Annotated in this window: 53 protein-coding genes; 31 read left to right on the plus strand and 22 right to left on the minus strand. The window is 36.9% G+C overall.

Annotation, left to right across the window (positions count from 1 at the left end):
* Positions 1 to 84: 84 nt before the first annotated feature.
* A complete protein-coding gene (locus tag KYH19_RS12045) occupies positions 85 to 1,518 on the minus strand; it encodes an ATP-dependent RecD-like DNA helicase (protein WP_219075295.1) in 1,434 nt (477 codons plus the stop codon).
* Positions 1,519 to 1,723: 205 nt separating this feature from the next.
* On the minus strand, positions 1,724 to 2,863 hold the full coding sequence (locus KYH19_RS12050) for a putative sensor domain DACNV-containing protein (protein ID WP_219075296.1): 1,140 nt from the start codon (positions 2,861 to 2,863) through the stop codon (positions 1,724 to 1,726).
* A 465-nt stretch (positions 2,864 to 3,328) separates the two neighbouring features.
* On the opposite strand from KYH19_RS12050, the gene KYH19_RS12055 reads away from it, so the two are divergent.
* The 5 genes from KYH19_RS12055 to KYH19_RS12075 all read left to right on the plus strand — a co-directional run bounded on the left by KYH19_RS12055 (position 3,329) and on the right by KYH19_RS12075 (position 6,651).
* Complete coding sequence (locus tag KYH19_RS12055; protein WP_132401431.1) at positions 3,329 to 4,135, plus strand: DUF3822 family protein; 807 nt, start codon at positions 3,329 to 3,331, stop codon at positions 4,133 to 4,135.
* Entirely contained in the window at positions 4,126 to 4,662 is a 537-nt protein-coding gene (locus KYH19_RS12060) for an RsmD family RNA methyltransferase (protein WP_219075297.1), read from the plus strand. Before KYH19_RS12055 ends, KYH19_RS12060 begins: the two co-directional genes overlap by 10 nt.
* A 110-nt stretch (positions 4,663 to 4,772) precedes the next feature.
* A complete protein-coding gene (coaD, locus tag KYH19_RS12065) occupies positions 4,773 to 5,234 on the plus strand; it encodes a pantetheine-phosphate adenylyltransferase (RefSeq protein WP_025146892.1) in 462 nt (153 codons plus the stop codon).
* Positions 5,235 to 5,552: 318 nt separating this feature from the next.
* Positions 5,553 to 6,056, plus strand: a complete 504-nt coding sequence (locus KYH19_RS12070) for an RNA polymerase sigma factor (protein ID WP_132401440.1) — start codon at positions 5,553 to 5,555, stop codon at positions 6,054 to 6,056.
* Positions 6,046 to 6,651: a hypothetical protein gene (locus KYH19_RS12075; RefSeq protein WP_132401443.1), complete on the plus strand. Its 606-nt coding sequence runs from the start codon at positions 6,046 to 6,048 to the stop codon at positions 6,649 to 6,651. The genes KYH19_RS12070 and KYH19_RS12075 overlap by 11 nt, the downstream gene beginning before the upstream one ends.
* Before the next feature lie 188 nt (positions 6,652 to 6,839).
* On the opposite strand, the gene KYH19_RS12080 is transcribed toward KYH19_RS12075, so the two are convergent.
* Entirely contained in the window at positions 6,840 to 7,451 is a 612-nt protein-coding gene (locus KYH19_RS12080; protein ID WP_132401446.1) for an NUDIX hydrolase, read from the minus strand.
* Between the two features lie 409 nt (positions 7,452 to 7,860).
* Here KYH19_RS12080 and KYH19_RS12085 point away from each other — a divergent pair, with 409 nt between their 5' ends.
* Positions 7,861 to 8,727: a hypothetical protein gene (locus tag KYH19_RS12085; RefSeq protein WP_132401449.1), complete on the plus strand. Its 867-nt coding sequence runs from the start codon at positions 7,861 to 7,863 to the stop codon at positions 8,725 to 8,727.
* A 94-nt stretch (positions 8,728 to 8,821) separates the two neighbouring features.
* Here KYH19_RS12085 and KYH19_RS12090 read toward each other — a convergent pair whose 3' ends face one another.
* Positions 8,822 to 9,865, minus strand: a complete 1,044-nt coding sequence (locus KYH19_RS12090; protein ID WP_219075298.1) for an NAD(P)-dependent alcohol dehydrogenase — start codon at positions 9,863 to 9,865, stop codon at positions 8,822 to 8,824.
* Between the two features lie 97 nt (positions 9,866 to 9,962).
* A complete protein-coding gene (gene nudK / locus KYH19_RS12095) occupies positions 9,963 to 10,541 on the minus strand; it encodes a GDP-mannose pyrophosphatase NudK (protein ID WP_132401455.1) in 579 nt (192 codons plus the stop codon).
* A 51-nt stretch (positions 10,542 to 10,592) separates the two neighbouring features.
* On the opposite strand from nudK, the gene KYH19_RS12100 reads away from it, so the two are divergent.
* A complete protein-coding gene (locus tag KYH19_RS12100) occupies positions 10,593 to 11,345 on the plus strand; it encodes a DeoR/GlpR family DNA-binding transcription regulator (protein ID WP_219075299.1) in 753 nt (250 codons plus the stop codon).
* An 8-nt stretch (positions 11,346 to 11,353) separates the two neighbouring features.
* Here KYH19_RS12100 and KYH19_RS12105 read toward each other — a convergent pair whose 3' ends face one another.
* On the minus strand, positions 11,354 to 11,530 hold the full coding sequence (locus KYH19_RS12105; RefSeq protein WP_219075300.1) for a hypothetical protein: 177 nt from the start codon (positions 11,528 to 11,530) through the stop codon (positions 11,354 to 11,356).
* Between the two features lie 286 nt (positions 11,531 to 11,816).
* Here KYH19_RS12105 and pyrE point away from each other — a divergent pair, with 286 nt between their 5' ends.
* The 7 genes from pyrE to KYH19_RS12140 all read left to right on the plus strand — a co-directional run bounded on the left by pyrE (position 11,817) and on the right by KYH19_RS12140 (position 24,530).
* Positions 11,817 to 12,482 carry an orotate phosphoribosyltransferase gene (gene pyrE, locus KYH19_RS12110; protein ID WP_219075301.1) on the plus strand — a complete coding sequence of 222 codons (666 nt, stop codon included), beginning with the start codon at positions 11,817 to 11,819 and terminating at the stop codon, positions 12,480 to 12,482.
* Between the two features lie 34 nt (positions 12,483 to 12,516).
* Positions 12,517 to 12,915, plus strand: a complete 399-nt coding sequence (locus tag KYH19_RS12115) for an SRPBCC family protein (protein WP_219075302.1) — start codon at positions 12,517 to 12,519, stop codon at positions 12,913 to 12,915.
* A 139-nt stretch (positions 12,916 to 13,054) separates the two neighbouring features.
* Positions 13,055 to 15,730, plus strand: coding sequence for an alpha-L-rhamnosidase (locus KYH19_RS12120; RefSeq protein ID WP_219075303.1), 2,676 nt, complete (start codon positions 13,055 to 13,057; stop codon positions 15,728 to 15,730).
* 455 nt (positions 15,731 to 16,185) lie between these two features.
* The gene (locus tag KYH19_RS12125; RefSeq protein ID WP_219075304.1) at positions 16,186 to 17,199 is read left to right on the plus strand and encodes a rhomboid family intramembrane serine protease; all 1,014 of its coding nucleotides are present in this window, start codon (positions 16,186 to 16,188) and stop codon (positions 17,197 to 17,199) included.
* Positions 17,200 to 17,305: 106 nt separating this feature from the next.
* A complete protein-coding gene (clpB, locus tag KYH19_RS12130) occupies positions 17,306 to 19,906 on the plus strand; it encodes an ATP-dependent chaperone ClpB (RefSeq protein ID WP_219075305.1) in 2,601 nt (866 codons plus the stop codon).
* Between the two features lie 165 nt (positions 19,907 to 20,071).
* Positions 20,072 to 22,366: a M60 family metallopeptidase gene (locus tag KYH19_RS12135; RefSeq protein WP_219075306.1), complete on the plus strand. Its 2,295-nt coding sequence runs from the start codon at positions 20,072 to 20,074 to the stop codon at positions 22,364 to 22,366.
* 187 nt (positions 22,367 to 22,553) lie between these two features.
* A complete protein-coding gene (locus KYH19_RS12140; RefSeq protein ID WP_255562412.1) occupies positions 22,554 to 24,530 on the plus strand; it encodes a WG repeat-containing protein in 1,977 nt (658 codons plus the stop codon).
* Between the two features lie 163 nt (positions 24,531 to 24,693).
* Here the strand turns inward: KYH19_RS12140 and KYH19_RS12145 are convergent, their stop codons facing one another.
* Positions 24,694 to 24,918, minus strand: a complete 225-nt coding sequence (locus KYH19_RS12145; protein ID WP_132401476.1) for a hypothetical protein — start codon at positions 24,916 to 24,918, stop codon at positions 24,694 to 24,696.
* Positions 24,919 to 24,998: 80 nt separating this feature from the next.
* Positions 24,999 to 25,472: a hypothetical protein gene (locus tag KYH19_RS12150; RefSeq protein ID WP_132401479.1), complete on the minus strand. Its 474-nt coding sequence runs from the start codon at positions 25,470 to 25,472 to the stop codon at positions 24,999 to 25,001.
* Between the two features lie 307 nt (positions 25,473 to 25,779).
* Between KYH19_RS12150 and KYH19_RS12155 the strand changes: the two genes are divergently transcribed.
* From KYH19_RS12155 to KYH19_RS12165, 3 genes are all read left to right on the plus strand, one after another.
* On the plus strand, positions 25,780 to 26,433 hold the full coding sequence (locus KYH19_RS12155) for an outer membrane beta-barrel protein (RefSeq protein ID WP_132401482.1): 654 nt from the start codon (positions 25,780 to 25,782) through the stop codon (positions 26,431 to 26,433).
* Positions 26,434 to 26,444: 11 nt separating this feature from the next.
* On the plus strand, positions 26,445 to 27,074 hold the full coding sequence (locus tag KYH19_RS12160; protein WP_219075307.1) for a hypothetical protein: 630 nt from the start codon (positions 26,445 to 26,447) through the stop codon (positions 27,072 to 27,074).
* A 161-nt stretch (positions 27,075 to 27,235) separates the two neighbouring features.
* Positions 27,236 to 27,886 (plus strand): outer membrane beta-barrel protein, encoded by a 651-nt coding sequence (locus tag KYH19_RS12165; RefSeq protein ID WP_165902704.1) that lies wholly within the window; start codon positions 27,236 to 27,238, stop codon positions 27,884 to 27,886.
* Positions 27,887 to 28,093: 207 nt separating this feature from the next.
* Here KYH19_RS12165 and KYH19_RS12170 read toward each other — a convergent pair whose 3' ends face one another.
* Entirely contained in the window at positions 28,094 to 29,296 is a 1,203-nt protein-coding gene (locus KYH19_RS12170) for an MFS transporter (RefSeq protein ID WP_219075308.1), read from the minus strand.
* Between the two features lie 102 nt (positions 29,297 to 29,398).
* Here KYH19_RS12170 and KYH19_RS12175 point away from each other — a divergent pair, with 102 nt between their 5' ends.
* Both KYH19_RS12175 and KYH19_RS12180 read left to right on the plus strand, forming a co-directional pair.
* Positions 29,399 to 29,956, plus strand: a complete 558-nt coding sequence (locus KYH19_RS12175) for an NADPH-dependent FMN reductase (protein ID WP_219075309.1) — start codon at positions 29,399 to 29,401, stop codon at positions 29,954 to 29,956.
* A gap of 319 nt (positions 29,957 to 30,275) precedes the next feature.
* Positions 30,276 to 30,878 (plus strand): outer membrane beta-barrel protein, encoded by a 603-nt coding sequence (locus KYH19_RS12180; RefSeq protein ID WP_219075310.1) that lies wholly within the window; start codon positions 30,276 to 30,278, stop codon positions 30,876 to 30,878.
* Positions 30,879 to 30,957: 79 nt separating this feature from the next.
* Here KYH19_RS12180 and KYH19_RS12185 read toward each other — a convergent pair whose 3' ends face one another.
* Together KYH19_RS12185 and KYH19_RS12190 are read right to left on the minus strand one after the other, a co-directional pair.
* Positions 30,958 to 32,610, minus strand: coding sequence for a M28 family metallopeptidase (locus KYH19_RS12185; protein ID WP_219075311.1), 1,653 nt, complete (start codon positions 32,608 to 32,610; stop codon positions 30,958 to 30,960).
* A gap of 239 nt (positions 32,611 to 32,849) precedes the next feature.
* Positions 32,850 to 35,675 (minus strand): S8 family serine peptidase, encoded by a 2,826-nt coding sequence (locus KYH19_RS12190; protein WP_219075312.1) that lies wholly within the window; start codon positions 35,673 to 35,675, stop codon positions 32,850 to 32,852.
* A 122-nt stretch (positions 35,676 to 35,797) separates the two neighbouring features.
* Here KYH19_RS12190 and KYH19_RS12195 point away from each other — a divergent pair, with 122 nt between their 5' ends.
* Positions 35,798 to 36,634 (plus strand): M57 family metalloprotease, encoded by an 837-nt coding sequence (locus KYH19_RS12195; RefSeq protein ID WP_132401505.1) that lies wholly within the window; start codon positions 35,798 to 35,800, stop codon positions 36,632 to 36,634.
* A gap of 192 nt (positions 36,635 to 36,826) precedes the next feature.
* Here the strand turns inward: KYH19_RS12195 and KYH19_RS12200 are convergent, their stop codons facing one another.
* Together KYH19_RS12200 and KYH19_RS12205 are read right to left on the minus strand one after the other, a co-directional pair.
* A complete protein-coding gene (locus KYH19_RS12200) occupies positions 36,827 to 37,249 on the minus strand; it encodes a PepSY-like domain-containing protein (protein WP_219075313.1) in 423 nt (140 codons plus the stop codon).
* Between the two features lie 520 nt (positions 37,250 to 37,769).
* A complete protein-coding gene (locus KYH19_RS12205; protein ID WP_219075314.1) occupies positions 37,770 to 40,277 on the minus strand; it encodes a DPP IV N-terminal domain-containing protein in 2,508 nt (835 codons plus the stop codon).
* 176 nt (positions 40,278 to 40,453) lie between these two features.
* Here KYH19_RS12205 and KYH19_RS12210 point away from each other — a divergent pair, with 176 nt between their 5' ends.
* The 3 genes from KYH19_RS12210 to KYH19_RS12220 all read left to right on the plus strand — a co-directional run bounded on the left by KYH19_RS12210 (position 40,454) and on the right by KYH19_RS12220 (position 43,455).
* Positions 40,454 to 41,332, plus strand: a complete 879-nt coding sequence (locus tag KYH19_RS12210) for a polysaccharide deacetylase family protein (protein WP_132401514.1) — start codon at positions 40,454 to 40,456, stop codon at positions 41,330 to 41,332.
* Positions 41,333 to 41,348: 16 nt separating this feature from the next.
* Positions 41,349 to 42,212 carry a polysaccharide deacetylase family protein gene (locus KYH19_RS12215; RefSeq protein WP_132401517.1) on the plus strand — a complete coding sequence of 288 codons (864 nt, stop codon included), beginning with the start codon at positions 41,349 to 41,351 and terminating at the stop codon, positions 42,210 to 42,212.
* A gap of 82 nt (positions 42,213 to 42,294) precedes the next feature.
* Positions 42,295 to 43,455 (plus strand): DUF3298 and DUF4163 domain-containing protein, encoded by a 1,161-nt coding sequence (locus tag KYH19_RS12220; protein WP_219075315.1) that lies wholly within the window; start codon positions 42,295 to 42,297, stop codon positions 43,453 to 43,455.
* Positions 43,456 to 43,665: 210 nt separating this feature from the next.
* On the opposite strand, the gene KYH19_RS12225 is transcribed toward KYH19_RS12220, so the two are convergent.
* The 4 genes from KYH19_RS12225 to KYH19_RS12240 form a co-directional block, all read right to left on the minus strand.
* On the minus strand, positions 43,666 to 44,118 hold the full coding sequence (locus tag KYH19_RS12225) for a 3-oxoacyl-ACP synthase (protein WP_121282965.1): 453 nt from the start codon (positions 44,116 to 44,118) through the stop codon (positions 43,666 to 43,668).
* 47 nt (positions 44,119 to 44,165) lie between these two features.
* Complete coding sequence (locus KYH19_RS12230; protein ID WP_219075316.1) at positions 44,166 to 44,510, minus strand: DUF1801 domain-containing protein; 345 nt, start codon at positions 44,508 to 44,510, stop codon at positions 44,166 to 44,168.
* 185 nt (positions 44,511 to 44,695) lie between these two features.
* Positions 44,696 to 45,271, minus strand: a complete 576-nt coding sequence (locus KYH19_RS12235; RefSeq protein WP_219075317.1) for a nitroreductase — start codon at positions 45,269 to 45,271, stop codon at positions 44,696 to 44,698.
* 211 nt (positions 45,272 to 45,482) lie between these two features.
* On the minus strand, positions 45,483 to 46,043 hold the full coding sequence (locus tag KYH19_RS12240) for a hypothetical protein (RefSeq protein ID WP_219075318.1): 561 nt from the start codon (positions 46,041 to 46,043) through the stop codon (positions 45,483 to 45,485).
* Positions 46,044 to 46,542: 499 nt separating this feature from the next.
* On the opposite strand from KYH19_RS12240, the gene KYH19_RS12245 reads away from it, so the two are divergent.
* The 5 genes from KYH19_RS12245 (at position 46,543) to KYH19_RS12265 (ending at position 51,618) form a co-directional block, all read left to right on the plus strand.
* Positions 46,543 to 48,165 carry an ABC-F family ATP-binding cassette domain-containing protein gene (locus KYH19_RS12245; protein WP_121282962.1) on the plus strand — a complete coding sequence of 541 codons (1,623 nt, stop codon included), beginning with the start codon at positions 46,543 to 46,545 and terminating at the stop codon, positions 48,163 to 48,165.
* Positions 48,166 to 48,333: 168 nt separating this feature from the next.
* Complete coding sequence (locus KYH19_RS12250; RefSeq protein ID WP_219075319.1) at positions 48,334 to 49,029, plus strand: DUF4397 domain-containing protein; 696 nt, start codon at positions 48,334 to 48,336, stop codon at positions 49,027 to 49,029.
* Between the two features lie 121 nt (positions 49,030 to 49,150).
* Positions 49,151 to 49,735 (plus strand): RNA polymerase sigma factor, encoded by a 585-nt coding sequence (locus tag KYH19_RS12255; RefSeq protein ID WP_219075320.1) that lies wholly within the window; start codon positions 49,151 to 49,153, stop codon positions 49,733 to 49,735.
* Positions 49,728 to 50,948 carry a hypothetical protein gene (locus tag KYH19_RS12260; protein WP_219075321.1) on the plus strand — a complete coding sequence of 407 codons (1,221 nt, stop codon included), beginning with the start codon at positions 49,728 to 49,730 and terminating at the stop codon, positions 50,946 to 50,948. The genes KYH19_RS12255 and KYH19_RS12260 overlap by 8 nt, the downstream gene beginning before the upstream one ends.
* Positions 50,949 to 50,988: 40 nt before the next feature.
* Positions 50,989 to 51,618: a Uma2 family endonuclease gene (locus KYH19_RS12265; protein ID WP_219075322.1), complete on the plus strand. Its 630-nt coding sequence runs from the start codon at positions 50,989 to 50,991 to the stop codon at positions 51,616 to 51,618.
* Positions 51,619 to 51,703: 85 nt separating this feature from the next.
* Here KYH19_RS12265 and KYH19_RS12270 read toward each other — a convergent pair whose 3' ends face one another.
* The 4 genes from KYH19_RS12270 to KYH19_RS12285 form a co-directional block, all read right to left on the minus strand.
* Complete coding sequence (locus KYH19_RS12270; RefSeq protein WP_055905862.1) at positions 51,704 to 52,210, minus strand: peptidylprolyl isomerase; 507 nt, start codon at positions 52,208 to 52,210, stop codon at positions 51,704 to 51,706.
* Positions 52,211 to 52,491: 281 nt separating this feature from the next.
* The gene (locus tag KYH19_RS12275; protein ID WP_219075323.1) at positions 52,492 to 52,845 is read right to left on the minus strand and encodes a hypothetical protein; all 354 of its coding nucleotides are present in this window, start codon (positions 52,843 to 52,845) and stop codon (positions 52,492 to 52,494) included.
* The gene (locus tag KYH19_RS12280) at positions 52,832 to 53,329 is read right to left on the minus strand and encodes a hypothetical protein (RefSeq protein ID WP_219075324.1); all 498 of its coding nucleotides are present in this window, start codon (positions 53,327 to 53,329) and stop codon (positions 52,832 to 52,834) included. The genes KYH19_RS12275 and KYH19_RS12280 overlap by 14 nt, the downstream gene beginning before the upstream one ends.
* Positions 53,330 to 53,399: 70 nt before the next feature.
* Positions 53,400 to 53,783 carry a hypothetical protein gene (locus tag KYH19_RS12285; protein ID WP_132401559.1) on the minus strand — a complete coding sequence of 128 codons (384 nt, stop codon included), beginning with the start codon at positions 53,781 to 53,783 and terminating at the stop codon, positions 53,400 to 53,402.
* A 675-nt stretch (positions 53,784 to 54,458) separates the two neighbouring features.
* Between KYH19_RS12285 and KYH19_RS12290 the strand changes: the two genes are divergently transcribed.
* Complete coding sequence (locus tag KYH19_RS12290) at positions 54,459 to 54,626, plus strand: hypothetical protein (RefSeq protein ID WP_165902706.1); 168 nt, start codon at positions 54,459 to 54,461, stop codon at positions 54,624 to 54,626.
* 46 nt (positions 54,627 to 54,672) lie between these two features.
* Positions 54,673 to 55,122 (plus strand): hypothetical protein, encoded by a 450-nt coding sequence (locus KYH19_RS12295; RefSeq protein WP_219075325.1) that lies wholly within the window; start codon positions 54,673 to 54,675, stop codon positions 55,120 to 55,122.
* Positions 55,123 to 55,130: 8 nt separating this feature from the next.
* Here the strand turns inward: KYH19_RS12295 and KYH19_RS12300 are convergent, their stop codons facing one another.
* Positions 55,131 to 57,140, minus strand: a complete 2,010-nt coding sequence (locus KYH19_RS12300; protein WP_219075326.1) for a thioredoxin domain-containing protein — start codon at positions 57,138 to 57,140, stop codon at positions 55,131 to 55,133.
* Positions 57,141 to 57,268: 128 nt separating this feature from the next.
* Here KYH19_RS12300 and KYH19_RS12305 point away from each other — a divergent pair, with 128 nt between their 5' ends.
* A complete protein-coding gene (locus KYH19_RS12305) occupies positions 57,269 to 57,646 on the plus strand; it encodes a DUF1016 N-terminal domain-containing protein (protein ID WP_193420022.1) in 378 nt (125 codons plus the stop codon).
* Positions 57,647 to 57,671 lie beyond the last annotated feature (25 nt).

The following is a 57,671-nucleotide window of genomic DNA, read 5'->3' on the forward strand; positions in this document are numbered from 1 at the left end:
AAGAAATAACTTTATGGCTAACTTATTTAATTTGTACAGCACGATAACAAAATTGTGCCATAGTGTCTTCGTGGTTATCTTCTCCTAAAAGTAATCTTCCTGCGCTGTCTTCGCGAAAAGCTGGGGCGCAAAATTGACTAAATATAACTCTTTTTTTGCTCGCGTTACAGCGGTATACAGCCATCGTAGAAAATCCAGATCGATCATTTCTTCCGTAAGATAACCCTGGTCTGCAAAAACAGCATCCCACTGTCCACCCTGCGCTTTATGGCAGGTAACAGCATAGGCAAACTTAATTTGCAGCGCATTATAAAAAGGATCGGCTTTAATGGCCAGCATACGCTGTCTCTTATTGGCAATATGCTCATAATCTTCGTTAAGGCCATCAAAAAGCTTTTTATTTTGTTCGTAAGGAAGATTTGCACTTTCTAAATTTAAAGTATCCAACATTACTTTACAGCTAATCTGCCCCGCAGCAGGGAAATCCATAAACTCCAATGTGGCATCGGCAAAACGGAATCCATAACGTTCTTCTTCTCCCCTCACACGAATTACTTTCGCCATATCTCCATTGGCAATAAAAGCAGTATCCTCGTTCTCAGGCAGCCAGAAATAATTATTGCGAACCACCATAATCTGATCACCACCTGTTAATTCTTCTTCGCGGTACAGCAACCTTGCTCTAATCTGCTGGTTATACACATTGGCCGATTTATTGGAACGGCAAACCACAAGGGTATTTTCCATACCGAATTTTCGGTAAGCATACTCCAGTCCTTCTACCAAACGTGCCCCCGCCATGTTGTAAATATCGGTGTAGTTTTTTGTCAGGAACTTAGGCATCGGATTTTCAGGATTTTTGGCAATCTGGTTCCGCAGCATCGTGGCATTGGCCAAAATACCCGATTTTTTTCCCTGCCTAACCACTTCTTTCAATTCAACCGACGAAATTGTTAAGGCGAATTTATCTTTAAGGTACTGCTCATTCAATGCCGGACTATCCAAGCTCCCCACAGGAGGCAACTGTGCCGTATCGCCCACAAAAAGTAAAAAGCAGTTTTTGGTATTGTACACAAACTCCAGCAGATCTCTTAATATGGAAGAGCCTGTTTCATTGAATTCATCGGCAATCATCGAGGCCTCATCGATAATAAACAGCGTATTCTCGGAGAGATTAGGTGCCAGCTGAAACTGCATTTCTGGCGATGCCGCTGAGCGCTTGCGGTAAATCCGTTTATGTATGGTTAGTGCTTTCCGGTATGAATACTGACTCATAACTTTCGCAGCCCTTCCGGTTGGAGCCAGCAACTCACTACGCAGGTTAAATTGTTTCAAAACCTTTACCAAAGCCGCTACAGAAGTAGTTTTACCCGTACCGGCATAACCTTTTAATACAAAACAGCGGTACTCATCATCCTGTTGCAAAAATACCGACATCCGTTCGCAAAAAAGCAATTGTTCTTTGGTAGGTGTATGTTCGTATGCTGAGGCAATAAGCTGGCTTTTATCGGTTAACATGTATTGTTAAATGGTTTTATTGATAAATTGTTTTTGAAAAGCAGTTGCTATGCTAATTTGTTCCGGCAGTCCGTCTTTCCGCTATATCCCCGATGAAAAAATCGGGGGATGCCGCTGTAATACGGTTTAGGTGGCAAAGGTAATGCTCTTTTCTAAGTGCTCCTTACCTCAACAATAAAACAATGTAACAATTAAGCAATTTAAATTATAGAAGTAGTGTTTCAATGCGATGTGCCATTACCATATTTTGCTTTTTACTGTAGCTGAAAATGGTAAAATGGCCGTCCTGAGAGGCAACTAAACCAATAGACTGAGACTGGTCGTTTACAAACTGGGCCACAGAAAAATGGCGGGTACCACCAAGTTGTCCGGGATAAAGAATTTTGTCCTCTCCACCAACAATCGGCTCTGAAAAAGCAATCTGCTCTACCGTAGGTTTCCCCTTTGCGCGACCGATTTTGGCGCCAAATGCAATCAGGTCAAATTCTTCGTTGATGATCGTTGCACCATCAACCGCGGTTAAACCCGCCAAATGCTCAACCTCACGGCGAACAGCGCCCTGCGAGAAAATTTCACTCTGATTTCCGTTCTGTTTCGCCAGGTTAGATAGGCCACAGAATGGAGGTTCTACCAAATACTGTATCGGGTGAATAATAGATTCTTCCCATTTTGTATCTCCTTTTGGTACAATTAATAAGGCCCCACCCCTGCCATGCGCACGCATAGAAACCGAAAACTGGATCAAAATATTAATCGGATCATTCCAGCTAGCCAAAACAGTCAGATCTAGTAATGCCTGCAAAATAGGAGGACAATCTCTATTTGTACAGCTTCTATCGTCAACAATACGAATCTGCTCCCCTTTTAGCACAGCAACGTTGGTAAACTTGCCAATGCCATAAATCCTCCGGTGTTTAATCACGATTAAACCAGGTTCAGAAACATCAACTACAAAACAAAAGTTCGGAATATTAAGGGTTGTACCCCAGATATAAAGTTCTCCATCCTCTTCCCATACCCCTAAGTGGATCCCTGAACGTTCAATCCCAGGTGCTATTTTGGTTAAGGTATTCGCGTTTAACGCTAGTTTTTTCGCAAACCGTAATGGTTTCGAGGTTTGCTCCGGTGGTAAAAAAGCAATCGAAATCCGCGGCGAATGCCCTTCCTCCTTACGCAGACTGCTCCAAAAAGCAACATCAATTATCGCTTCAATTATTTTTTGATCTGGTTGAGTAGCCAAATCTATCTCACCTTGTGCAATCGCATTTTTATGCAGTTTAACAAAATGTTGTTCTATCGTTGCTGCAATCGTGTTTGCCGCTTTATAGGTAGGCTTATAACTCATGTTCCGAATTTAAGCCGAATATTTTGATTTTTGAATATCCGAAAGGTTTGATTTTGGTAAAAAAACTACAGACATTTTTACCACAGATCTTCACAGATATATTTGATGTTCTTTTAACCACAAAGGCGCAAAGAACACAAAGTTAATTGTATATTTTTTGGCGAATATGAATTCACTAAAGTGAACTAAGGTGTCTCAGGTGGTAAAAAGGTTCATTGGGCAACTACAAAGCAAAATGGCTAGGAATTGTTTCCGTGAGCTCCGTGTTTCCGTGGCTAATGATATATCAGTTTACTTATTAAATTAAGAATTTACACAAATGATCTGTGTTTATCCTTTTTATCTGTGGTAAAAAAAACAAAGTAGCAAACTTCCTTTTAAGCTATTAGCCAATAATTCTGTGGTAAAGTCAAAAATTTAACCTCATCTTACGGTTAATCCTTAAAAAACTCTATTTTTGTTTCAATGAGTAACAATAGTCTCTTATTAGTTGATCCGGATTTTAAAGCTGATGCATCTGCAAACTGCCATTTATTATTAAAAATAACGAATGACAGCTTTTCTTATGCTGTGGTTGGCAAGGATACAGAAGAGATCAATATCATTTTTGATCAACAAGGTTGTGATGATATACAGAAAGAATTGAAATCTGCTTTTCAAACCGACAATTATCTATCGTTAAATTATGCAGCGGTAAAAGCGGCCATTCATACCTCGAATTTCATTTTCATTCCTGATGAATGGTTTGATGGAGAGGATCTGACCGTTTATGCTAAGTATTTAGTTTCTGATGCAAAAGTTTATACCAAACACAATGAGAAGCTAGGTTTTAATACTGTATTTTGCTTAGATGAGGATTTAAAAGCAAATCTGCCCGAAAAAACGGATTTATTTCCACAGTCTGAACCTTTAATGGTCTTATTCGATCATTTGGCCGCCGAATCTTTATTAATCGATTTTACAGCAGTATCGTTCAATGTGCTCTATGTAAAAGATAAAAAGATTGTCTTTCAAAACCACTACCAATCAGAAAATGGGGAAGAGTTTAATTATTTCCTTTTGTTAATGATCGAACAACTGGGTTTAACTGATACCATCCCTGTTTATTTACAAGGCATTATAAACGAAGATGATGAGCATTATAATTGCTTATTAAAATACTTTAACCAACTTTATTTCTTCTTTCCTGCTGGAAAACAAAATAGCGAATTACTGGCCGATATGCCTAAACACTATTTCAGCGGTCTCCTTGCTTTAGATTTATGCGAATAATTGGTGGCAAATTAAAGGGCATCCGTTTGCAGCCCCCTGCAAATTTACCGGTACGCCCAACAACGGCTATGGCCAAAGAAGCCCTCTTTAATATCCTGAATAACAAATATGATTTTGAAACCTGCGCCGTATTGGATTTATTTTGTGGTACCGGAAATTTAACTTTTGAATTTGCCTCACGTGGTTCAGAAAGTATTTTAGCGGTAGACATGGATTATGGTTGCGTAAATTGGGTTAAAAACACCGCAAAACAATACCAGTTCGATCAGGTTGATGTCCGTAAAGGCGATGTTTTCAAGTTATTAAAACAAATGACCGGCGCTTACGACCTCATCTTTGCCGATCCGCCCTACAATATGCCAAACATACCGCAGATACCGGTGATGGTTAAAGAGCAACAATTGCTTAAACCCGATGGCTTACTCGTTGTAGAGCACCAAAGTAACATGAAGCTAAACAGCCAGCCGGGTTATACCGAAACAAGGAAATATGGAAATTCTTCTTTTAGTTTTTTCGAATTTAGTTAAATTGTTCATTGGTGATTGACTCGTCTGTTCATTAGATTGATCCACGCTATACGCCAAACGCTCGGCCACAAACTATTCCTGTTTTAACTATAATAATCTATATTTGAATCATGAAGATAGCGCTATTTCCAGGCTCATTTGATCCGATCACTATTGCTCACGTAAACATATTACAACGTGCTACCCCGCTTTTCGATAAAATTGTAGTCGGTATCGGACTCAACAGTTCTAAACAGAATTTCTTAAGTGCAGAGCAGCGTTTACAGATTTTACAGACCGTTTTTAAAGGCTATGAGAATATCGAAATCCAAACTTACGAAGGTTTAACCGTAGATTTCTGCCGAAAAATAAACGCCAAATACATGGTCCGGGGCATCCGTTCAGCTGCTGATTTTGAATATGAACGGGCTATTGCACAGATCAATCAGACCATGATGCCTGAAGTAGAAACCATTTTACTTTTAAGCAAACCCGAATACTCAGCCATCAGTTCAACCATTGTCCGCGATATTTTAAGAAACCACGGCGATGTGAGCCCATTTGTACCCAAAGAGGCACTTGACTTTCTATAGCTTTTGTTAACCACAGATGCGCACGGATAAACACAGATTTAAATCCAGGTTTATCTTATTTACATTATACCCCTCTTTCAGAGTGGTATCCGTAGGACGAAGTGTTTTAACAACTGGTCTTAGCAGCAACTAGTCTTAGTGTCTCGCTAGAACGCGATTTTTTATACATAAAGCTATTTGTATTAAGATTCCCACATGATCGGAAAAGACGACCAATTTAATGGAATCTTATCTGTATTCCCCCCTTTATCTGTAGTTAAATATTATTTTTACTTAACCTGTAACGTTTTCAAAAATCGGTTACCTATTGGGTATACAATGAAAGAAACAGAAAACATATTTCTCAACCTGATCAATCAGCATAAAGGGATTATACATAAGATTTCCAAAATGTATATGAAAGATCCCGAAGAACAGCGTGATCTGTTTCAGGAAATTGTACTGCAGCTATGGAAAGCCTACCCTACTTTTAAAGGAAACAGCAAGTTTACCACATGGATGTACCGAGTGTGCCTCAATACAGCCTTAATCTATTTTAAAAAAGACAATAGAAAAGTCGATAAAGCACCATTGGATGAGAACATCGATATAATGGATGTAAACGAAAATGAAGGAAAAGAAGAAAAGCTGGCCTATTTATACGCTGCCGTTCAAGAATTAAACGCAATTGAAAAAGCATTGATCTTCCTTTTTCTGGAAAATCAATCCCATCGCGATATCGCCGAAAACCTGGGAATCAGCGCGGTAAATGCACGGGTTAAACTCAACAGAACCAAAGAAAAATTACAATTCATCATAAAGAAAAACGGTTATGAATTTTGACGATTTAAAAAACGAATGGAATGCTGAAAATCCTGAGGGAAGCAACATTTCTACCGATATGCTTAAAATAAGACAGGCGCACACCCCTATCGATAAAATCAGGGCAAAAATGAAACATGAATTTTTCTATCAACTGTTTTTTTTGGGGTTTATGGCCTTAATACCTCATTTTTTTGGTTTTTCAACTACTGTTAATCGGGTATACCTCATCACTTATGCCATTACCTGTGGTTTTACGGCTTACTATTTCTTTAAATTTTATGTATTCTATAAAAACTCTTACGATATGAGTATGGACACCCGCAAAAATATCCTCTGGTTCTATTACGAAATGAAACTGAACATTGAGCTATACAAAGCTTTAACTTACATTGTGGCCTTTATTTCAGTAGGGTTTCTTGCTGCCTTTTTATTTATAGAAAAAGCTTGGTTTTTTACAAGCATTTTAGGCAAGTTGTCGCCAGTATATATCCTGCTTAACTGTTTCATTACCATCCTGATTATCGGTGCCATTACTGAACTATGGGCATGGTTTTATTACGGAAAATACCTTAAACAGGTTAAAAAAGTAGTTGATGAACTGGATAACGAATAATTTGCCCAATTAGATCTGTGTTCATCCACTTTATCTGTGGTTAAAATTTAGATGGCTTTGGTGCTGTCTGATGTTACCATCTGACAGCTTGTTATATTAACCGCAGATTTTTTTATTTTAACCTGTGTCAGATAGTAATATCTGACACCACGGCAAAAACGATCTGTGGTTAAAATTTCAGATCCACACTACAATATTCCTCCAAACCTCAACACATCCATAATAGATGGGAATGTATTTTTAATTACTGGAGAAATATGGTTCTTATCCAGCCAAACTGCTTCATCAATGCCTTCTTCTTTTTGAGGAACCAATTTTGGTTCACCTTTAACCTTCATTTTGTACCAGTTGGTTTTCTTGATCACCATTTTATTGCCCATCGGATAAACATGATAGGTTTTACAAAGCTTTTCTTCGCGTTTAAAAACCCTGATTCCACATTCCTCTTCTACCTCACGAACAGCCGCTTCCTTCATTTTTTCGCCTTCTTCAAGCTTTCCTTTTGGAAGATCCCATTTTTTATTTCTAAAAATAAACAAAAAATTACCGTTTGCACTCTCTACCAAACCACCGGCAGCCTTTATAATAGTACAATCTTTCTTTAACTTTTTAAAGGTTTCCTGAGGATTTTTCGTTAAAAAAATATAACTCTTTCTGGAACCATTTTTTAGTTTTTTGTAGAATGTTTCGAGATTAAAATCCTGAAATTCCAGTTGTTGAATTTTTTCTTTTTGCTCAGGCAAAAAATCGGAGATAAACAAAGTGTTATCGTTGATGTAAATTCTATAATTTCTTGGCATATATTTTTAACACACTTTAAACTAACGAAGCTGCTTTTTTAAGATTTCTTTTTGCGAAACCTAATATATTTTGCAATGCGCTAAAAGTAGAAAAATTGTTGGGTTATTTATAGGATATAAAAAAAGGTTACAACAATTAATGTTGTAACCTTATCTAAATTAACGCTCTCAATCAAAGATTGATGCAAGGCTCTCACCCCTTGCTTGCTGCAAATATAGAATAATTTATTTAAGAGTAAAAAAAATTAAATATTTAATTCAATAATAATCCTAAACAGCTAAGACCATACACACTAGAATGTAAAAAAAATGGTTAGGTAACATATATTCGAACATTCAGTTAGAAAACAAGGGTGAATAATTCCCTTAACGATAATATTTTTTCATAATTTTAACGTTTTAATCTGCCATGCCTATACCCTCATTATCCGAAACAGATCTGGAAGCATACCGAAACGATCTTTCTAACCCAGAAAAATCAACGGGAGAACTCTTTATCACATTAACAGGGCTTTATCAGCGTTTTGCCGGTAATGAGCAGCTGTTGGCTAGTTTCGAGTACGCAGCTGAACTGCAAAGTCTGGAAAACAGTTACGCCTCAAAAAAAGACCATTATAATAAAGAAATTACTGAACTTAAAAGGCAGTTTAAACAATTGGATAATCGTATTGTTGCAGCAGAACAAAAGCTCCGCCATGGTATCCCCGACGATTTGATGGTAATGGATAAAATTATAGCGGAGCAAGAATCTATCGTTGAAGATCAGGAAAAGCTTAATAATGCCGAATCATCGATCATGGAGCAAATTAGAAAAATCGATATCGCACATGGAAAAGACCTTCAAAAGCTAGAGCAGCAACAAAATAATAGAAATACGCCACTTAACAGCAAGCTTTCGGCTTTAAATGAACAGATAAAACAGGCTGAAAAAAGCATTACGCTGAAAGCAAGTGCCATATCAATTGTTGCCATTATCGGCATTCCATTAATAATAGATATTGTCTTTGTATCATTAGGATTGCCGCCTTTGAGCAAAAATACCAATAACCTGATCTTCACGCATTATATCTTTTTGATCACACTGATCCTGGTTGAATTGTTTCTCGCAGAAAAGATCAGAAGCAGGATTTCACGCACGTTGTCTATCTCTTATCTTCAAGATTCATTAAGTACGCTTCAAAATTTGCTTTTAACCAACAAAAAACAGATTTCCAAAGTAGAATCTGATCATAACAGCTCTATATCAGCGTTTGTAAAACAAAATTACACTGCCTAGGAACTGACTGATTTATCTGGATAAACAAATAGGGATTAAAGACCTTTACTTCCAGTCTCTAACCCCTATTATTAAGTATTATCTGATATTTAGTCTACAACGTAGCCATATCAATTACGAAACGATAGCGTACATCACCTTTTTGCATTCTATCGTAGGCAGTTTGAATATCTTTCATATCGATCATTTCAATATCCGATACGATGTTGTTCTCCGCACAGAAATCTAACATTTCCTGAGTTTCAGCAATACCGCCAATACCTGATCCTGCCAGACTTTTTCTACCACCCAATAGGCTGAAAGCTGCAATTTCTGCTGGTTTAGGTGGAACGCCTACACAAATATGTACACCATTTGTTCTCAGTAAAGAAAGGTACATGTTAAAATCATGTTCTGCAGATACCGTATCCAATATAAAATCGAATGTACCCTTTGCTGCCTTAACCTGCGCCGGATCGGTAGTTACCACAAAATGATGGGCACCTAACTTTTTAGCATCCTCTTCTTTCTTTGGTGAAGTACTTAATACAGTTACCTCAGCGCCAAAAGCTACACCAAATTTCACCGCCATATGGCCCAAACCACCTAAACCAAGTACAGCCAGTTTATGACCTTTCCCTACTTTCCAGTGTTTTAATGGAGAGTAAGTGGTAATACCTGCACATAAAAGTGGTGCTACAGCAGCAAGGTTTAATTTGTCTGATACATGAAGTACAAATTCTTCTCTTACTACAATCGTATCAGAATACCCACCATAAGTTGGCGTTTTACCATCTCTTTCCAAACCATTGTATGCTTGGGTGTTTCCTTCTAAACAATATTGTTCTAAATCTTGCTTACAGTTTTCGCAAACCTGACAAGAATCTACCATACATCCTGTACCGGCAAGATCGCCCACCTTAAATTTCTTCACGTGATCTCCAACCTTTACCACCCTGCCTACAATTTCGTGACCAGGAACCATTGGGAATATTCCCGGGAACCAATCGTTTTTAATCTGGTGCAGATCTGAGTGACAAACCCCGCAGAAAAGTATTTCGAACTGAACATCATGAGGCCCTACTTCCCGGCGCTCAAAATTCCAGGGTGCGAGATCAGTTTCGGCATTTTGTGCCGCATATCCTTTTGTTGCTATCATAAAAATTTAAATTAATTAGACATAACAAATGTAAACAGCAGTTTGTTATGAACAGTTATACAATTCAAATAAATCATTGCAAAATTCAAACAATACATTATCCCATCAATTCATTTAATTGAGCATATTGAAGGAGCATAATCGTCTTACCATCCTTTATCTCACCAGATTTCATCATTTCAAGCGCCTTTTCAAAGGGTATTTCTAAAACCTCTATATCTTCATTTTCTTCCTGCAGTCCTCCTCCATCGTGCAATTTCATCTCGTTTGAATATGCTGCAACAAAAAAGTACAATAGTTCGGTAACAGAGCCAGGCGACATGTAGGCTTCGAAAACTTTTTCTACTTTATCGATCCTAAATCCGGTTTCTTCTTCCGTTTCCCGTTTGATACAATCTTCCGCATTATCCTGATCTAATAGTCCGGCACAGCACTCAATAAGGTAACCGGTATAATTACCATTAATAAATGTGGGCATCCTAAACTGACGGGTAAGTACAACCGTTTTCGTTTCTTTATTATACAATAAGATTGTGGCGCCGTTTCCCCTATCATAAGTTTCACGTTCTAAAACAGATTTAGCACCATCCACCCCAGTCATCTCAAAAGTTACTTTTTTGAGTGTGTACCAATTATCGGATAATATTTGGGTCTTGAGGATATTTATATTTTTCATGATTATTTTTGATTGATTATGATTAAATTTGATCGAATTAAATCATTATATATGACATTTCAAAAAAGGGCGCATAAAATTCTTGAACTTTTAGAAGCGTTTGGCGAAGTCGAGATCCGGCAGTTAAGCACTAAAATTGGCGTTTCTGAAGTTACCGTAAGAAGAGACCTGACCACTATGGCCGCCAATGGGCTCCTCTACCGTACACATGGTGGTGCCATGAAAATAAGTGAAGTAATTAAGCCGGTTTCATTTGCAAATAAAGCGGCAGTAAATTTAAAGGCAAAAGATGCGATTTGCAAAAGGGCTGCAGCAGACATTATGGATAGCGATGTTATATTTATCGACTGCGGAAGCACGGCCTTTAGATTATGCCAGTTTATCAAAAACAAAAAAATAAAGATAATTACCAATTCGCTACCGGTAGTAAATGAGTTGCAGCACAGCGCGGTAACCGTAAACCTTATTGGAGGTGAGGTTGATGCAGCAAGACAAGCCGTTCATGGAACTATGGCACAGGAACATATTGCCAGATACCATGCTTCTAAAGCCTTTTTAGGTATAGATGGGATCACTGCTGAAGGATTGTATGCAGGTAGTGAGCAAGAAGCTTCGAATACTTTGGCTATGGCATCGCAAAGCGATTGTGTTTATATGCTTTGTGATGCCAGCAAAATAGGAAAAACATCGTATTTAAAATTTAATGATTTATCGCTAGTAAATATTTTAATTACCGACTACAATGGACCTGAAGTAAACGAATTCGGGGTTAAAGGGATATCAGTATTTTCGGTAACCGCTTAGGAATTTAATTAGGAGAATATTCCGTGCGTAATTTCTTCAACAGCATCATCAGCATAAAAAAAGATGGTAAGGAAAGTTGGAGCTTGCGTAATTGCTAAAATATCTTCGCGTTTAATGTGGTTTTCGTTAATAAAACGGGTAAGGCGCTCGTGCGAGGAGAAATAATCGGATTTTAAAACTATCATAAATAGGATATATAAATTAGGACGGCCAACTTTATCAATTGTTACACGCCACACAGCTTTAAACTAATCATAACTTATTTATAGTCTATTTTAAAACCTCCCTATTCTTTATCGTACTGATTTACAGGAAGTGGCAATAAATAGCTTTTACCATCCATCAAAATTTCCAATATTTGTAGCATTAGGAAGTCGTTGTTAATTCAAATCCAGATATTCTTCCCTCACTAAAAACAAAGTGACTTAATAAACGTTATGACAAACACAAATAAATCTGTAATTTTGAGCCATGTATAATAAAAGTGATATTGAATTAAAGGTAGCGGAATTTTTATTACAGATAAAAGCAATCAAATTACAACCAAATAATCCTTTTACCTGGGCATCTGGTTGGAAATCGCCGATTTATTGCGACAACAGAATTACCCTTTCCCACCCTCAGGTTAGAACTTACATCCGTCAGAAACTTGCTCAGGCCATACAAGAAGAATTTGGTTCGGTAGATGTTATTGCAGGTGTTGCAACAGCTGGAATTCCTCAAGGCGTTTTAGTGGCTCAAGAGCTGGGTTTACCATTTATCTATGTAAGAGCAAAAGCTAAAGAACATGGTACCGGAAGTTTAATTGAAGGAGAAGTGGTAGAAGGCCAACGGGTGGTGGTGATCGAAGATTTAATTTCAACCGGAAAAAGTAGTTTACAGGCTGTTGAAGCACTGAGAGCTGCAGGTTTATCGGTTGCTGGTTTAGCGGCAATTTTCACTTATGGTTTCGAAAAAGCAGATGAAAATTTCGCAGCAGCAAAATGTCGTTACCTCACCTTATCAAGCTATGGCGCTTTAATCGATTATGCTGCAGAACACAGCATTATTGCCAAGAGTGATATGGAATTATTAGGCAAATGGCGCTTAAATCCTTCAGAATGGGGACAAGGCCGAATTTTGAGTTCAGAGTCTTAAGTTTGGAGCAAAAACAAATCTATACAAATATATAATGACTGTTATCGAAAGCACAGTAGAAGTTAATAAACCAACTGCTGAGGTTTATACTTTTCTATCCAATATGAACAATCATCAGCAATTAATGCCAGAAAACATTTACAACTGGGAATCTACTGAGGATGATGCACGGTTTACCATCCAGAATATGGCAAAATTGGCCATCAAAATTTCGAGCCGTATCGAAAACCAGGAAATAATAGCAATTCCGAGTGAAAAAGCACCTTTTGATGTAGAATTAAAGTGGACTGTAGCAGATAACGGAAACGGAACAACGACGGCTAAACACATTATCTCAGCAGACTTGAACATGATGATGAAAATGTTGGCATCTGGCCCACTACAAAAACTGGCCGATCACCAAACGGAAAAACTGAAAGAGATATTAGGTTAGAAATTGACTACACATATAATGTGATTACGCATAAAAAAAGACGAATTAAACTTCGTCTTTTTTTATGCGTAAAATTTCCATTGCGTTCTCTTATCAGTACATTATTTTAATACCTTAGTTTTTGAATAACCATTTAACTATGAACCTCAAATTTCTTCAGGTAACTGCTTTATTTTTTGCGCTTGCTCCCACTTCCAAAACATTTGCTCAATCGCTTACCAATTTAAAAACCGAATATTTGGTTAATCCGATCGGCTTAGATAATCCAAATCCACGTTTTACATGGCAAATGAACGATGCCAGCCAGGGAGCCAAACAAACAGCCTACCGCATTCTTTTAGATACCGATTCGGCCACGCTTGTTAATGCCACGGCAAAACTTTGGAATACAGGCTGGGTTAAATCAGATGATAATCTGGTTATTTATTCGGGTCAGTCACTAAAACCTTTTACTAAATATTATTGGAAGATTGATATTGCAGATGGAAGTCAAAGAAAATCAAACAAAGTATATATAGCCAGTTTTGAAACGGGAATGATGAAAATGGAAAACTGGCGTGGCGCGTGGATTTCGGATAACGAAAATACAAAACTTAAGCCTGCACCCTATTTCCGGAATACCTTTACCACAATTAAAAAAATCAAGTCAGCCAGAGCCTACATTGCTGCTGCGGGCTTATATGAGCTTTCTATAAACGGCAAAAAAATAGGCAATCACCGTATGGACCCCATGTATACCCGTTTTGATAGGCGTACATTATATGTTACCTACGATGTAACGAACGCCATTAGCAAAGGCAAAAATGCTATTGGCATCCTGCTGGGCAATGGATGGTACAATCACCAGTCGACTGCAGTGTGGGATTTCGACCGCGCCCCCTGGCGCAACAGGCCAGCTTTTTGTCTTGATGTACGCATTACTTACGAAGATGGCACAACAGAAATCATTAAATCGGGTAAAGAATGGAAAACAACTTTAAGTCCGATTATTTTTAATAGTATTTATACCGCCGAGCATTACGACGCGCGTTTAGAAAAACCAGGATGGAACACCGCCGATTTTGATGATACAGATTGGAAAAATGTGATCTATCGCTCAGCACCATCTAAAAACGTTGTTGCACAGGCCATGCACCCTATCCGCAATGTTGAAGAAATAGCCAGCAAAAGTCTAAGAAAGTTTAATGATACCACTTATCTGTTCGATCTGGGGAGGAATATTTCTGGCGTAAGTAAAATAACCGTAAGCGGTGCGGCAGGGACTGTTATAAAATTAAAACATGGGGAACGTTTATATGCCAACGGACATGTAGATATTTCCAATATTGATGCGCATTACCGTCCGACTGATAATACTGATCCCTTCCAAACGGATATCCTGATTTTAAATGGAAATGGTACACAAAGTTTTATGCCGCATTTTAACTATAAGGGTTTTCAATATGTAGAAGTAAGCAGCTCTGCTCCAATTGAATTGAAAAAAGAAAATCTCACAGGTTATTTTATGCACAGTGATGTACCGGTTGTTGGTGATGTTAAATCTTCAGAACCAATCATTAATAAAATATATTACGCTACCAACAATTCTTATCTATCAAATCTTTTTGGCTATCCCACAGATTGTCCGCAGAGAGAAAAAAACGGCTGGACGGGCGATGCCCAGATTGCGATAGAAACTGGTCTTTATGGTTTTGACGGCATTACCATTTACGAAAAATGGCTTGCCGATCACAGGGATGAACAACAACCAAATGGCGTTTTACCGTCCATAATCCCTACTGATGGCTGGGGTTATGAATGGGGCAACGGACCAGACTGGACAAGTACAATTGCCATTATTCCATGGAATGTTTACCTTTTTTATGGTGATAAAAAACTACTTGCCGATTGTTACGAAAATATCAGAAAATACGTGAACCATATTGACGAAACCTACCCAACAGGTTTAACCACCTGGGGCTTGGGCGATTGGATACCGGTTAAATCTAAATCCCCAGTAGAACTGACTTCAACCTGTTATTATTATGCAGATGTAGTGATTTTGGCTAAAACTGCCAAAATTTTAGGCAAAAATGATGATCACGTTAAATATACAGCACTTGCAAAAAAAATAAAAGATGCTTTTAATGCAAAATACCTGAATAAAGAAAAAGGAATTTACAACACGGGTATCCAAACCGAAATGAGTGTTCCGTTATATTGGAAAATTGTTCCCGAAGAATCTGTTGCTTTGGTTGCCGAAAATTTAGCCAAGCGTGTAGAAGCTGACGGTTTCCACCTGGATGTTGGATTATTGGGTACCAAAGCCATTTTAAATGCGCTAAGCGAAAATGGCTACAGCGATATTGCCTATAAAGTTGCCGCTCAAAAAACCTATCCAAGCTGGGGTTGGTGGATGGAAAATGGAGCCACCACTTTATATGAGAACTGGCCCATAGATGCAAAATCAGACATTTCAATGAACCACATTATGTTTGGAGAAATTGGTGCCTGGTTATACAAATCACCAGGCGGCATTAAGCCTGATGAAAAACAGCCTGGCTTTAAACATGTAATACTGGATCCTCATGTGGTGGAAGGCTTGAATTCTTTTGAGGCTAGTCATGTTGGTCCTTATGGGAAGATTATAAGCGCCTGGAAAAGAACGAAGGATGGAATTAGATATGATATCACCATTCCGGCCAACTCTACTGCAACCATTAACGTACCGCTTACGCGTGGCATGGATATTTATGTAAATGGTAAGATAAACAACATTGGAAAAATAGATTTAGCCGCTGGTAAATATATCATTGAGAACAAAGCCAAGCATTAACCTGGTTTAGGCCAAGAATAAAATCATTGCATCAACATTAAAATCTTTAACGAAGAGCCTGTTTAAAAATTAAATAAATTTATTTCGTATGTGAGCCTGAGCGTAGTTGGTAACCATTTCAACGCATTAATAAAACACTTCGACTACGCTACTATAGACAGAATCCATTAGCACGGTCGTCATTCCCACGCATGCGGGAATCTTAAAGCGCTTGCATTACGATTATTCATTATTTTTTTGTTTTTTATCGGCATTCATAAGCACTAGGTGGTTCCCAATCGAGTTGGGAATGACGATCTCGCGCAGCCTACTATTTTGCCAAAAAGATTTGTCTTTTATATTGATTTTATGAAATAATTATCCCTCAGTGTGACAGCAAAAGGCCATTTATGTTTGTTATAAAAATTTAAACAGGCGCTAAGAATTGTAATTATTGAATATCTTGTGAAATAATTATGGCCACAATTAAATTTAAACTCGTAGAAAACTCACCTGCACATTTTATTGCTTTAGCAAATCTAACGATTGAAGATCTGGGCTGGGAAGTTTCTGTCTACAATGAACAACGTCTTACTGCTTCCATAAATCATTCTGAGTACCATTCATCTTATAGTGTATTTACGATAGTAATAAAAAATAACGAGGTGACATTAACGTGCATTGATGATCTGATAATTGCCGAAAATTCCAGGAATAAAGTATATCTAAATAAATTCCTATCACATTACGAATATACAAAGCAACTGATAAGTGAAAAAGAACTGAAGAAAATGGCAAATAAAATTTTAGATGCGAATGTTCCTATTCCAATATTAAATTTCTATAAGATAGATAGTTTTAAAAGCTTTTTAAAGATATTTATTCCTTCCAGGCTATTTTTTGTCACTACAATAATATTGGATATCAACATATTAATTTACGTTGTTATGCTAACCTCTTCAGGCTTTTTCTTTAAAAATTTTGATCAGGAAACACTAATTGCTGCCGGCGCGTACTTTAAACCTGCAATTACAAGTGGAGAATGGTGGAGACTCCTAACAGCTATCTTTTTACATAGTAATTTCCCTCACATCTTAATGAACATGATTATGCTATTTTATATAGGTTCAATTCTTGAACCGGCCATAGGGCATGTAAAGTTTGCGATTATCTATATGCTAACAGGCTTTTTTGCAAATTTGATCAGTTTTTACCTAACGGATTACACCCTAACTGTAGGGGCTTCAGGTGCTATATTTGGGCTTTTAGGCGTTTTTTCAGGCATGCTAACCAACAGAAAAATAGCTATTGAACTACGTAAATTTATAATCATTAATATAGCAGCTATTACAATAATGACTACAGTTAATGGATTTTTGAAAGGAAGTGTAAATCATGTTGCGCATTTTGCTGGTTTATTTTGCGGAGCTGTGTTAACTATCATATATCTTCAAATCAATAATATAAAATCAGACAAATTTTCAGCATAAATCATTAAAAATCAGCAATTTAGTCACTTCAAACAAAAACTTACCGACAAAATTTCCGATTGTAAAATCAAAATTGTTATGGCATTTGTTTTGACTTAAAAGAGCTATGAACTTCAACAATTTTACCATAAAAGCCCAGGAAGCAATTCAACAGGCTTCTGAAATAGCCCAGGGCAATCAGCAACAGGCTATTGAAACGGCACACCTGCTTAAAGGTCTGCTTACTGTTGATGAAAACGTTGTTTCTTATGTTTTAAAGAAACTGAACGTTAACCTTAATTCACTAAATCAAAACTTAGATGCAGAGATTGCCAAATTCCCGAAAGTGAGTGGAAGTAATGTCTATCTGTCATCTAATGCAAATAGCGTTTTACAGAAAGCGCAGACGTTTTTAAAGGAGTTTAAAGATGAGTTTGTATCTGTAGAACACTTATTATTAGGCATTTTAGCCGTTAATGATAGCACATCTAAGCTGTTAAAAGAGCAAGGCGTTAACGAAAAAGACCTTAAAAAAGCCATTGTAGAATTACGCGGTGATAACCGGGTAACCGATCAAAATGCCGAGGCAACTTATCAGGCCCTGAGCAAATATGCAAGGAATTTAAACGAGTATGCCGAGAGCGGAAAACTGGATCCGGTGATTGGCCGTGATGAAGAAATCCGTCGGGTGATCCAGATTTTATCGCGCAGAACCAAAAACAACCCGATTTTAATCGGTGAGCCTGGTGTAGGTAAAACTGCCATTGCCGAAGGAATTGCATTCAGAATTATTAAAGGCGATGTACCTGAAAACTTAAAAAGCAAAGTGGTGTATTCGCTTGATATGGGCTCGCTTATTGCCGGTGCAAAATATAAAGGAGAATTCGAAGAGCGTTTAAAAGCTGTAGTTAAAGAAGTTACGCAAAGCGACGGTGAAATCGTATTATTTATTGATGAGATCCACACCTTAGTGGGTGCTGGTGGTGGCGAAGGCGCAATGGATGCAGCGAACATTTTAAAACCTGCCCTTGCCCGCGGAGAGCTGCGTGCCATTGGTGCCACAACTTTAGATGAATACCAGAAATATTTAGAAAAAGATAAAGCATTAGAGCGCCGTTTCCAAAAAGTAATGGTTGAAGAACCTGACACCCAGGATGCCATTTCTATCCTTCGTGGATTAAAAGAACGGTATGAAACCCACCATAAAGTAAGGATTAAAGATGAAGCCATTATCGCGGCTGTTGAAATGAGTCAGCGGTATATTTCTGATCGTTTCTTACCGGATAAAGCCATCGATTTAATGGATGAGGCTGCATCTAAACTGCGCATGGAGATGGACAGTGTGCCTGAACATGTAGATGCGTTAGACCGTGAAATTATGCGTTTAGAAATAGAACGCGAAGCGATTAAACGCGAAAAAGACGATAGGAAGGTTAAAGAACTTTCAGAAGAAATTGCCAATCTATCAGCAGAGCGTGATGAATTTAAAGCCAAATGGCAAGGTGAAAAAGACCTGGTAGATGCAGTAAATAACGAACTGGAGCAAATTGAGCACTATAAATTAGAAGCTGAACAGGCAGAACGTGCAGGAGATTATGGCAAAGTGGCCGAAATCCGTTATGGAAAAATCAAAGAGGCCCAGGATAAAGTTGAAAAACTTAAAGCCGATTTAGAAAGCCAGCAAAGCGATAGCCGCATGCTGAAAGAAGAAGTTACGGCTGATGATATTGCAGGTGTGGTTGGCCGTTGGACAGGTATTCCGGTTACGAAACTGATTGCCAGTGAGCGGGAAAAATTGCTTCACTTAGAAGAAGAGTTACACCAGCGCGTGGCTGGTCAGGACGAAGCAATTGAAGCCATTTCTGATGCCATCCGCCGCTCACGTGCAGGCTTACAGGATAAACGCAAACCAATAGGCTCTTTCATCTTTTTAGGTACTACTGGTGTTGGTAAAACGGAACTTGCAAAAGCCCTTGCTGAATTTTTATTCAACGATGAAAATGCACTCACCCGTATCGATATGAGTGAATACCAGGAGCGCCATGCTGTGTCGCGTTTAATCGGAGCGCCTCCAGGCTATGTTGGTTACGATGAAGGCGGACAGTTAACTGAGGCCGTTAGACGTAAACCTTACTCGGTGGTATTGCTTGATGAGATCGAAAAAGCACACCCCGATGTATTTAATATCCTGTTACAGGTATTGGATGACGGCCGTTTAACCGATAATAAAGGAAGGACGGTGAATTTTAAAAATACCATCATCATCATGACCTCTAACATTGGTGCACATTTAATTCAGGATAACTTTAAAAATTTAAGCGACGAAAACCGAGATGAGGTAGTTGCCAAAACCAAAAACGAATTGTTTGAGGTATTAAAGCAAACCATTCGTCCGGAGTTTTTGAACAGGATTGATGAGCTGATTATGTTTACACCGTTAAACCGTAGCGAAATCAGAAATATTGTAAGCTTACAGTTTAAACAGGTACAGCAAACATTGGCCGAAATGGGTATAGAGATGGATGCCAGTGATGAAGCTTTAGATTGGCTGGCACAGTTGGGTTACGATCCACAGTTTGGTGCCAGACCGTTAAAAAGGGTCATTCAAAAAAGAATCTTAAATGAGTTGTCGAAAGAGATATTGGCTGGTAAGATAGATAAAGACAGCAAAATTAAGTTAGATATGTTCGATCATAATTTTGTGTTCCTGAACCAAAACGTTGATTAATACATTCCGATCAAATCCCGTCTCAATAAAATTGGGGCGGGATTTTTTGTTTTAAACTTTAAGGACTCAGGGAAAACAATTGGCATATTTTAGCTTTTTTTAACATAAGCTATATTGTTATAGCAATTTTAGATGCTTAAAATTGTAATATACAAGCTCTTGAAAATGAATCTAAAAACCTATCTACTCTTAAATCTGGTATTCCTCACCAGTTATGCCTTCGCACAAAATTTTCAAAAATCAGCTCTTTTAAAAGACGTCAGGTCTTTACCCATGCCCGATACAGGCAAATTTGTTTCGGCGTTTTATACCACTAACGAAGAACCTAATATCGTAGCAACACACAGGCTTGCCCCACAGGTAGAAGTTTCAACTACAGTAATCATGACCAGTACCTTAGGTAAAGGACAGATTTTTGCCATCGGCTCATCAGCATATTTTGAAAGCAAATTATTGAGCGATCAAAATGTCCAAAAATTATTAAAAAACATACTCGAAAATGTAAGCACTCATTCTAAAAAACTTAAAATAGCTGTAACCAAATCTGCAGATCCTGCCTTAATTAGTTTCTTAAAAGCCAATAAAGCGAGAGTTTATATTGCTGAAAACGCCAAATTTCAGTCCAATACCAGTTTATATTTTTTAACAGAAGATGTTAAGGATACAACCGCACAACAAAAAATCGAAAAATATATAAGGGATGGCGGTCAACTCATTTATGGCTCCCCCTATCCAGGTATTTTTAAACATCGAGACCACACCAAATCCTACCTCAACGACCTGGTTAAAATAAACAGTTTACTCAGCAAGGCCGGGATATTTAATGCTTATACTTTAATTCAGGCAAATCACATTAACGATACCTTGAATTTAAAAGATGTTCCTTTTTATCTTAGTGTGAAAGCTATCTTTAAACAGTTGGCAAACCCTGCTTTTACAGCCATTGATCCTACAGAATATGCTTATGGAATAGAGCCAAATCTTGAACTTACCTTTTCAAACAATGCTGATAACAGTCAAATTATTAAAAAGTTAAAATCCATTTTAGTGATTAGTGATACATTAGCCGTTCCAACGCTCAAAAATCCACTTGATATTTCCACACCAGCAAAAAAAGCAGGTTATAAATTTTCAAAATATCTTTTTGACAAAATCCATAATGTAGATAAAGCAACAGATTTTGTTTATCCAGAAAGTAAGGTTTTTCCAGGCAGAGTGCCTCAAAACGCAAAACGAACTGTTGAGCAAATCAATATAGATGTGAAAGTTGGCTCACAGGGTTTAGCTGATCCATACCCGGATTATTTCAGGCTGCATAGTACCGGGGTTTACGTACCAGCAGGTGAGAAAGTCAGTATTGTGGTCGATCCTAAATACAGAAACCAATATTTAAAAGCTCAAATCGGGATCCATAACGACGATTTAAAACACTTGGATAATCTGGTAAGGACCGGTTTTGATTTAACAAGATCATTCGAACTTGATAAAGATACCACAACAGTTTTTTCGCCTTATGGCGGATTGTTGTACATCAGAATTCCAGATAGTTCTACACTTAAATCTATTAATATTACCGCAAGTGGTGTGGTTAAAGCACCTTATTACAAATTAGGAAAGAATACCCTTGCCGAATGGGAAACGATCAAAAATAACCCTGCACCATGGGCAGAACTTGCTACCAATAACATTATTCTTACCGTTCCGTCCTACCGGATTAAAAACTTAGAAAATCCTGAGTCGTTATTAAAATTATGGGATCAAATAATGGATGCAGACGCCGATTTAGCCATTATTAGTCAAACCAGAACACATCCCGAAAGAATAATCATTGATAATCAGGTTGCTTATGGTTATATGTTTACGGTTTGGGATAAAATTGTGGCCCCCGACGATGAAAGTTGCGAATGGATGCTAAACGAAAAAATACTAAAAGAAAAAGGAAGCTGGGGCCATTTCCACGAGTTAGGCCATCGCCATCAATTTTGGGGTCTTGATATGGATGAAGTTAGTGAAGTAACCACTAACCTTTATACAATATATGTATATGATAAAGTATTAAAAAAGGGCTTATATAATCACGATGGAATTGCAAGTAGAGATAAAGTAAAGGAGAAAATCCATAATTATCTTCAAAACCAGCCTACTTTTGAAAAATGGGGAAAAAGCCCCTTTACCGCTTTATGCATGTACATCCAAATTATTGAACATTTTGGATGGGAGTCTATTATCAAAGCCAATAAAATATACCGGGAAATGGATCCTAGAAAATACTACGACCATCCGCTGAGTAACCAACAACGGATCGATCTCTGGTATACAACCATCTGCAAAACTACCAATTCCAATTTATCGTCGTTTTTCGAAATATGGAAAATACCGGTGAGCGAAAAAGCAAAAGCAGAAGTGCATCACTATAAAACCTGGATCCCGCAAGAATTCGTTACTTATTTACCACACTAAGTTGGGGGGGTAAAATTAAAATCCGCAGGTTAATTCCTGCGTTTTTTTAGTTGGTCAATACAGCAAACCGTTGATAAACATAAAACAACAACCATACAAGCTTAGCTATGAGGCTTAAAAGGCTGAGGAGGATTCAAATCTTGAGGTTGTGTTGGCAGGATTTTTGAAGCTTGCCGTAAAAGCAAATATGAAATATAAATTAACGCTCACTGTATTTGTCATCGGCTTATTCCTGAGTTCATGTGGTGGCCAAAACCCTGAAAAATCAAAGCCGGTAAAAGAGTATGTAGCACATCTGCAAGCCATGAAGCTAGGTGATCTCAAACAACAGTTAGAAAAAGACACCGCAGTCTTAAACAAGTTGATTAAGACCGCTAGCTTCAGCATTCAGCTGACCTCACATTTTTCATCGGGTGAAAAAAGCGCAGTGCAAAAATCTGAACCACAGTTTTCGTTAACCAACAACACTTCTAAGCTTGATGAAATCTTCAAGATTTATTGTAAGCAGTTATATTTTAATCAAAACTTTAATGAAAACTACAAAGAAGACAAGCTTGGTTTGTATGGACAAAGCAGATTTGACTTTGAAAGCAGATACAGTTTGACCGATAATAACTCGATTATTGAGGAAAGGGATAGTTTATTTAAGCCCTTTGAACAGGGCATAGAAGTCGTTGAAAAAAAATATTTCTTTAAGGGTAATAAACTGGCAGAAAATCAGATCGGGCTGAAACGGATCGACAGTATTGAGACTGAAATTAAGTTAAGGCTTCCTTTGGATTTCGAGAAATTCACTATTGTAAAATCAGCGAAACAAGTACCCTATAAAAATCAACCCATTGAAATAGAAGAGATCAAGGATAATGTAGCCAAGCTTGAAATACCCATTTCGATCTACAAAGACATTATTGGTTATCAAGCTTATAACGGTCAGAATTTAAGGATGAACACTATTGCACTAAGTTCTACGCCAATGCTCGCGATCAGGAAAGATGTAAAAAATCATTTGAAAGAACTGCGTAATACTTTTTTAGCCATACTTAAAACTGATAACGAAAACGAAGCAAAACAAGAGCTTACCAAAATCACCCAGAAGCAGTTAACCGCGAAGGATCTGATGGTGGAATTTCAGTCTTATGTTTCCAGTTTAACCAATGAACGGATCAAAGAACTTGGCGACATTCCTTTTTATAATGAAGTAGCGGATAAAGGGAAAGAAGTAATTGCAGCCGAAAATCAATTCGTTATTGTAGAATTTCCTGATAATATTCAAACAATTGATGTGATTGTTGCCACGAAGTTCGATCTGCTTCAGCAAAACAGCATGGTAAAGTTTAATAACCATCGTTCGGGTATGAAATTCTTTGACCTAAACAATCCCAATATCATTTATAACGCTTTCGAAAACGGAAAGGGGCTAAAATATGGGATTTCCAATAAAGAGGGTGATAAAATTATAACTGCACAGTTTGAGGAACTTAAACAGGTTGGCAACGATTATTTTATTGTTGATGACAAACTACATTGGTTAGATGGGGCGAATAAAAAGATGGTGGCCCTGCCGCAGTTCCAAAGTTATATACAAACATTAAAGCCAAGGTATGATGTTTTTGAGAAAACAACCGGTGATAAATCTGCAGTTGGAGTGGTATTCAACCGGGACAAAGTGGTCTTACCTTTTGAGTATCAAAGATTTGATAAATATAATAAATTCGTAATAGGCCATAAAAATAATGATGTAGATGAAGTATACGACCTCAACTTTAAGCGGCTTCCTGATCAAGGAATCAAAACAATCCAGAACATCAATGAATTTATATCATCGGATATAAAGTATCCCTTGCTTTTTATTGTCGAAGATGATAAAAAGAAGAAAGCCTTAGCGGATCATACCCTGAACCTTTTAACACCATTTAAATATGAATTCATCGATCCATTTTTTGAAATCAGCGACTATTTTATCGCGGGAATTCGTACACCCGACGGCAGTAGTTATTACTATGGACTCTTGGATAAAAATGGCAAAGAAGTTGTCCCTTTTATTTTTGACAATATTAGTGACGAACTGGATAAATCTGGAAGATTGAAGTATATCCTGAAAAATAAACATCAGGCTACTCAGCTAAAAATCTTCTTAAAAACCTATGGAAATCATGTTATCTAAACTGGCCAACATTTAAAAGGAAATTCTGAGAAAGAACAGGTAAATATGAAGAAGCTAATCATTTTATTGACATTACTTGCGGCATGTACTCAAGATGAGCCGAAAGACTTCCAGTTGAACAACATTAAATACAAATTGGTAATTGCCTGGTAATTAACAAATATCAGTTTCTTAATAACCGATCAAAACATTTAATCATAAACATAATCATCAGTGCCGCCACGCCACCAATAAATATATAGATTATAGTTTTTGCAACTATTGACCATGAAACAATAACAATACCTGGTTCAACGTCTATTGGCGCAGTATCTGCATAACTTACCAACGTATCCCAAATAGAGAAAAGAATACCAATTATGACACCAATTAACATCGCTTTCTTCATGCCCTTATTTAATAAATACTTTAATTAAAATGCGCTAAATCCCGTATCTCATTTTACAAATCGCTAGCGCTAATACCAAATTATTTGCAATTACGAACAACGGTGTTCTCTGGTAAATCATACAGATAGAGCTTTTCTGTGAAACCTCCGGTACATTTGGTCACATCATAATTAGCTATGTAATCTTCTTTATAATGAGCTATTTCTTCACTTGACAATCCACCAGGAGATTCTTCGTTTTTAATAAAATAAGAGGTGTTGCCTGTTTTTTTATAAAATACAAAGTTGAGTGAGGTAACATCCTTCTTTTTCAAGGATTGATCATTACGGAATCTACCCCTTGTATATTGAATAATTGCAGTTTTTAGCTTTTCATTGCTAGCCTCCGGGTTGTTAATCAATATATAATATGAAATCTTCACCGCGTTTTTATCATATGAATTTGTAAAGGTCATACGATCCAGAAAAATAAACTCGTTTTTCTTGCCAATACATCCCATCAAAACTGATAAAAGAAAAAATGATACAATTTTTATGGGATGAAAACACTTCATTTATCTATTCAATTTATTAACTAAAACATCGTAGGACATTAAAATTCAACCTTCAAATTTATCGCTTAACATATGATTCCATTGCTGTAGAACATGTATCAATTAATCTTCTCCTTAAAGACTTTTAATCTTCAACTTTCAAGCCTCAATTCATTATTATACTATGCAAAAACAGCACCAAGAGTCTCATTTACCTTGAAGCTACTAAAATCAGTTTAAAAATTAAAGTAACTAACATGATAGTTCACTTTCTTGCATTTTGTCTCAATAATGATTATTATTGATTACACACAAAAACACAAATAAAATGAAACCTAAATTAATCATCATGGCGCTGTTATGCGCCGTCAGTTGGCGCAGCTATGCCCAAACTGAAAAAGGAACCGGCTTTGCTGGCGGAAGCCTTAGTTTTGGAACTTCTAAACAAAACAGTTCATCACCCAGCTTAAACACGTTTACCTTAACGCCAAGAGGAGGATATTTTTTAGCCGATAATTTTGCCGTTGGTTTAGAAATCCCATTAAATCTATCAAAACTCAGGGGTGAAAATTATATCGCATGGAATGAAGAATACGGATATTACGAAGAACAGCATGGAGTAAAGGAATTTAGCTTTGGTTTTTCTCCTTTTGTACGCAAATATATCAACATTAAAGATCGTTTTAAGTTTTTCATGCAGGCAAACTTACTTCTACAGGTAAATACTTTTAACCGCATTGATGATGAAGGCTACCTGATCCGAACAGATGCTAAAATAAAGGGATGGGGCGCAAGTATAAGTCCTGGCTTTAGTTATTTTATATCAAAACATGCTGCCTTGGAGTTTTCATTGCCCGTTGTATCTTTTTTCCATCAAAATTACTATGCTGAAGAATCGCTTTACAACTTTGATAAAACCAATAACCTAAGGCTCGCCCTGCAGAATTTCACACCAACATTTACTTTCAATTATCACTTTTAACCTTCAATAAAATGAAAAATATATTTAGCCAGCTAAACTTAAAGGTTTTAAGCTTAACCCTACTTTTAACTTATGCATTTTGTGTAAAAGCACAAACTACAGCAAACACAGAATTAAAATATTATAAAAGCATTTTCCCTGAAGAAAACGGAAAGATCAAATCAATTGGTAATACCAATTTTGAATACTACAAAAGCATTTTCCCCGAAGAAAATGGAAAGATTAAATCCATTGGAGATAAGAAATTTGAATATTACAAAAGTATTTTTCCAGAGGAAAATGGTAAAATTAAATCTATAGGTGATAAAAAAATTGAATATTCCAGAAGCATCTTTCCTGAAGAAAATGGAAAAGTTAAATCAATCGGGGATATGCCTATCGAATATTACAGAAGCATTTTCTCTGAGGAAGATGGAAAAATCAAATCAATTGGTAATATTACCATCGAATATTACAGAAGCATTTTCCCCGAAGAAAACGGAAAGATCAAATCAATTGGCGGTGCCCAGATCGAATACTACAGAAGCATTTTTCCAGAAGAAAATGGAAAACTCAAATCAATTACAGGCGAAATAGGTAGCGACTTCAATTTCTCTCCTACTGAACTTTATTACTTTATCCTGAATGCAAATTTAAAGTAAAATACGATCTATTCATTCTTATTACCGAACACCGATCTAATAATAAGGTCGGTGTCTTTTTTTAAAAACTGATAATCAAACCATTAGCACAAAAACAACTAACAACATAGTTTATTTCATTTTTTTATTTTATCATTGGATACACAAAAACACAAATGAAAATGAAAAAACAATTATTAACGTTGGTAGCGGTATGCGCTATCACTATGGGAGCCAATGCTCAAACAGAAAAAGGAGACAACTTAATTGGAGGTAGTTTAAGTATTTCTTCGTCAAAAACGGAATCGGCAAATTACGAAAAAAGAAATTTTTATGGCATAAATCCAAGTTATGCGCATTTCTTTTCTAAAAATTTAGCTATTGGACTAATAGCAGGTGCCAGCTATAGTAAAAATCTGAATAATAATTATGATTCCTACTATAACATAACCACCACAAGAACAAGTAAACAAAAAAGTTTTTCAGTCGGCCCTGTGGTAAGATATTATATAGATATTATTGATAAACTTAAAGCCTTCGGCCAGTTTAGTGGAACAATTGGCTTTGTAAAAACTGACGAAACTTACAGTGGCCCTTATAACTACAACCTTACGCCTAATACAAAATTTACGCAATACAATGCGTCCTTAAGACCAGGATTTGCATTTTTTCCTACTAAAAAACTTGGTATAGAACTCGGCTTTTCTCTGCTATCATATAATAAAATTGATTATGATGGTCAATCGCCATCAAATACCTGGTACGAAGCAGAAGCATTTGACTTTGGTTTTAATACCTTTAACCCTTTTCTAGGATTTAATTTCCACTTCTAAACGCATAAAGGCTGTCGAACGCTATACATAAAATCATAGCTGTTCCTTATAATAGGTTACCATTGATACATTTCAGTAGAAGGTTCGTCATTCCCGCGCAGACGGGAATCTTAAAGCTTATTGCATTAAGATTCCCAATCGAGTTGGGAATGACGATTTTTCGTGGCACTTTAATTTGCTAAAGTCCCTTGTTATCCATTTTAATTTCTATTTCTTCTTCGTTTCAATATTCGGCAAAAATCCGGTTAATAAACCGATTAAAGGTAGAAACGCACAAATATTGAATACATATTCGATACTGGTAGAGTCTGCTAATTTACCCAATAAGGCCGATCCGATGCCACCCATACCAAAGGCAAAGCCAAAAAACAAACCGGCAACTAAACCTACCTTTCCGGGAATTAATTCTTGTGCATAAACCAGAATTGCAGAGAAAGCTGATGCCAATATCATTCCAATAGGAACAATAAGCACACCCACCCAGAACAAACTGGCATGTGGTAATAATAACGCAAATGGTGCTGTACCCAGTATCGATGCCCAGATTACGTATTTCCGTCCTATTTTATCGCCTATTGGCCCACCCAATAATGTTCCGGCAGCTACCGAGAATAAGAATACAAATAAATAAATCTGTGAGGTTTGCACCGAAACACGAAATTTATCGATAAGATAAAAGGTGAAATAATTGGTTAAACTCGCCATGTAGAAATATTTCGAGAAAATTAACAAGAGTAAAATGCATACTGAAAAAATCACCTTCCCTCTCGAAAACTGATTAACCACAGTTTGAATATTGATCTTCTTACTTCTCGAAAGCATAAATCCTTTGTACCAATTGCCAACATAGGTTAGAATGATAATAGCTAAAAGTGCAATTACCGAAAACCAGATCACGCTGAACTGCCCGTATGGTACAATAATCCAGGCCGCCAATAGTGGACCTAAAGAACTACCGGCATTACCTCCCAACTGGAAAACAGATTGTGCCAATCCTCTCTTTCCTCCTGATGCAGCGTGCGCCATCCTTGAGGCTTCCGGATGAAATATAGAAGAACCTATCCCAATAAAACAAACTGAAATTAGTATGGTATAAAAATGAGTTGATTGGGAAAGCGAGACTAAACCGATCAGGGTAAATCCCATCCCTATTGCAAGCGAATATGGTTGAGGTTTTTTATCCGTATATAAACCCACAAAAGGCTGTAACAGCGATGCGGCTAACTGAAAAGTTAAAGTAATTAGCCCGATCTGCGAAAAACTTAAACGATAACTGGTTTTGATGATCGGGTAAATTGCAGGAATTAATGATTGTATGGTGTCATTTAATAAATGCGAAAAACTTAAAGCAAAAAGGATCGGAAAAACTGTTTTTTCAATAATTGATGTGGTAGTCGTATTCTCAGTCATTATGGTACATTAAACGCCAAAAATAGTGATTATAAATTTTTAAACTACACGATATGTCCTTGCAAAAACCAAACATTTTGATAAAGTTCTGGTTTAATAGCTATGGAAAAGAACAGAAAAATTGTTGGTTTATGCGGAAGCTTAAGAAAAGGATCTTACAATGCGATGTTACTTAAAATGGCAGGCGGATTGATCCCAGAAGGTATCGAATTTGAAATTGTGGCCTATGATGACATTCCCATTTATAATGCCGATCATGATTTGCCAGAAACAGAAGAACGTCCTGCAAGCGTAACGAAATTTAGGGAGTCCCTTGCTGCTGCAGATGCTTTTATCATTGTTTCTCCAGAATATAATTATTCTATTCCTGGTGGTTTGAAAAATGCCATCGATTGGGCCAGCCGCGGCAAAGATTCGCCATTGATGCATAAACCTGTTGCAGTAATGGGTGCTACCCAAGGCATGTGGGGAACCGTTAGAATGCAAATGGCATTTTTGCCTGTTTTTACATTCCTGAATATGAATCCGGTTTTACAACCAGAAGTTTTAATCGCACAGGCGCAAAATAAATTTGATGCTGAAGGAAATCTGACAGATGAGAAGAGCATCGATATTATTAAAAAGAAAATAGAAAATTTAATTTCTGCCTGTAAGGTTTAATCAAAATAGCGCGAAGGTTTTTCCAAAAAACCTGCCATTTCTGCTACCCTAAAATCTGACATTTATACAAAAAAAGTCAGATTGTCAATTTGTCATGTCTAAAAAATTAATCAATCGATTGATTTTTAGTCACACGAAAATAATATTGAATTAACATTAAATTCACATCTGTTTGTGCATTAAGCAGTTGAGCAAAAACTGATTTTTTGATGACGCAGACAAAGTTTTCTGGCACAAGTGTTGACTTTTATTCAAATATAGTCAGAAATTAAAAAAGTAAAATTGGCTATATTTTAATCACAAATAAATAATAAAAAAGATGAAAAAACTATTATTATCTTTAGTAGCAGTAGCAGGTTTAGTTTATGGTGCACAAGCACAAACTGAAAAAGGAAATTTTATGTTAGGTGGTAATGTAGGTGTAAACTCTACAAAAGTTGACGGCGCTCCAAAAGCAGATTTCAGCTTTAGCGTATTACCAAGTGTTGGTTATTTTATCAGCGATAATTTTGCAATTGGTACGGGTGTTGGTTACGAATACGATAAAAAAGTAAGCAGCAGAACAGAAAATGGTGCATTTAAAGTTGCTCCTTTCGGACGTTACTATGTTGGTTTATCAGATCAATTTAAATTCTTCGGACAATTATCAGTACCATTGGCATTTGGTGAGTTAAAAACAACTGATGCTAACGGCGATAACGCTGTTAAAGTGGGTACTACTACTAAAATCGGTGTAGAACTTGCTCCAGGATTTGCATTTTTCCCAACAAAAAGAATTGGTATCGAACTTTCGGTTAAAGGTTTAAGTTATGAAAACTATACTTTAAAAGCTGAAGGAACTGGTGCTAAAGTTAAAACCAATACTTTTGGCTTAAACGCTGATACTTTCGCACCAAGATTAGGTGTACAGTTCTACTTTTAATTAATTCTCCCTTAAGGGAACTTAATAAAATGACTTTTTTTCGAAGAGCGTCCCGGTTTACCATCGGGACGCTTTTTGTTTACTTCTTTTCTCGAATGGCTTTAAATTCCGATCCGTCTTTCCATTTCGGATACGAAGTTTCATTACTGATGCGATATCCCATATCAAAAAGCATTCGAACATCTGCTACAATGCCTGATAAATCCCATGTTTTGGCATCGAAATTATCTTGTGGCGAATGGTAACGGAATTTGGTAAAATCGGCCACCTGCTTTAATCCCCATGTTCTGCCGTTTTTGATGTTATCTACACCCGAACCGGTAAATAATGAAGGTACACCAACCTTTGCCAAATTAAAATGATCGGAACGGTAGTACAAACCAGATGATGGAACAGGATCTGGCACGATTACCCGTCCCTGCTTTTTAGCGGCTTCCGCAGCATAATCTTCCAATTCTGACTGACCAAAGCCGTAAACGACAACATCTTTCGTTTTACCTGCTATGCCCATCATATCCATGTTGATGTTGGCAACAGTTTTATCTAATGGAAAAACAGGATGTTTGGCATAATACTCAGATCCTAAAAGACCTTGCTCTTCTGCTGTATAAGAAATAAACAAAACGGTACGCCCAGGAGCTTTGGGTAACTTTTTAAATGCCGAAGCAATTTCGAATAAAGCTGCCACACCTGTTGCATTATCAACTGCCCCGTTATAAATAGAATCGCCTTTTACTTTCTCTCCTACACCCAGATGATCCCAGTGCGCCGAATAAATAAGAGCTTCATCTTTACGTTTATCGCCCGGTATTTTAGCCAGAACATTATAAGTAACTGATTTCTTGATGGTATTTTTAACTTTCAGTGAGGTGGTAATATTTAAATCAACAGCCTTAAAACCTTTTTTCCGGGCACTTAAAGCCAATTGATCGAATGATTTCCCATCCAATGCAAATAGCTGTTTCGCCTTATCTAAAGTAATCCAGCCTTCTACCACAGCTCTGCTCATTCCATTGTCTTCACTTTGCAGGGTAAGTTTAGATTTCGACCAACCGCTTCGAACAACTGTCCACGGATAAGCCGCCGGCTCGGTATCATGAACAATAATAATTCCTGTGGCTCCCTGACGGGCAGCTTCTTCAAATTTATAGGTCCACCTGCCATAGTAAGTCATATTTTTACCTTTAAACAAAGTAGAATCTGCAAAACCAGGATCATTAATCAACACCACTACCGTTTTCCCCTTTACATCAAGGTTCGCATAATCGTTCCAGCCAAATTCCGGAGCTACAATACCATAGCCTGCAAAAACAAGTTGTGAGTTACTCATGATCACTTCATCTTGCACACGACGGGTGCCAGCAACAAAATCAGTTAAATAATTTAATGTTAGCGAAGCATTTTTTCCTTTCAATACCATTTTATCTTCAGGTACTGATTTAATTTCTACCATCGGTACCTCCTGAAAGAAACTATCTCCATTGCCTGGCTGCAGGCCTAGTTTTTCGAACTGAGTTTTGAGGTAATTAATGGTTTTGGTTTCTCCATTGGTAAAAGGTTTTCTTCCCTCCAAACTATCAGCAGCAATAACGGATAAATATTGGGTTAAACTCGAATCATTAATGGCTTTTATAGCTAAAGAATCGGCATTACCATCAGTACTTTTTGCGCCTTGCTTGCAGGAACCAAAGAAAAGAAGTGTGCAACTTGAAAGTATAAGGAGTTTTTTCATTTTAAAGGATTTTTTCAAATAATTAATCACATTTGCTGAAAAATACGAAGAAATTAGGAGTTCTATTTTAAATGTGAGTATAAACGTACAATTAGTCTCCCGCAGATCTCACAAATTACGCAGATAGAGCTTGAAATCTTTAGTTACTATATTTCAGCGTTTATCATCTTAAATCTGCGGGAACAAACATATGCCTCCCGCTAACCACAAAGATTTACGCAAAACATGTATAGTTAGAGTTATTTCTTAATCAGCTTAAATTTCTTCAATTGCTGCCCATTTTTATTAATCACCCCTACATAAACCCCTGTTGACAAGGCATTAAGTGCAAATTTATTCGAACTCGTGGCTTTTTCTTCGAAAACTTTCTGCCCTAATATGTTAAAAATAGACAGACTATAATCTTCAAATGATCCGCTCAGAATGGTTAAATAATCAGCTACAGGATTAGGAAAAAAAGAAAATTCATCCTCCTTCAGAATAACCACCGATACCAGATCGCTTTGTACCTGACCGTTGGCCGTTTCGAAAGTAACACGATAAAACTGGATTCCGGCTTTCGGTTTATCATCAAAAGTGGTATAATTAAGCTGATTTGAAATGGGTTTCGTCTGCGCTAAAACACTAAAAGTATTCGGACCTGTCAGTTTTTCCCAGATGATGTTCTTTAAATCCAAAGTAGTGCCTATGCTCAGGTCAATTCTTATCCGCTGATCATCGGCCACTGATGCAAATAAATTTCTCACATAACAGGCGATCCCCTGCTGTGTATAATCGATCGTATAACTTTTCAGCCCTGTAAAATCTGTACCGTTTGCCGCCACAGCAAAATATTTGCTAGTAATCTTGCTTGCATCAAGCTTAACTATCGTATCAGCAAGGGTTAACACCGGAGAAAGGATATTATCTACGATATTATACAAAGTGTAGTCTTTCGCACCTGGTTGTGGGTTCCAGTTAAGCACCAAACCATCTTTACAAAAATAGCCAACGCTTAATATCCTGGGACTGGAAATAACAAACGGTTGGCTCAATATTACATTTCCTTCCACTTCCATTTTTATCATTGCTTTAACAAACAGATTTGGTGGATTCCAATGGTAAAAGCCTGTACTTAAATCGACGCCTGAAGCAATTGATTTCCATGCAATACCTCCATCATAACTCACCAACAAGTTCCCTGTTTTGCTTGTATAGGTATTCTCCCAACGGATGTAATTATCTTCATTGGCAAAAAAGTGTTCATTTTTTACAGGACTAATAAAGGAAAAAGTGTTTTTGAATGTGTAACGATAAGCCATTGCGAAGGGCTGGTTATTACCTTGTTCGATCCTATTGCCTTTGACATGAATACTATAAGCACCGGTTGATGGATTATCAAGGGTAATTTGCTGAACATTATTGATTAGGTCTGCTTTACGCACTGCCGGTTTTGAGAGTGAATCTAAATGAGGAAAACTGCTTAATACCCAAGGCAGGATTTGGCTCCCTGTAGGAGTTTCGAGACTTAAATCTAATCCATTAACCAAACTTTGTGCTGCATTTACAACAGCAGGAGGATCGTTCCAGGCAATAGTCAATTTCACTTCGGCTACATTCGCCGGAATAGTTAAGGGAATAAGCAAATCCTGATTTTTGGCCACTTCATACAATGAGGCTCTGTTTTCATCTAAAGTTTTTAACGATTGGGTTACATTGAGTTTTCCAAAACCATAGACGAAATCAACCTGCGGTGTGCCTAAATCATCAGCAGAATTAATCACTGTTGCCCTGATGAGAGATGCAGAAGGTGCTTTTTTATATTTTTGCCGGTAAAATTGTTTGAGCAAAGCGATAGACCCGCTTGTAATTGCTGCAGCGCCTGATGTTCCATCTTCGCCTAAAGCAACAAGTTCTGGCTTTACACGTCCATCGTATGCAGGCCCCTTGCTGCTCAGATTTTCAGAAATATTTTCTCTGTTGATCCCTCCTATCACCAATAGATTTTTCGCCTGCTTAAAATTACCCGTTAAATTGGAACGGGCAGTCATACCTTGATAAAACCCCACTGAAGGTGTGCTTGTTCCTTTATTTCCGGCAGAAAAAACATGGATCAAAGTATCCGTTTCGAAGATCTGTTTATCGTATGCTGCAGCCTCTATTCCGTAATCGTTATCAATATCGGTACCATAAGAATGATTTTGAACGCTAACCTGAAGTTTGTTTAAATCGGTAATCAGGTCAGGCATCAGATTAGTAAAATCAGAATAGGCAAGTTTGGCCTTTGGTGCTGCACCTAAACCCCGGATAAAGGAATTACCGTTTCCTAAAGCTAAAGTTGCCATAATGGTAGCATGAGTGGTAGGCGTTTTGCTAATAGTAGCTCCGGTTACCGTTTTACCCAATAAATCAAGATCGGTAGCATCGTACATCCCTTCTTTAAAAGAAACATTTATACCTGCACCATCAATGCCGGGAAAAAGATTTCTGGCGTTAGAAATTTGGTTTAAAGTCAGGTCGAGACCATTTATAACCTCCTCCTCTTTGGCAACAGGTAAAATATCGGCATATAAAATATCATTAAGCTCCAGCAACAACATTAAATCGCCAGGTAATAGGTAAACAGTGCAGATGTGATTTACAGTATCGGTTGATTTTATCTTTAAACTCGCAATGACCTTTGGTAAAGCATTTATATTTTTTAAGGCTAGTCGGACCAGGATAGAATCGTTCCTTTTATTGCTTTTACTCAGCACTTTCATCAATCTATCACTCACCTTCCAAAGTCCGTTGGCTTGTTCCTGGTAAATTACATGGTTTGAAAAGTTAGAAATATTTGATTTTTGGACAATAAAATAGTCGCCTGAAAGACTTTTTTGGGGTTTCAATAATTGAATTTCGGCTGCTGTTAAGGTGCGGTTGAACCTGACCAGAACAGGCTGATCGGCACCCAATTTCACAGAATTCCCTGTTTTTGAAATATATTTTTCATTTTTTTTTTCTATTCCACCAGGTTGTGCCTGTGCGTTTAAACAAAGAAAAGACAGACAAAAAACTAAAACTAAATATACAGTAATGACTTTCAAATATTATTTTATTATAAATTTTTGTTTACATGGTTTATCTTCCCTAAATTAGGATTTATAAGGTAATCCACAAACATTATTAACTAACTAATTCAACCTAAACTAATTTAATTCTAACTAAGATGAAAACAACTAATTTTTTATCGATTGCAGCAGCATGCCTTCTTCTCACGAACCTATACTCTTGTAAGAGTAATAATACAGAAAATGCAGTAGAAAGCAAGACTGAAATTTCAGCAGACAAGTTATCACAGATCAAATCCTTAGGCTTCAGTACCGACAATATCCGTAAGATAGACGAAGGTTATTTGGTGGAAGGCGATATCCTTTTAACTGACGACAATTTAGCTGAACCTTCTACTGATGCAAATTTAAACATTGCCGAAACTGAACAGTACCGAACCACAAACCTGGTTAAATCGTTGCCACGTGTAATAACAGTATCGGTAACCAATTTGCCGCAGGTATATAGCGATGCTGTAAACACCATGATTTCGAGATACAACTCTTTGGGTTTACGTATCACTTTCCGCAGGGCTAACGCCGGAACAACCGGAAACATTAATGTAGTAGGTTTTAACGAAGGTCCGAGTGGTGGTTTTATTACCTTAGGTTCTGCTGGTTTTCCTACTTCATCAGGTCAGCCTTTTAACCAGATCAGAATGAACACCAATTCAGCTGCATATGGTTCTAATCCTAATTTGCTGTACCTGGCTTCAGTAATCCAGCATGAAGTTGGCCATTGCATTGGTTTCCGTCATACAGATTATATGAACCGTGCTTTTAGCTGTGGTGCAAGTGGTGCAGGCAATGAAGGCGCATCGAATGTTGGCGCTGTAAGAATACCAGGAACACCTTCTAATCCTGATGCAGCTTCATTCATGTTAGCCTGTTCTAACGGCGGCAACCGCACTTTCAATGCAAATGATGTAATTGCTGTAAATTACCTTTACAAATAAAAGCTATTAACGGATTACCTTAACAGATCAGAAGCCCCGAAAATTTCGGGGCTTTTTTGTTTGACTCTTATTAAACAAGCTACTATTAATCACAGATGCACACGGATTGATCTGTGTGCATCCTTTTTATCTGTGGTTAAATACAACAAAATGGTTTGTGGGGAAACAAGCCATCACAATCATGTTTAAAATTTAATCGGCTACCTCTTTGATAAACTTTCCACTGGCATCATACCAAACATTTACATCGGGTGTACCCTCAATATCGATTTTGTAGGTTATTTTTCCGGCAGTATTAATCCAGTCAACATCATCAATCCTGCCTTTTGGATATTTTGCTTTAATATTTTTAGCAATTACTGCTGGCAATTTGCCATTTGGGATATCCTTTTCAAAAGAAAGTGTTTTACCTGAAAAAGTGTAAGTAGCCTTATGATCAACGCTTCCTACATTAAAATCGACTTCATAGTTTGCGCCTTTCTTTTCCCAGTCTACATCTGTTGCTTTCGGATAAGCTTTATTAAATGCCGCTTTAATAACAGATGGAACATCTTTTTGATTTATATCTTGAGCGCTGCTACTGGCAATCCCTCCAACCAAGAGAAATGCTGCCAAAATTGTGCTTTTATAATTCATAATAAAACAACAGTCATGTCCCTTTAATTGTTTCGCTCTTAGATCGTCTCTAAAATGGTTTGTGGGGACACAAACCATGACGAAAAGAGAAAACTTTGCAATCGAAAGGTTTAGATTTGGAACACAACCCTACAATAATTAAACCTGATAGCGCCAAATAGCTCCCGATTTAAGAAAATATTGTATTTAAGAAAATTCAAATCGGGACTATAGGCAATAGCAGGACTGAAATAACCGAAGAACTACCTGGTCCTGCTTTCCAAAAAACTATCTAACAGTAAAACAAACACTTACTATTTAGATTGCCACAGCTAATGAAAAATTAGCTTCGCAATGACGACTTATCGTTATAAAAAATGGTTCGTAAGGACACAAACCATGGTGGGAAAATTGTTTCCAAAAAACAGATGGCTTGCAGTAAAAATATTTAACCACGGATAGACTCTGATAAACACGGATTGAATTTGTGTGCATCCTTTTTATCTGTGGTTAAATGAAATTATTTTCCGTTTTGCTCAATATCTCTGTCCATTTCTACCAGATCAACATTACTTGGGTCAGAAAAATCGCCAATTAGATATTTGTTAAAATGATCGGCCAGTTTCCAGAAAGCATATTCTGTCATATCTCCAAAACCATGGCGCTGACCTGGAATAATCAGGAAATCGAAACGTTTACCTGCTTTCATTAGCGCATTGGCTACACGGATTGAGTTTGCCGGGTGCACATTGTTGTCTACATCGCCATGCATCAATAACAAATGTCCTTTTAAGTTTTTGGCCAGATCAGGATTTTTATCAATGCTATATTTAAATGAGGTATCGCCCTTTAATGAAATGGTTTCTTTTACACCATGGTGTTTCTCGCTCCACCAACGGTTGTAAATACTATTATCATGGTTTCCTGCGTTCGAAACCGCAGCTTTAAAGAAATCCGGATAAACCAACATGGCGGCTGTAGACATAAAACCACCACCAGAGTGACCGGTAATACCCACCTTCGACTCGTCTATGTAAGAATATTTTGCGGCCAATTGCTCAATAGCAGTTTTTTTGTCAGCTAAACCATAGTCGCGCAGATTGCCGTAACCATAAGTATGGTACCATTTAGAACGTGAAGGGTTTCCGCCGCGGTTGCCAACCGTAATTACGATATAACCAAATTGCGCTAAACGCTCGGTACGGTCCATACTTTTGCTGAAAGCTTTATTTACCGCCTCTGTTTGTGGCCCTGGGTAAACATATTCGATGATCGGATACTTTTTATTAGGGTCAAAATCGAAAGGTTTATACATTACGCCATACAGATCAGTTATGCCGTCATCTGCTTTTACTTTAAAAGGCTCAGGAAATTTGTAACCTGCCGCCACCAGCAAGGAAAGATCTGTAGTTTCAAGATCCATCACTTTTTTTCCGCTTCCGTCGTAAAGTGTAGCTTTTGGTGCAGTATTTACTCTCGAATAATTATCAACAAAGAAAGTATTGTTATCATTCATATTTGCCAGATGATCAAAATCGCCTGCATTTAACAGTTTCATGTTCGAACCATCGAAATTAATACTGTACAGATGCAGATAATAAGGATCTTCTTTGCCTTCCCTTCCATTAGCGGTAAAATAAAGAATGCGTTTTTTCTCGTCGATATTTACAATACTCTCACAGTGGAAAGCACCTTTGGTAATTTGGTTTTTCAGCTTCCCATTTCCATCAAAAAGATAAAAATGTGCCCAGCCATCGCGCTCACTCCAATGAATCAACTCTTTACCATCGTTAACCAAACCCGGGCGATTAACTTCAACATACGTATTAAAACGTTCGTCTATTAATGGCGTAACCTTACCTGTAGCAATATCAACCGTACCAATGTCAATACGTTTTAAATCGCGGCTGGTACGCGAAAAATAGAACCTGCTATCGTTACCCAACCAAATAGATGGGCGGAATTCGTTATCACGGTCTTTATTTAATGATGGTTTGCCCCATACCGAAATACTTTGATCTTTAAATGCGGCAACATTCATTTTTTTATAAGACTTCGTAGCAAAATCGAACAGCAAGATTTCATCCTGAGGAGCTTCGGCCTCTCCGGGCATCTGGTATTTATAAGTTTCTAAAGTTGGCCGACCAGGCGTAACACTATTAATTACCCAAAGATCTTTAACCTTGCGCGAATCGGTTCTATCCAAAACAAAATATTTTGAATTCGGCGACCAAAGCACATAAGCGCCGCGACGTTTTTTATTGTTTTTTTCGTTCTCCACATTGTTCTCACCATCGCCATCACTTCCGTACGAATAGAATTTAATGCCATCTTTAGTGAGCTGGTGCTCTACAATGGTGCTGTCATCTTCATTTTTAACCGCTTTTTTGTAGTTGTCTTTATCCATCCAAAACAGGTTGTAGTTACGGGAGAAGATGATGGCTGAAGAATCTGGTGCTACAGATCCCCATGATGGTTTAGGCTTTGGTTTACTGAAATTTGGTACCTCAGTTAATTTTGCACTGGCCAATTCGTATTTGAAAGAAAATATTTTTTTCTGCATAGAATCTGCGGCTTTTTTATCTTTTCTATCTTGTTTTAGCTCATCAACCGTGCTTTTGATTTCGAAAGAAATGCTTTTTTCGTCGGCTGCAAATTTTAAGTTTTCGAGCGGTAAATGTTCTGCATCAAATGGATCCCGAACAATCAGGGTAATATCTGCTGCCAGTTTAGCATTATCAAACATCAGTTTTTTGTTTTTTGATGCAGGATCTACCAGGTACCAGAATTTCCCTTTTGGACTTTCGAAAGTGTACCAGAATCGGTTGCTCAATTTTAGCCAATGTGGATCTACAGTGGTAGAATAAACCATTTTCTTCAACTTATTGGGCGAAAAACGCGATGCAAGCTGATAATTTGCTTTAGGCTGTGGCTGAATATTTTCGGTAATGGTAAAGGTTTTGTTTTGTGCAGCAACAGTTAAAGATAAAAACTGCGCACCGAGCAGGAGTTTGTAAAGTTTATTCATCAAAATTTGTTTGAGCTGCTAAATTATTTAATTAAAGGATATTAAGCAGGCCCTGATGTGTAATAAATGCGATAGTTAGCATAATTTCCAACAACTGAAATTAATTATTAACACAATTTATTTTGATAGATAAATAATTAATGGATTTCATAGTTTTGTAGTTATATATCCTAATAATGAAATACAGCTTTTTAACCTTAATAACAGCCGGAGCAATCTTATTTGCCAGCTGCCAATCTAAATCTCAAACAGAAAATTCTGCCAATAAAGATTCTGCCGAAAAAAATACCAAAACAGAAGCAAGTACCGGAACACCAGTTGATGTTTCGAAAATTAAAGTTGCTGATGCTAAAACCATTTTAGCCAGAAAACAAGTGCCAATTTTATGTTACCACCAGGTAAGAAACTGGAAACCAACTGATGGTAAAGTAGGTAAAGACTATATTGTAGAAATCCAGAACTTTAAAGATCAGATGAAAATGCTGGCCGATAGCGGTTACCACACCATTTTACCAGATCAGCTTTATGCTTACCTGAACACTGGTGCTGCCCTACCGAGCAAACCGATTATGTTAACTTTTGATGATACCGATATGGACCAGTTTACCATTGTACGCCCAACTTTAGAAAAACTGGGCTATAAAGCGGTTTATTTTATCATGACCGTTTCGATAGGTAGAAAAGGCAAATTTGTGGATTACATGACGAAAGAGCAGATTAAACAACTTTCAGATGAAGGAAATGTGATCGGCAGCCATACGTATGACCATAAAAACTTTAAAAAATATGCCGGTAAGGATTGGGAAGAGCAATTAGATAAACCAACCAAAAAACTGGAAGAAATTACCGGCAAAAAAATGACCGAATTCGCCTATCCTTTTGGCTTATGGAATGCAGAAGGCATCCCTGAGCTTAAAAAACGTGGTTTTAGAATGGCTTATCAACTATCAACCAAACGTGATGAAAAAGACCCGTTGTTTACCATCCGCCGGATTATTGCAAGTGGTTACTGGTCGCCAAAAACATTGAGCAACAGCATTAAAAATAGCTTTTAATTAAGACCAGTACGTTATGAAAGGTTTCCTGCTCTATGCTTTAGTTTCAATACTACTTTTAACCTCTTGCCAGCCCTCTAAGGCTTCAAAAGAAAAAACAGCAGTTGCAAATCCTACCGAAAAGGTTAAAATAGATTCGGCAAATACCAAACCTGCCGATAACAAAACCATTTTGGCAAAAAGAGAGGTTCCTGTACTGTGTTATCACCAGATCAGGAATAATATTGCTAGTGATAGTAAAAGAGCACATGACGATATTATTGCTCCTGATAAATTTAAGCAGCACATGAAAATGCTGGCCGATAGTGGTTACCACTCTATTTTACCCGATCAGTTGTACAATTACCTGGTTTACGGTGCTAAATTACCCGAAAAGCCTATTATGATTACTTTCGATGATACGGATGAAGACCAATTCACGATTGGCAACAGCACATTGAAAAAGTACGGTTTTAAAGGTGTTTATTTTATCATGACGGTATCTATCGGGAAAAAAGGCCGCATTAGTTACATGACTAAAGAGCAGATTAAACAATTAGCTGATGAAGGAAATACCATCGCCAGCCATACCTACGATCATAAAAACTTTGCACAGTTTACCAATGCCGACTGGACCACTCAAATTGATGAACCCACAAAAAAACTGGAGCAGATTACTGGAAAAAAAATAGAATATTTTGCTTTTCCTTACGGAGTTTTCAAATCATCTACTTTGCATAAACTAAAGGAACATGGCTTTAAGGCTTCATTTATTCTGTCTACTTCAAGAGATGAAAACTTCCCGCTTTACACCATCAGAAGAATAATTGATCCGGGAAGATACACGGCAAAAAACTTATATTACAGCATAAACAAGAGTTTTAACAAAACAAAATCTTAGTAAAGAGGTTTAAATTTGGAAGATTGGAGCAATTAGATAATACAACGTGACAATCTTCCAATTTAGTTAATTTGTCTGCCTTATGAAGTATTCTTTTCTTTTTTGCCTTTTTGGATTAGCGATAATATCAGCGTGTAACAGTCCTAAAAACGGAACCAATACCAGCAAAACTACAGATAGTACGGTTAATGTAAAAGCCGGGCTTACCGAGAGTTTCTATAAGCGGTTAGAAGGCACCATTGCAGGCAAAAAGGTAGTCATGCATCTGCAAAAAGTTGATGACGATGTAAGCGGTTTTTATTATTACGATGGCTCATGGCTTAACCTCTCAACCGATACGCTAATCGGGAAAGATAGCATGGTACTTACCGAGTATAGTTTTTATGAATCATACTTTACGCAGGATTCAAAATCACCACATTTAAAATTAAAATGGAATGGAAATGGTTTTGACGGCACATGGGAAAGTGGCGATGAAACAAAAAAATACCCGATTGCCCTGAAAGAAAAATATCCTGAAGGAAGTTATCAGTTCAATGCAGGCATTTACGAAGATTCGGTTAAAGCTTTTGCCAACCAGGCCAAATCGCCAGCTGCGCAGATCAGCTTTGAATACCTGGAAAGTAAAAATTCAGATGAATACGGCAACTGGTTAAATACTGAACTTAAAAAGATATTGGGAATAAAAGCGCAGGTTGAACGGACAAATGGTTTTAAAAATATTGCTGCAGACTATTTTAAAGATTATAAATTGCAGGTTGCCGAACAAAATAGCAATGGTGATGATTATGAGGCCTGGATGAATTACACCAACAACAGTCAGCAATCGGTTAATTATAACGATAATGGTTATGTGGTAATCGATTTCCTGGCTGATGCTTATACCGGCGGCGCACATGGTAATTATAGCAGTGTGATGTATTGTTTGGATGTGAAGAACAAAAAACAAATGGTATTGAGCGACATTGTTAAAATTGATTCGAATACTTTACAGGGTATTTTAGAACGCAATCTTCGCAAAGAATATAATATTAAAGCCAAAGATGCTTTAAGCACTGTGCTTTTTGATGATTTTATAAAACCAAATAATAACTTTTATTTCAATGCGAACGGCATCGCTTTTATGTATAACCCATACGAAGTAGCAAGTTACGCTCAAGGGCAAATTGTAGTGTTTATTCCTTATTCGGATTTAAAGGCTTATTTGGTGCCGGCTTTTGCGCAACGGATGGGGGTTAAGTAGCTTTACAATTAGGAGTTTTCAGTTGATTATTGGTTAACTGTTAGAACTGGTTAGCTGAAAACTTATCATCTGCGTTTATCATCTTAAATCAGCGGGAATAAATATGAAAAAGGTTTCCCGCAGATGACACAAATTTAAACGCAGATCTTCAGTGCCAGCGATAATATAGAATCGCCTAGTACTGCAATGTTGAACTGCCAACTAAAAACTTTACAGTATTTCTTTTACAATATAATCTTTCCCATTAAACTTAAAGCTTTCATTGATAGCTTTTCCAATCAAAAACCTCCCTATCGGCGAAGCCTGTGATACCGCAAAGAATTTTTGTCCATCGGTATTTAATTCGCCTGCACTAATGCTGATATAAAAATTACCTTCAGTAGTGAGCACCAAACTTCCATTTTTAACCAATCGATCTGATTCTACATTTTCAATCTGCTGTAAAGCAATTTTCTGCTGACCTGCTTCATACAGTAATTTACTATTGCGATCCATTTCCTGCTGCATCATTTCGCGCGTGGTTTCATATTTATCACCCGCGCTACTTTTCGTATCATCATTCGAAGCTTGCCTGGCTTGTTGCAGTGAATATTCTATATTTTCTATCCTATTTTGAATAAAAGTTAAGCAAAGCTGATAAAGTTTTGATTTTAACGCAGACATATCTGATGGATAATGGAAGATGTAAGATGGATAATGGGGTGATGTAGCTATTTGCGAAGGTCAAAAGCCAGGTTTAAAATGGATTTGATTTTCTTTTTGGGGATATCCTCAAAATGGTTGATTAATAAAATTTTCATTCTGGCCCTTTTCTCCTGCAACAGATCTTCGTGTTCAATTTTATGTCCGTCAACCAAACCAATGTAAGGCTGAAGGAGTTTTTTATGGATCCAAAGATAACAGAACATTTTTTCTTTGTGGTAATAAAAAGGCATTCCGTATTTCCAATGTTCCGTAATATCATCATAACTCATTAAAAGTGACCTCAAATATTGAAGGCAACTTTTAATCGGCTCGTCTTTTTGCTCGAAATAATGATCCAGAGGATTTAACATAGCGAGAATGTAAGATGGATGATGGAAAATGGACGGGCAAAATTGATGATAAAAAATGTAAATCTATAACGAACTAATAGTCCAAAGTCTTTAGTCCGTAGTCTGAAGTCGATTAACCGATTTCTACCATTAACCGATTAACGCTATTTACCAATGAACCATTGCCCAATGAACTAATGCCCCACCTACCCCTCTATCCACCTTACTTTCTCTTCAATAGAAGTCCGGTTCGGCGCCCAGGGTTTTTCGTTATGATAGCCCATGTAAAATAAGCCGATGCATTTTTCATTTTCACCCAGGCTTAAGAAACCACCTAAATCATCAATTAATGGTGGGGAGCTCCAGTATGCGCCAACCTGTAAACTTTCTGCAGTTAAAGCCATATTCTGAACTGCACAGGAAACCGCAGCCAACTCTTCCCATTCAGGTATTTTACCACTCACCTGCATATTTATGGCAATAATACAATCAGCCTGACTCGTTTTCTCACCAAAGCTATCGTACTTTTTCTGAAGAAATTGTTGAGGGGAAACCAACTCTTTATATAGTTTACCAAGTTCCTCACCAAGTTTTGCCAATCCAGCTTTTCTGATCACGACAAAACGCCATGGCTGCGTTAATTTATGTGTCGGTGCATAATTGGCCGTTTCTAAAATCTGGTTAATCACCTCAACCGGAATTTCTTTTTTGATATAACTGGCAGGAAAAATACTGCGACGTTCTTTTATAACTTTTGAAACGATATCGTATGTTGTACTCATTTGGTAAAAATAGCTAAAAGCTCAAAGACTAAAGCTGAAAGAGAAAAACAATTTGAAATCAATTAAAATATTTGACGCTATGTTAACTGAAAATAAGATAGAAGCCGGAAGGATATATGAGGCGGAAGGCGGAAGGTAGAAGGTTTAAATTCCAAAGATTTGACTTTACGTTAACTGAAGCTTAAAACAATTAACTGCAAATTGATAACTGTCAACCGCGAACTGACAACTGCTTCCTGATCTGTTTAACTTTCGCAAAGAAGCCTATGCTTTCTTTGTCTACCAGAAAATCCATGGTTTGCAATAACTCTTCCTTAATCCAATTGTGCCTGGTATTTAGATTGGCCAAAATGTTTAAACAATGTGATTTAACAGCTACCGGAATCTTTTCGTCAATTAACCATGCAAAAACAACCTCTACCAGATGATCAGTTTCATAATCAGCAAGAATCTCCTTGATTTCCATACAAGCATTTTTCCTAGTCATAAAGGCCAGTATTTTAACATAATGCCTCAATGCAGATAAATTGCTTTGTTGCGGAAATTTCTCCAAAAAATAAAGCGCATAGGGCAGAAATCTTTGCTGATGCTTAGCAAATACATTTTCCAAAATCCATGCGGCCCGAAACCCGATCTGCTCATCATGATAAAAGCTTAAATCGATCAGATCTTTCACCGAAAAGGTGTCTTCAGAAGCTATGGCCGCTAATTTTTCTACTTTGCTTTTCTGAAGTGTGGTTTTTATGGTTTCGAGCAAGAGATCGTTTTGCATAAGGCTAAAATAAGCCTTTTGCTGGAGATAAACAGATCAAAGTCATTTAATAAATTCTATTTTTTGCTGCAAATTACCTTAAGATAGGTCGTCATTCCCAACTTGATTGGGAATCTAAAGCTTGCATTAAGATTCCCGCATGCGCGAGAATGACGTTCCCCACTTTGAAACAGTTTACTAAAATCAATATAATAATGTTCCGTAATAAAAGATTTATTTCCATAAGCCAAAAGCTTCTCCCTTTGTAAAATAAACCCGGTAGTAGCGAACACGGAGTGCAACGGAGTAAAGCGGAGTAAAGCGGATAACGGGACTGCATCTGCCACAATGAACCAGCCCCTCTATTTCCAAATCCTTAAAACTTTTCAACCTTTCAACATTAAAAACCCATTTCAACTTTCCAACCTCCAAACCTTTCAACAATAAAACAATCAAACCATTAAAGACTTTCCTACCCTCAACCTTTTTCCCTATCTTTGCGGCTTATTTCAATTATAGCATGATTTCAGTTTCTAATTTATCATTACGGTACGGCAAGCGCACATTATTTGAAGATGTTAACCTAAAATTTACCCAAGGCAACTGCTATGGCGTAATTGGGGCTAATGGCGCAGGTAAATCTACTTTTCTTAAAATTTTATCAGGAGAAGTGAATCAAACCTCTGGTAGCGTGGCTTTTACTCCAGGCGAAAGAATGGCCGTTTTAAAGCAAAACCATTACGAATTTGATGAGTTTTCGGTATTAGAAACTGTAATGATTGGCCATAAAGAACTTTATGCCATCATGAAAGAAAAAGATGCCATTTATATGAAAGAAGATTTCTCGGAGAAGGATGGCGAACGCGCCGGAGAGCTTGAAAATCTTTTTGCAGAAATGGATGGCTGGAACATGGAAAGCAATGCGGCAACGATGTTAAGCAATCTGGGCATAACTGAAGATAATCACTACAAATTGTTAAAGGAATTAGATAACACACAAAAAGTACGTGTGTTATTGGCACAGGCTCTGTTTGGCAATCCGGATATTTTATTACTGGATGAGCCTACCAACGATTTGGATATCGAAACCATCGCCTGGTTAGAAAACTTCCTGGCTGATTATCAGAACATCGTTTTGGTTGTATCTCACGACAGGCACTTTTTAGATGCCGTTTGTACGCATATCGTAGATATCGATTTTGCCAAAATGAGCATTTACACTGGTAACTATACTTTCTGGTACGAATCTAGTCAGCTGGCATTAAAACAACGCAGCGACCAGAACAAGAAAATGGAAGATAAGGTAAAGGAGCTTCAGGAATTTATCCGTAGGTTCAGTGCGAATGCTTCTAAATCAAAACAGGCTACTTCACGTAAAAAAGCTTTAGATAAGATAGATATCACCGAAATTAAAGCATCGAGCAGAAAATATCCGGCCATTATATTCAATAATACCGGTCGCGAGGCTGGAGATCAGATTTTACAAGTTGATGCTTTAGGCAAAAGTGGAAATGATGGCATTTTATTTGACAAAGTTACCTTTATGGTAAATAAAGGAGATAAAATTGCAGTTATATCTCAAAACAGTTTGGCTACTGCAGCATTTTATGATGTTTTAACAGGAAGAGATACAGACCACAGAGGCGAATTTAAATGGGGGGTTACCATTAGCACAGCAGATATTCCGAATGATAACTCTGAATATTTTGCGGGTAAAGATGAAAACCTGGTAGATTGGTTACGTGAGTACTCTGGTACCGACGCTGATGAACAATTTGTACGCAGCTTTTTAGGTAGAATGTTATTTTCAGGGGAAGAAGTACTTAAAAACGTAAAAGTACTTTCAGGAGGTGAGAAAATGCGTTGTATGTTCTCCAGAATGATGTTACAACAGGCTAACTTATTAATGTTTGATGAGCCAACCAATCACCTGGACCTTGAATCTATCGAGGCATTGAATAATGGCATGAAAGATTTTAAGGGTGCAATATTATTTACCTCACGAGATCACCAGTTAACAGAAACCGTTGCCAACCGCATTATCGAAATTACACCAAAAGGTACTATTGATAAGTTGATGACTTATGATGAATACATCAACAGCAGTGATGTTGCAAAATTAAGAGAAGAAATGTACGCTTAATTTTACGCTTAAAACATTGTATAAAGCCGCATGAAAATCATGCGGCTTTTCTTTTGTAAAAAAAAATCAACACTGGTGTAGCGTTTTCATTCTGTTAATCGTTTTACAAGAAAAAAGCGTTAATGGCCATTAACCAATTTTGTTCAAAGATTGATTTAAAACATTAAAATGAAAACGGATTTGAAAAATTTTAGCACTACGACAAAAATTATACTCTCTCTCCTTGCTATAACTTTAACCATAACTGCCTGCAAAAAGGATTTCAACAATGAGCCGATAGAAGCTGCCGGTATTGGCTTTATTCATGCATCACCAGGAACGGCTGCGCTTGATTTTATATTGGATAACCAAAAAATAAACAGCTTTACCTATACTAAAGATCTTGGCTATTATGCTGCTTATCCGGGAATAAGATTGGTTGGTGTTGCAAAAAAGGATACTTTAAAATATTTAACCACTGCTAACGCTACCTTAAAATCGGGATCATTTTATTCGGTTTTCGTAGTAGATACCTTAAAATCTACAAAACTTCTGATCCTTGAGGATGATTTAAAAGCTCCTGAAACCGATAAGGCTAAAGTTCGTTTTGTAAACTTAAGTCCGGGTTCTGCACCATTTGATTTGGGCATTGCAGGTACAGATGCGCCATTATTTACGGCAAAAGCATTTAAAGAGTTTACTACTTTTAGCAATATTGCACCAAATGACAGCTACACTTTTGAATTAAAACAAGGCGGAACAGTTAAAGCCAGCTTGCCTGCGGTTAAAATTGAAAAAGGTAAAATTTATACCATCTGGGCTAAAGGCTTATCAAGCAAAACCGATAGTACGGGCGTTGGCTTATCAGTGATGACAAACAAATAAAATATTCACTCTACCTGTGAAAACGAAAATTGACACCGCCCCGAAAAATGGGCGGTGTTATTTTTCTTAAATTTGCCTTAATTAATCATGATAAACCTTTAATAAATAGTCCTTTACGGGGGTGATAAAAAAAATACTCAGTTTTGAGGAAATTTTAAAAGGCTGTGTAAAAAACGACAATAGCTGTAAAGAAATGATGTATAAATCATTTTACGGCTATTTAATGGGCATAATTTTAAGGTATACCAAGAACACTTCGGATAGTGAAGAGCTTGTAAATGATAGCTTTATCAAGATTTTCAAACATGTTGGGGGCTTCAAAGCACCAAAGAATCCGGAAGAATTACAAAGATCATTTAAAGGCTGGATTGCCCAGATTGCTTCGCGGACGGCGATAGACAAAATCAGGAGTTCAAAAGTTCAGTTTTATGTTGATGATTTAGCAGAAAGCGAACATCCGGCTACCCACGTTTCGATTGCATCGGAACTACACGTTAATGATATTTTGAATTTACTAAATCATTTACCAGATACGCAGAGACTGGTATTTAACTTATATGAAATTGAGGGCTTTGCCCACGATGAAATTTCGAAGATGTTAAACATTCCTGAAAGTTCCAGTCGTGTTTACCTCACACGTTCTAAAAATAAGTTACGTACCCTTTACCTAAATACCATGGTTAATTCATACGAAAAAAATGGATAAGGAATTAATTGAGCATATTACTGCGCAACTCCAAAACCATGAGGAAACATATCCTAATGGTGCCTGGGAGCGCTTTTCGGAGAAAAAAAACAACAGACGAGGCATAACTTACTGGCCTTTGTGGGCTGCTGCTGCCTTAATTTTAATCTTCGGAGGTGTATTTTTGGCGCAAAACAATATAGATCAGAAAAAACAAGTTTTGGTAATTAAACAGAAAGCGCAGCAAATTCCTGCCGCCGATGGAAATACAAATGTAGTTACTGAAACTAAAACCAATCCAACACCATTAAACAACAATGCAACTGCTGCAAATAATATAGCTGCCAATCGTGCAACAAAAATTACGGAAAACCTAAAACCATTATTATCGCAAGAGAGCAGTTATCCTCGTATTAATACAGTAGAAGAATTAACTCCTGTAAATAATAATCTTTTAGATAGTAAACTTGCAGGTGCTAATCTTTCCAACCTGAAATCCAAACAGTTTAATATTTTAACGGAGAACAAGAAACCTAAACCCCTTACACAAACAAATTTCGAAAAGTTGCTTGCTCATGATAGCTATGCAAACCAACAAAAACCAGCCGATAAAGCAAGTGGTAACTCTAAATGGCAGCCTGATGTATACGTTGCCCCTGCTATGGGTAATGACAATAAAGTAACCATGAATTATGGATTTTCTTTGTCGTATGCCATCGCCAACAAATTATCAATAAGTTCTGGCGTATCTTATGCCTCTATTAGTACAACAGAATCTTTAGATGCTTCTGCACCACAAACCTTATCAGGCAAAAACCTGGCATCAGTTGATGCCAAAGTGCGCGGAATTAATGTTCCATTAGAACTAAAATACAATATCAGTGATAAACTTTATACCAATATTGGGGTTTCTGCACTTGCTGTTTTAAATAATTCACAGCAAAACAGCTATATCATAAACCAGGTTCAGAGTTTCTCTTCTCCGGCAGTAAATGGTTATGCTGATTCGAAGACATTAATTGTGAAAGAAAAAACTGTTGAGCCTCAACCCGAAGCTAATTTAGATCCTGATAAATATATCGGATTCTACAATTTTTCTTTGGGCTACAAGCAAAAAATATCCAAAAAGAATAACATTGCTATCGAGCCTTTTTTAAGATTGCCCATGAAAACTTTCTCTAAAGAAAACCTTAACCTTACCAATGGTGGACTGCGGTTGAAAATTGATTTTTAAAAAAACTAAGATATTTAGTATATTTGGTTAAATACCTCATATGAAAAATATCAAGCCATACCCTACCGAAGATGAGCTACCTCCTATTAAAACTCTTAATGAAGTAGATTTTTCTGCTGTTTATAGCTATGCAGACTATATGCGCTTTGAATTTGAAGAGCGCTTAGAGATTATTAAAGGCTACATTTTTGAAATGAGCCCTGCGCCTTCCAGGATGCACCAAAAAATATCAGGAAGAATTTTTAACCCTATCTACAATGCATTGAATGGTCATCAATGCGAAGTGTATTCAGCACCTTTTGATGTGCGTTTAGCCAAGAAAACTCAGGATGACAGAGAAGTTTTTACCGTTGTGCAACCCGATATTGTAGTCGTTTGCGATCCGACTAAACTGGATAAGCGTGGTTGTATTGGCGCGCCGGATATTGTTGTCGAGATTTTATCACCAGGCAACAATAAAAAAGAGCTGATTAACAAATATGAAGTCTACGAAGAAGCAGGCGTTAAAGAATACTGGATTGTGAGTTCTTCGGATAAAACATTTTTCAGGTATATCCTTGATGATAAGGGCAAGTTTCAGCCCACAAAGCTGCTCACTGAGGGCGAAGAGGTAACCACAACGATTATACCAGACTTAAAACTTATCTTAGAAGAGGTATTTCAGGATTAGAACAATGATATTTAAACGAAAGAAGTCAAGTTTTAAATAGCAGCTTGCCATTTAAACTTGACTTCTTTAAAATCGTTTATATTAACTAGTGACCTGAATGACCATCAGCTCCGTGAGCATGACCATGAGCCAACTCATCTTGAGTAGCTTCGCGTACATTTAAAATTACACCGCTAAACACTAAATTTTTACCCGCCATTGGGTGATTTAAATCTACTGAAATGGTTTCGTCGTGAACAGCAGTAACACCTGCTCTGAACTGGTTACCGTTGTTATCTTGCAATGGAATCACATCACCAACGTTTGGCAATTCGCCACCAGCTTCGGTAAACATTGTTTTTGGAAGATCGGCGAAAGCTCCCGGATCGATATCACCATAACCATCTGCAGCAGATAGTTCGAAGCCATATTCATCACCAGTTTTTAAACCGGTTAAGTGTTCTTCAAATTTAGGCAACATCATGCCAACGCCATATAAAAATACTAAAGGATTTTCTTCATCAGCTTTTTCTACAAAAACTTGTTGTCCTTCTTCGTTAGTAGTATGCAATTCGTAAGTTAACGCTACTACAGAGTTTGGTGAAATATTCATTTAAATTAATTTATTGTAAATACTCTAATGCGTCCTCAACAGTGTTAACCGGCAACTGGCATAATTATTTCGGCAAATATTTATTAAACTTATTATAGTGCTTTTAAATATTGCTGGGCAAAGATAAGTTAATTATTTACCTAACAAAAAAGATGAGCTGATTGTTCAGAAAAGAAGATGTTTTTTAGTACTAGTACGAATGTAGTACTAAATGAAAATTTATTTAATAGTAAACCTCCGCAAATTCTTGAATCAGTTTAGCATTTACAAAACCACGTTTATTAGGGCTTTGAATTTTGTTCAATCAGAACCATATGTGATTCTTCTTTACCACTAGCAATATCTTGTTGGATAACTACTTCAGGGAATTGTTGTTCACTCGCAACTTTGTATTTACCATTTTCATAAATCTCAAATGCAAAGTCAAGTTTGTCTTTCTCGGTATAGGCATATTCAGAACCTATTGGTTTAGTGCCAGATTCTGTATTATGCAGGTTGATGTGAATCTCTTTATCAGCATAAACTTTTTTAAGAGAATCAAGAACCAGTTTCTTTTTAGATGGTTCAACTTTACATGATGCAGTTAGTAAAACTAGGCCGACAAATGCACCGTTTATGAGGTTACTTTTTAACATCCCACACTTTGGTTAAAGTAGAATCAATCATAAAAGTATTACTTGTTTTGATGATGGCATTAAACCCGTTCTTTGCCCTGTAATAATGAATGATTGAATAGCCTGTAAAGTCACCTTTATATTTCAATGCTGCCTTTGCTTTAGCATCTAAAATCTCTTCAACTTGCTTACTGATTCTTTTATCATCAACTTGTGCTTGCTTCAATTGTGCCATGGTGTAAGTTGATATCTTACTATCAATAATTGAAAGGACATCATTTAAACTATCAATTTTCTTATTGTATACTTCACTTTCAGAACTGTATTTGAAACTTGTGTAGGTACTGTCTAATTTTTCAAAGCTGATGGCCTCATAACTTTTAGGGTCATTCAATGTTGAATCAAGATATTTTTTAACCAGTACCTCTGCTTGCTGCTGTTTGGTCACATTTGGCTTACAAGCGAATAGACATAATACTAATGGTAATAATGATGTTGTTTTCATATTGAGATACGTTTTTCTTTAATATAAAAGATTAATAATTGAAATTGACCAAATCGGTTAGCGCCTGTAATTAGTTAAATTTTTTCCATTCTGGGTGTCTTGTGTACCATATTTCTTTCAAGCTATCAGTTAACTTTTTATCCAATCTACTTGAAATATCTATACCGAGGGAATCAAGGACTTCGAATTTAGTAGCGGTGCTCAAACTATTTTTACCCAACCTCAACTCTGTAGATTTCTGCGCAAACCACCTAATCAAGCCCTTATCATAGGCTAAAGTATCATTTGCAACCATTACAGTGTCTTCTTTTGTACTCGGACTTCTTGATGAGTCATACAGAGTTGTTTCAACTCTATGCACAATAATGGTATACGGGTAAAGTGGTGTTGGTTTAGGTTTGCAGCTAATAAAACTTAGAACAATGAAGGATGCTGCACTTAGAAGTTTTTTCATGAGATGTTATTTTTTTATTGCTAATATAGCCAGAATAAAATTCACAATTTATGGTTTCCCGTAATGAACTAAAGAGGAAACCGAGTTCTAAATCTAAACAGGGTCCTAAGACAATTCTTTTATCTGCTGCGAGTTCTGACATTATACCATAGCATAAATCTCAACTTATTAAGCATCTTTGGAATTGAACCCCTGTCGAATATCACCAAATAGTATAGGTAAATTTGAGTTAAGAAAAGCAAGTAACATCTTGCGCTGAAAAATGAATATAAAACGTTATTAAATAGATATATATGGAAACTTTTCTGGTTATTATCATCAGCGTAATTGCTGTTATTGTTGTGGCAACCAATTATAAATTAGTTACTAATGGTGGCAAAAAGAAAAAGAGATAAACAATGGGTAATCTATTTAAGTCAATTGAAAACAATAATAGAGTAAGTCAACGTCAATAAGACTTGACCAAGTTTTGGTTAATAAAGTGCTAGAAACACAAATCACTAATTATCAGATAAATATAAATATTATACCAGGATTTTATCGACAATTGCATTTTTTTATTTGGAAAATTGCTACTTTTAAAAACACATTCCTCTTTGCTGTATCCTACGGGACTGGATTACAGTTAGCTTTTTCTTTTCATTTTAAGAATTACTGACCTTAATCCATTTAGATATGTCAATTTTAACTAGTATAGGTGCTTGGATAGCAATAAAATTCTCAATAGGTAAGAACCTTACAGATTGGATTGGCAAATACGCTCTGCGGAATAAACCACAATCTATAAAAGAAAAATTTAATGATGCGGGTGTTTTAATTGAGCGTGAACAAATTTACAGATAACTCTATAAATCGCGACTCAACATGTTAACTTTTAAATTGAAAGTTTATGATTATTTCGAACGAAACACGTAGCATTGTGAAATACAAATTAGATGATTCTTTTTGGCATCCTCTAAATAATCAAAAGAGTGAAGTTTACATCTCCACATTTTTCGATGCGCAAACAAAAATAAAGCCTACAGTAAGTCTTAACGCCTCAATAGATAAGGTTTCGGAAACCAAAGCTAAATATGCCTTAGTTATTGAAGCTTCATTTTTTAACGAGAAAACAAGAAAAAAATTTATTCAATATAAAGGAATTGCATCTATGGAATTTACAATAGAAGATGAGGAAAAGGACTTCATCGACTTGTCAAGATTTTATGAAAGCAATTATAATTTTATGGAAAAATTTATTCTAGAAAATAGCCTATACTATTTTAACTATATTGAATTCCATTCCTATAAAAATCACCTTGAAAGAGAATGGCTAAGATGGAACGGATTTTATCAATAATTTAAAATTTATTGCAAATGTTCTAATGCCTCCTCTACTGTCTTCACCGGCAACTGGCATACTTTATTTCGGCAAATATAAACTTTTGTTTCATTGCTTTGCTTACCTTTTAACAGCGGTAAGTTACTTTTTGTTCCACCCAATGTAATTTTATTCGGAATATAATGCCTGCTTAATTCTAATTTAACAACATCCGTTTCTAAACCGGTAATGGCAATTTCATTTATGCCATAAATTTCATTCAGTAATTGAATGGCCCAATTTGAATAGGCAGAGCCATAACTTTTAATCTTCGGATGAACCGCAGCAAGCATTTCAGAAGCTTTTTCATTATATTTTTCAATATCAAAAAGCAATCCCATTTTTTTTAAGTTTTGCGCCATTACGGAGTTCGAAGCAGGAATTACATTGTCCATCACTTCATGTTTGCGGGCAATTAAATCTTCACTTTCTGCAGAGGTATAAAAAAACATTGGTGAATCCGGATCATAAAAATTAGCGATTACATAATCAGTTAACGATTTAGCTTCTACCAGCCATTTTTCATCAAAATCATATTCGTATAATGCAATTAACGCTTCGATAAAAAACGCGTAATCATCTAAAAAACCTGTAATAGATGCCTTTCCGTTTTTATAGTTCCGGTATAAACCTCCTTTTTCCAATTTTAGGTGATTTAAGATAAAATTAGCTGCAGCAGATGCCTTTTCATAATATTGATTGTGACTTAAAACCTGAGCCGCATCGGCCAGCGCTTTAATCATCATTCCATTCCAGGCAGTTAAACATTTGTCATCCAAACCTGGCCTGATCCTTTTACTCCGCACAGCCATTAATTTTGTCTTGGCTGAGTTTACCTTATCATAAAGCACCTCCGCCGTAGTATCAAATTTTGCAAGTAAATCGTCATCGCTGATGGTTTTGCGCAGAATATTGGTTTGTTCTTCTTCCCAATTACCTTCTTCGGTAATGTTATAGTAAGCGCCGATCAGTTGGGCATCTTCACCCAAAACCTGATCGAATTCTGCTTTATCCCAAACATAGAACTTACCTTCTATCCCCTCGCTATCCGCATCTAATGCCGAATAAAATAATCCATCTGCAGAAGTCATCTCATCAGAAACCCAATTTACAGTTTCTACCACGGTCTGTTTAAAAGAATCAAACTTAGTACACTGATAAGCTTCTGCATACAAACTGATCAATTGTGCATTATCGTAAAGCATCTTCTCAAAATGCGGCACATGCCATTTATCATCAACCGAATAACGGGCAAAGCCACCGCCAATCTGATCGTAAATACCTCCCCTGCTCATTTCTTCGAGCGTATGACAAACAGCTGTAAAAACCGATTCATCATCTTTTAAAAAGCCATAACGCAATAAAAAGACCCAATTATTGGGTAAGGGAAATTTCGGCGCACGGTTATAACCTCCGTAACCAATATCGAAATGGCGTTTCCAGGGATCGATAATTTCGGTCAGGTGTTCATGGGCATATTCTTCTGTAGTTACTGTAGCGATTATCTTTTCACTGTCTTTGATCCCAGAAGTTAACCTTTCGGCATATTGAATGGCTTTATCAGGTTCATTTGCCCAAAGTGCGGCAACATTCTCCAGAATATTGATCCAATCGTTTTTTCGGAAATAAGTGCCACCATAAATCGGACGCTGATCTGGCAAACAGATGCAGTTTAAAGGCCATCCGCCACTACCTGTCATGAGTTGAATGGCATACATATAAATCTGATCAATATCCGGACGTTCTTCCCTATCAACTTTAATGCATACAAAATGCCGGTTCATCACTTCGGCAACTTCATGGTTTTCGAAACTTTCGCGCTCCATTACATGGCACCAATGGCAGGCCGAATAGCCAATGCTCACCAATATGAGCTTATTTTCTGCTTTGGCCTTTTCTAATGCTTCTGCCCCCCATTCATACCAATTAACAGGATTGTGGGCATGCTGTAATAAATATGGTGATGAAGCGTGGATTAAGTTATTGGTTTCGGACATGACAGGTTATGTAAAATGTAAGCGGGAAAATGGAATTTTAATTTCGAGGCGTAAATCTATTAATAATCTACAAACCTGTTTCTATTTAGTTTTTGTTTTTATACTTTAGTTGGAAATCTATACGATGAATGGAATTGAGCAGAAATCAGTTATTTAATGCCATAAAAGAGATTATTAGCCAATCCCGTTTGAAAGTATTTCGTGCGGCAAATTCTGCATTACTTGAATCTTACTGGCAAATTGGAAAACTTATTATTGAGGATGAGCAGCAGGTAAAATTACGTGCAGCATACGGAAAAGAGACTTTAAAAAATCTTTCAAATCAATTGACATTTGAGTTTGGGAAAGGTTTTGATGAAAGAAATTTGAATAATATGCGATCTTTCTATTCTGCATTTCCAATTTGGTACGCATTGCGTACCGAATTAAGTTGGACTCGTTACCGGCTTTTATCCCGTTTTGTAAACCCTAACCTTATACCCTATACCTTCAACCTTACACCCTAAACCTTTCCCCCTCAACCTTACACCT

Source organism: Pedobacter sp. D749 (assembly GCF_019317285.1).
Taxonomy (GTDB): Bacteria; Bacteroidota; Bacteroidia; order Sphingobacteriales; family Sphingobacteriaceae; genus Pedobacter.

Bases quoted from the DNA above. Each gene is read 5' to 3' on its own strand.
- KYH19_RS12140 (WP_255562412.1), top strand. From the start codon at position 22,554: ATGAAATATAAATTAACGCTCACTGTATTTGTCATCGGCTTATTCCTG.
- KYH19_RS12090 (WP_219075298.1), bottom strand. From the start codon at position 9,865: ATGATAGCAACAAAAGGATATGCGGCACAAAATGCCGAAACTGATCTC.
- KYH19_RS12080 (WP_132401446.1), bottom strand. From the start codon at position 7,451: ATGCCAAGAAATTATAGAATTTACATCAACGATAACACTTTGTTTATC.
- KYH19_RS12060 (WP_219075297.1), top strand. From the start codon at position 4,126: ATGCGAATAATTGGTGGCAAATTAAAGGGCATCCGTTTGCAGCCCCCT.
- KYH19_RS12125 (WP_219075304.1), top strand. From the start codon at position 16,186: ATGGCCACAATTAAATTTAAACTCGTAGAAAACTCACCTGCACATTTT.
- KYH19_RS12305 (WP_193420022.1), top strand. From the start codon at position 57,269: ATGGAATTGAGCAGAAATCAGTTATTTAATGCCATAAAAGAGATTATT.
- KYH19_RS12245 (WP_121282962.1), top strand. From the start codon at position 46,543: ATGATTTCAGTTTCTAATTTATCATTACGGTACGGCAAGCGCACATTA.
- KYH19_RS12280 (WP_219075324.1), bottom strand. From the start codon at position 53,329: ATGAAAACAACATCATTATTACCATTAGTATTATGTCTATTCGCTTGT.
- KYH19_RS12045 (WP_219075295.1), bottom strand. From the start codon at position 1,518: ATGTTAACCGATAAAAGCCAGCTTATTGCCTCAGCATACGAACATACA.
- KYH19_RS12085 (WP_132401449.1), top strand. From the start codon at position 7,861: ATGCCTATACCCTCATTATCCGAAACAGATCTGGAAGCATACCGAAAC.
- KYH19_RS12275 (WP_219075323.1), bottom strand. From the start codon at position 52,845: ATGTTAAAAAGTAACCTCATAAACGGTGCATTTGTCGGCCTAGTTTTA.
- KYH19_RS12155 (WP_132401482.1), top strand. From the start codon at position 25,780: ATGAAACCTAAATTAATCATCATGGCGCTGTTATGCGCCGTCAGTTGG.
- KYH19_RS12135 (WP_219075306.1), top strand. From the start codon at position 20,072: ATGAATCTAAAAACCTATCTACTCTTAAATCTGGTATTCCTCACCAGT.
- KYH19_RS12220 (WP_219075315.1), top strand. From the start codon at position 42,295: ATGAAGTATTCTTTTCTTTTTTGCCTTTTTGGATTAGCGATAATATCA.
- KYH19_RS12165 (WP_165902704.1), top strand. From the start codon at position 27,236: ATGAAAAAACAATTATTAACGTTGGTAGCGGTATGCGCTATCACTATG.
- clpB (WP_219075305.1), top strand. From the start codon at position 17,306: ATGAACTTCAACAATTTTACCATAAAAGCCCAGGAAGCAATTCAACAG.
- KYH19_RS12250 (WP_219075319.1), top strand. From the start codon at position 48,334: ATGAAAACGGATTTGAAAAATTTTAGCACTACGACAAAAATTATACTC.
- KYH19_RS12185 (WP_219075311.1), bottom strand. From the start codon at position 32,610: ATGAAAAAACTCCTTATACTTTCAAGTTGCACACTTCTTTTCTTTGGT.
- KYH19_RS12180 (WP_219075310.1), top strand. From the start codon at position 30,276: ATGAAAAAACTATTATTATCTTTAGTAGCAGTAGCAGGTTTAGTTTAT.
- KYH19_RS12075 (WP_132401443.1), top strand. From the start codon at position 6,046: ATGAATTTTGACGATTTAAAAAACGAATGGAATGCTGAAAATCCTGAG.
- KYH19_RS12120 (WP_219075303.1), top strand. From the start codon at position 13,055: ATGAACCTCAAATTTCTTCAGGTAACTGCTTTATTTTTTGCGCTTGCT.
- KYH19_RS12105 (WP_219075300.1), bottom strand. From the start codon at position 11,530: ATGATAGTTTTAAAATCCGATTATTTCTCCTCGCACGAGCGCCTTACC.
- coaD (WP_025146892.1), top strand. From the start codon at position 4,773: ATGAAGATAGCGCTATTTCCAGGCTCATTTGATCCGATCACTATTGCT.
- KYH19_RS12175 (WP_219075309.1), top strand. From the start codon at position 29,399: ATGGAAAAGAACAGAAAAATTGTTGGTTTATGCGGAAGCTTAAGAAAA.
- KYH19_RS12215 (WP_132401517.1), top strand. From the start codon at position 41,349: ATGAAAGGTTTCCTGCTCTATGCTTTAGTTTCAATACTACTTTTAACC.
- KYH19_RS12290 (WP_165902706.1), top strand. From the start codon at position 54,459: ATGTCAATTTTAACTAGTATAGGTGCTTGGATAGCAATAAAATTCTCA.
- KYH19_RS12235 (WP_219075317.1), bottom strand. From the start codon at position 45,271: ATGAGTACAACATACGATATCGTTTCAAAAGTTATAAAAGAACGTCGC.
- KYH19_RS12150 (WP_132401479.1), bottom strand. From the start codon at position 25,472: ATGAAGTGTTTTCATCCCATAAAAATTGTATCATTTTTTCTTTTATCA.
- KYH19_RS12240 (WP_219075318.1), bottom strand. From the start codon at position 46,043: ATGCAAAACGATCTCTTGCTCGAAACCATAAAAACCACACTTCAGAAA.
- KYH19_RS12295 (WP_219075325.1), top strand. From the start codon at position 54,673: ATGATTATTTCGAACGAAACACGTAGCATTGTGAAATACAAATTAGAT.
- KYH19_RS12055 (WP_132401431.1), top strand. From the start codon at position 3,329: ATGAGTAACAATAGTCTCTTATTAGTTGATCCGGATTTTAAAGCTGAT.
- KYH19_RS12195 (WP_132401505.1), top strand. From the start codon at position 35,798: ATGAAAACAACTAATTTTTTATCGATTGCAGCAGCATGCCTTCTTCTC.
- KYH19_RS12145 (WP_132401476.1), bottom strand. From the start codon at position 24,918: ATGAAGAAAGCGATGTTAATTGGTGTCATAATTGGTATTCTTTTCTCT.
- KYH19_RS12210 (WP_132401514.1), top strand. From the start codon at position 40,454: ATGAAATACAGCTTTTTAACCTTAATAACAGCCGGAGCAATCTTATTT.
- KYH19_RS12170 (WP_219075308.1), bottom strand. From the start codon at position 29,296: ATGACTGAGAATACGACTACCACATCAATTATTGAAAAAACAGTTTTT.
- KYH19_RS12050 (WP_219075296.1), bottom strand. From the start codon at position 2,863: ATGAGTTATAAGCCTACCTATAAAGCGGCAAACACGATTGCAGCAACG.
- KYH19_RS12115 (WP_219075302.1), top strand. From the start codon at position 12,517: ATGACTGTTATCGAAAGCACAGTAGAAGTTAATAAACCAACTGCTGAG.
- KYH19_RS12300 (WP_219075326.1), bottom strand. From the start codon at position 57,140: ATGTCCGAAACCAATAACTTAATCCACGCTTCATCACCATATTTATTA.
- KYH19_RS12160 (WP_219075307.1), top strand. From the start codon at position 26,445: ATGAAAAATATATTTAGCCAGCTAAACTTAAAGGTTTTAAGCTTAACC.
- KYH19_RS12285 (WP_132401559.1), bottom strand. From the start codon at position 53,783: ATGAAAAAACTTCTAAGTGCAGCATCCTTCATTGTTCTAAGTTTTATT.
- KYH19_RS12260 (WP_219075321.1), top strand. From the start codon at position 49,728: ATGGATAAGGAATTAATTGAGCATATTACTGCGCAACTCCAAAACCAT.
- KYH19_RS12205 (WP_219075314.1), bottom strand. From the start codon at position 40,277: ATGAATAAACTTTACAAACTCCTGCTCGGTGCGCAGTTTTTATCTTTA.
- KYH19_RS12225 (WP_121282965.1), bottom strand. From the start codon at position 44,118: ATGTCTGCGTTAAAATCAAAACTTTATCAGCTTTGCTTAACTTTTATT.
- KYH19_RS12230 (WP_219075316.1), bottom strand. From the start codon at position 44,510: ATGTTAAATCCTCTGGATCATTATTTCGAGCAAAAAGACGAGCCGATT.
- KYH19_RS12270 (WP_055905862.1), bottom strand. From the start codon at position 52,210: ATGAATATTTCACCAAACTCTGTAGTAGCGTTAACTTACGAATTGCAT.
- nudK (WP_132401455.1), bottom strand. From the start codon at position 10,541: ATGAAAAATATAAATATCCTCAAGACCCAAATATTATCCGATAATTGG.
- pyrE (WP_219075301.1), top strand. From the start codon at position 11,817: ATGTATAATAAAAGTGATATTGAATTAAAGGTAGCGGAATTTTTATTA.
- KYH19_RS12265 (WP_219075322.1), top strand. From the start codon at position 50,989: ATGAAAAATATCAAGCCATACCCTACCGAAGATGAGCTACCTCCTATT.
- KYH19_RS12100 (WP_219075299.1), top strand. From the start codon at position 10,593: ATGACATTTCAAAAAAGGGCGCATAAAATTCTTGAACTTTTAGAAGCG.
- KYH19_RS12070 (WP_132401440.1), top strand. From the start codon at position 5,553: ATGAAAGAAACAGAAAACATATTTCTCAACCTGATCAATCAGCATAAA.